Origin of the sequence: Aquibium sp. ELW1220 (assembly GCF_030398385.1) — a bacterium.
In the GTDB taxonomy this organism is placed as follows: Bacteria; Pseudomonadota; Alphaproteobacteria; order Rhizobiales; family Rhizobiaceae; genus Aquibium.
The window spans coordinates 1-54,663 of record NZ_JAOAOQ010000030.1 but is presented as its reverse complement, the minus strand read 5'-3'; the positions used below and the strand labels follow the sequence as shown (position 1 = coordinate 54,663).

Sequence of the window (54,663 nt, the reverse complement as noted above, 5' to 3'; positions counted from 1 at the left end):
CGGCCCGGTTGGAGGACGGCGAAAGGTCGTCGACGAGACGGATGGCGGACATCGGGTACACCTGGAACGCTGGACACTGTTTACCTGCCGTTATGGTTACCCGTCAGCGTAAATATTTAATGAAGCGCGCGCCGTTTGCCTCGCGGGCATGGCTGCGCTATCGGGGCGGCTCGACGTTCTTCCGCTCCCCTCCCGTCCCCTCCCCTCCACGGAGCCTGCCATGCGACCCGACCTCATCATCTTCGACTGCGACGGCGTGCTCGTCGATTCCGAGATCATCGCGGCGCGGGTGGAGGCCGAGATGATCAGCGAGGCGGGTTTTCCGATCTCGCCCGAGGAGATGATGGAGCGTTTCGCCGGCCTGACGACGCGCGACATCCTGCTCAGGCTCGAAACCGTGTCGCAGGTGCCGTTCCAGGCGAGCCTGATCGACCGGATCAAGGCGGAACTGGACAAGCGGCTGTCGCGCGACGTCAAGCCGGTCGACGGCGCGGCGGCGGCGATCCGGGCGACGACGATCCCCTATTGCATCTGCTCGAACTCGCCGCTGGACCGGATCGAGGCGATGCTGACGCGAGCGGGCATGATCGGCCTGTTCGACACGAACCGGATCTATTCGGCGCGGGCGATCCCGTCGGGGCGCACCAAGCCGGCGCCGGACGTCTTCCTGCACGGGGCGGCACAGCTGTCGGTCGATCCGGCGAAGTGCTTCGTCGTGGAGGATTCGGTGCACGGCATCACCGGGGCACGGGCCGCCGGGATGCGGGTGATCGGGTTCACCGGGGCAAGCCACACATGGCCCGGCCACGCCGACGCGCTGACCGAGGCGGGCGCCGAGACGGTGATCAGCCGCTGGTCGGACTTCGCCGCCGTGGTGGCGGCGCTGTCGGAATGGTCGGACGCCTGACGGGCGAGGCTGACCCGCGCCGCCTGCCGCGCCAAGCGTTTCGTCAGCGCTTCTTCTGCGGCGTCTCGTCGAAGCCGACATAGATCTCGATGTTGCGGGCGGTCGGAATCGGGATCGAGACGGCCGGGTCCTTGAAGACGAACTGGGTGGCCGGCGACAGCGCGGCGATCGACGTCTGGTACTGGTGCAGCTTCGAATAGAGCACTTCCTCGCCGCGCACGACGGCGATGCGGATCGGCATGGTGATCGTGCCGTCCCTGGCGACCGGGCCCGGAACCACGCGGCCGGCGGCCGCCACCGCCATGTTCAGCATGCCGCCGTCATACTGGCAGCTGCGCGTGACGTCGGTAATGGAGGCCTGGTAGACGATCCGGCTCTTGTCGCCATCGCCGCCCCGCTCGTAGGTGCTGTAGAAGGCGGTGCCGGAGCGCAGCGTGACGCGCGGGCAATAGGCGCGCAGCTCGTCGGCGGTGACGGTTTCAGCCGGCGGCGCGGCGGGCTCTGCCTTCTGGCCGCCCCAGCCGCCGAGGCCGAGGTCGAGCGCGCCGCCCGACTGGCATCCGGCGAGCGCCATGAGAGCGCCGATCGCGGCAAACCGCATTTTCCCTGCAACAAACGCCATGAACCGGACTTCCCCTTCATAAAGCGGTCGTTCTATACCAACGCCGCAACCGGAATGCGACCGATCGAATGCGGTTTTTCGACGGCGGCTTCGCCGGAAGCGGGCTACAGGGACATCATGCGCTACATCAGCACCAGGGGCACGGCCCCGATCCTCGGCTTCGGCGACGTCCTCCTGGCGGGGCTCGCCCGCGACGGCGGGCTCTATCTGCCGGAGGAATGGCCGCAGTTTTCGGCATCCGACATCAGCGCCATGCGCGGCCTGTCCTATCCGGATCTCGCCGTCCGCATCCTGACGCCGTTCATCGGCGGCGAGATCGACGAGGCGATTTTCGCGCGCATCGTGCGCGAGGCCTACGCGACGTTCCGCCATCCGGCGACCTGCCCGATCGTGCAGAGCGGTCCGAACGAGTTCATCCTGGAACTCTTCCACGGCCCGACGCTCGCCTTCAAGGACGTGGCGATGCAGTTGCTGGCGCGGCTGATGGACCACATGCTGGCCGAGCGCGGCGAGCGGGCGACCATCGTCGGCGCGACGTCGGGCGACACCGGGGGAGCGGCGATCGACGCCTTTGCCGGGCGCGACCGCACCGACATGTTCATCCTGTTCCCGGAAGGCAAGGTGTCGCCGGTGCAGCAGCGCCAGATGACCACCTCGACGGCGGCCAACGTGCACGCGCTGGCGCTCAAGGGCAATTTCGACGACTGCCAGTCGATCGTGAAGGCGCTGTTCAACGACCATCGCTTCCGCGACACGGTGCGGCTGTCGGGCGTCAATTCGATCAACTGGGCCCGCATCATGGCCCAGATCGTCTATTATTTCTCGTCGGCGATCAGCCTGGGCTCGCCGGACCGCCCGGTCTCCTTCACCGTGCCGACCGGGAATTTCGGCGACATCTTCGCCGGCTACGCCGCCAAGCGGATGGGACTGCCGATCGAACGGCTGGTGATCGCCACCAACGACAACGACATCCTGGCGCGCACGCTGGCCGGCGGGCGCTACGAGACGCGCGGCGTGATGGCGACGACGTCGCCGTCGATGGACATCCAGGTGTCATCCAATTTCGAGCGGCTGCTGTTCGAGGCCTCCGGCCGCGACGCGGCGGCCACCCTGGCCTCGATGGAGAGCCTGAGGCAGTCGGGCGCGTTCACGGTCGCGGGCGGCACGCTGGAAGCGATCCGCGCCGAGTTCGCCGCCGGCCGCTCGACGATGGACGAGACGGCGTCGGCGATCGCGGCCACGCTCGCGGCGAGCGGCTATCTCGCCGACCCGCACACCGCGACCGGCCTGCACGTCGCCCGGGCGCAGCCGGCGGGGACGACGCCGATGATCGTGCTGGCGACGGCGCATCCGGCCAAGTTCCCGGACTCGGTCGAGGCGGCGGTCGGAATCCGGCCGAACTTGCCTTCATGGCTGGCGGGGCTTATGGAACGTCGCGAAACGTACAGCGTGCTTCCATCAGACGTGAAAATGGTGGAAGATCACATCAGCCGGCATGCCAGGGTGACCGGTTAGCGAGTTCGAGGAGTTCGCCGTACATGGGTGTTGAGGTAAGCCGTCTGTCGAACGGCCTGACGGTTGCGACCGAAACCCTTCCCCACATCGAGACCGTCGCCCTGGGAGTCTGGGTCAAGTCCGGGTCGCGCAACGAGCGCGAGGACGAACACGGCATCGCCCACCTGCTCGAGCACATGGCGTTCAAGGGCACCGGCAGCCGCTCGGCCTGGGACATCGCCTCGCAGATCGAGGACGTGGGCGGCGAGATCAACGCGGCGACGAGCGTCGAGACGACGTCGTTCTACGCACGCGTGCTGCGCGACGACATGCCTCTGGCGATCGATCTCCTGGCCGACATCCTGACGGACTCGAAGTTCGACGACGAGGAACTGGAACGCGAGCAGCATGTGATCATGCAGGAGATCGGCGCGGCGCACGACACGCCCGACGACATCGTGTTCGACCGGTTCACGGAAACCGCCTTCCGCCACCAGACGATCGGCCGTTCGATCCTCGGCACGCCCGAAACGGTGAAATCCTTCTCGGCGAAGCAAATCCACGACTTCATGGCGCGGCAGTACGGCGCCGACCGCATGGTGGTGGTGGCCGCGGGCGCCGTGGCGCATGACGAGTTCGTGCGCGAGGTCGAGAAGCGGCTCGGCACGTTCCGCCCAAACGCGCCCGGCCAGCCGCCGGCGAGCGCCAATTATGTCGGCGGCGACTTCCGCGAGGACCGCGACCTGATGGACGCGCAGATCGTGCTCGGCTTCGAGGGCCGCGCCTATCACGTCCGCGACTTCTACGCCTCGCAGCTGCTGTCGATGATCCTCGGCGGCGGCATGTCGTCCCGCCTGTTCCAGGAAGTGCGCGAGAAGCGGGGGCTGTGCTACTCGGTCTATGCCTTCCACTGGGGATTCTCGGACACCGGCGTGTTCGGGGTACATGCGGCGACCGGCCGCGAGGACATCGCCGAACTGGTGCCGGTGATCCTGTCGGAACTGCAGAAGACGGGCGAGCACATCAAGATCGAGGAACTCAACCGGGCGCGGGCGCAGTATCGGGCCGGCCTGATGATGTCGAGCGAGAGCGCCGCCAGCCGCGCCTCGCAGGTCGCGCGCCAGATGATGCTGTTCGGGCGGCCGATCTCCAAGGAAGAGCTGATGGACCGGCTCTCCGGCATCACCATCGAACGGCTGACCGACCTCTCGACGCGCCTGTTCTCCACCCGCCCAACGATCGCCGCCGTCGGCCCGGTCGGAACCCTCGCCCCCTTCGAGGACATCCACGGCCTGCTGGCGACGCCGCAGCCGCACGTCCGCAAGATGGCGGGCTGACTTCAGACCCGGAGCCATGCTGGGCCTGCCCTATTTCGGCCGGGACCGCCTTCGACTGGCGGGACCGCAGGTGACGCTGCGCAGCCCGGCGATCTCCGACTACGAGGAATGGGCGAGCCTGCGCAGGCGCAGCCGCGACTTCCTGGAGAAGTGGGAGCCGCGCTGGGCCAGCGACGAGCTGGAGCGCGCGGCGTGGCGCCTGCGCGTTCGCCGCTACAAGGACGAGTACGCGCGCGGCACCGGCGTGCCGTTCCTGATCGTGCTCAACGAGACCGGCTCGATCGTGGGCGGGATTTCCGTGGGCAACATCCGCCGGGGTGTCGCCCAGTGCGGACAGATCGGCTATTGGATGGGAGAGCCCTACGCGGGACGGGGGCTGATGGGGGAAGCCGTCGGCGTGCTGGCGCGATACTGTTTCGGCCCGCTGCGGCTGCATCGGCTGGAAGCGGCCTGCATACCGGGCAACCTGCGCTCCATCCGCGTGCTTGAAAAAGCCGGATTTACCCGCGAAGGACTGCTCCGGTCGTACCTCAGGATCAATGGGGACTGGCAGGACCACTACCTTTACGCTCTCCTGGCCGGGGAGTATCACGATCAGGGTTCGCGGGGCGCAGCGGTTGAGAGCTGAATCGATCTTCAGACGCAGGATTCAAGGCTTCGCGGGGCTGTTCGTGGCGCTTTTCGTCGCGCTGTCGGCCCTGGCGACCGCCGCGCAGGCCATCGAACCGATCAAGATCTCCCGCGACGACGTGGCGCTCGACCTGTCGGGCGCCGTCGAGATCTACCGCAACCGCGGATCCAACTTCCAGGTCTCCACCGCGCCCGGCATCGACGGCATCGTGCGCCGCATCGAAGTGGAGGCGAAGGACCAGCAGTCGACCGGCGACTGGGCGGTGTTCGCGCTGGCCAACACGACCGACCAGCAGATCGACCGGCTGATCGTGGCGCCGCATTTCCGGCTGGTCGGCTCGGGCCTGATCTGGCCCGACCTCGGCTCGCGCCGCATCGCCGCGATCACGCCGAGCGAGGGCTTCGCGCTCGACCGGCAGGAGGCGCCGGACGCCGACGTCTTCCTCTTGACGCTGAACCCCGGCGTGGTGGTGACCTTCGTGGCCGACCTCGCCTCGCCGCGCGTTCCGCAGGTCTATCTGTGGGAGCCGGAAGCCTACAAGGACACGGTCAATTCCTACACGCTCTACCGCGGCATCGTCATCGGCATCGCCGGCCTGCTGGCGCTGTTCCTGACGATCCTGTTCGTGGTCAAGGGGACGTCGATGTTCCCGGCGACCGCCGCGCTCGCCTGGGCGGTGCTGGCCTATATCTGCGTCGATTTCGGGTTCCTGACGAAGGTGATCGAAATCGCGCCCGGCAACGAGCAGTTCTGGCGCGCGAGCACGGAGATCGCGCTGGCGGGCACCTTCGTCGTCTTCCTGTTCGCCTATCTCAACCTCAACCGGTGGCACGGCCATTTCAGCTATGGCGCCATCGCCTGGATCCTGGGGCTCGGGCTGATCGCGGGCGTGGCGCTGATCGACCCGCCGGTGGCGGCGGGCATCGCCCGCATGTCGTTTGCGGCGACGGCGCTGATCGGCGTCGGGCTCGTGATCTATCTCGGCCTGCAGGGCTACGACCGGGCGATCATGCTGGTGCCGAGCTGGATCATGGTGCTCGTCTGGCTGTTTGCGGCGTGGATGACGATCACCGGCACGCTCGACAACGACATCGTGCAGCCGGCGCTGGGCGGCGGCCTGATCCTGATCATCCTGCTGATCGGCTTCACGGTGATGCAGCACGCGTTCTCGGGCGGAGCGCTGCACCAGGGGCTATTCAGCGACATGGAACGCCAGGCGCTGGCGATCACGGGTTCCGGAGACATCGTCGTCGACTGGGACGTGATGCGCGACCGCGTCGTCACGCGTCCGGACGTGGCCGAGATGATCGGGCTGCCGGCCAACAGCCTGCAGGGACCGGCGCGCAGCTGGCTGCCGGTGCTGCATGCGGATGACCGCGACAATTTCCGCACGACGCTCGACATCGTGCTCGAGCACCGGCGCGGCCGCATCTCGATCGACTTCCGCATGCGCGGCGCGGACGGGCACTATCGCTGGTTCATGATGCGGGCGCGGCCGGTCATCGGCTCGGACGGCGAGATCATCCGCTGCGTCGGCACGATGATCGACGTGACCGAGCAGAAGAAGGCCGAGGAGAGGCTGCTGCACGACGCCGTGCACGACAACCTGACCGGCCTGCCGAACCGCGGGCTTTTCCTCAACCGCCTGGACACGGTAATCTCGATCGCGCAGACCCAGGAGACGGTCCGCCCGACGGTGTTCGTGATCGACATCGACCGGTTCAAGCAGGTGAACGAGGCGCTGGGCATGTCGGCGGGCGACACGATCCTGCTGACGGTGGCGCGCCGACTGGCCCGGCTGATGAAGACAGGCGATTCACTGTCGCGCCTCTCGGGCGACCAGTTCGGGCTGATCCTGCTGTCGGAGCCGAACCCGGCCCGCATCGCCGCCTTTGCCGACGCCATACGCCAGGCGATCCGCTCGCCGATCAACTATGCCAAGCGCGACATCGTGCTGACGGCCTCGGTCGGGCTGATCTCCTGGACCGCGCCGCAGACGTCCGCCGAGGAACTGGTCAAGGACGCCGAGCTTGCCATGCAGCAGGCGAAGCGGTTCGGCGGCGACCGCATCGAACCCTTCCGGCCGGCCTTCCGGTCGTTCGGCAGCGACCGGCTGCAGCTGGAATCCGACCTGCGGCGCGCCCTGGAGCGCAACGAATTCCGCCTCGCCTACCAGCCGATCATCCGCCTGGAGGACAATTCGGTGGCGGGCTTCGAGGCGCTGCTGCGCTGGGAGCATCCGCGCCGCGGCGTGATCCCGCCCGCGGAGTTCATCCCGATCGCCGAGAGCTGCGACCTGATCGTGCAGCTCGGCCTCTACGCCATGCAGACGGCGGCGGAGGACCTGTCGTCCTGGCACAAGCAGATCGGCGAGACGCCGCTTTCGGTGTCCGTCAACCTGTCGAGCCGGCAGCTGCTCCGGCAGGATCTGGTGGCCGACGTGCGCTCGGCGCTGGCGCGCGCCAATCTCAATCCGCTGTATTTCCGGCTCGAGATGACGGAATCGCTGATCATGGAGAACCCGGAACGGTCGGTCTACGTGCTCGACAAGCTGCGCGAGACGGGCATCGGCCTGTCGCTCGACGATTTCGGCACCGGCTACTCGTCGCTGTCCTACCTGACACGCTTCCCGTTCGACACGATCAAGATCGACAAGAGCTTCATCGACGACCAGAGCCCCAAGAAGCCGATGCTGCTGAAGTCGATCGTCGGCATGGCCCACGATCTCGGGCTGTCGGTGGTGGCCGAGGGCGTGTCGACCGAGGAAGACGCGCTCCAGCTCAGGCAGATGGGCTGCGAATTCGTGCAGAGCTTCATGTTCGGCCAGCCGATGACGTCGGAGGCCGTGACCAAGATGCTGAAGGAACAGTTCCCGCTGACTCAGGCGTGACCGGCCGACTGGCTGAGATGCGCCATGTGGATGCCAAGGGAGGCGAGCAGCCGCTCGTATTTGCGGTCGATGTCGCCATCGAACAGCATGTCCTGCGAGGCCTTGCAGGTGAGCCAGCCATTGTCGACGATCTCGCGCTCCAGCTGCCCCGCGCCCCAGCCGGCATAGCCGAGCGCCATGAGGGCATGGCGCGGGCCGCTTCCCTTGGAGATGGCCCGCAGGATGTCGATCGTCGCCGTCAGGCAGATGTCCTCGGAGACCGGCAGCGAGGAATCGACGATGAAATCGTCCGAGTGAAGCACGAAGCCGCGGCTGCGATCGACCGGGCCGCCGTTCCTCACGAGCAGGTCGCGGGCGGGTTGCGGCAGGCGGATCGCCTGCTTCTCGTCGACCACGCCGAGCTGCACGAGAAGATCGGGGAAGCGCAGCGGCTGCACGCGGTTGATGACGATGCCCATGGCGCCTTCTTCCGAATGGGCGCAGACATAGATGACGGCACGCGCGAAATTCTCGTCCTGCATGCCCGGCATGGCGATGAGGAACTGGTCGTCCAGAAAGCCGCTCTGCGACACGTCTTTTTTCTGGCGAAGGATGTCCATGGCGCCAAGGCTAGCGCGTTTTCGGCGGCGTTGAAAGACGGTTTGGCGTGCGGCGAGCGCCTCGTGGCCCGCTCGTCACGCAGAAATGAAGCCGTCGCGAGCGCGCCAGGCTTGCATGGCAAGCGCCGCCGCGCCTAATGCCGATGATGCAGACCGCCCGCCCCCTCCTCAATGCCGCAGCCCTCGTCCTGGCGACGATCGCCGCGGCGCATGCTTCGTCGAGCGAACCATTCGTGACGGAGGGCGCGACCCTGCGCCTCGTGACGTCGGGCCTCGCCGACGAGACGGGGCAATTGCGCGGGGTCGTGGAAATCCGCCTCGAGCGCGGCTGGAAGACCTACTGGAAGGAGCCCGGCGCCTCCGGCGTGCCGCCGCAGATCGACGTCGCCCTCAGCCTCAACGTCTCGGCCGCGCAGATCCATTTTCCCGCACCCGAATGGCACGAGGACGCCTATGGCGCGTGGGCGGGCTACGGAGAGCCGGTGCTGCTGCCGGTCACCTTCACGGTGGACGATCCGGAGCGCTTCTCCTTCATCAAGGCCGATCTCTTCCTCGGCATCTGCGAGACGATCTGCGTGCCGGTGCAGGCGCAGCTTTCGGTCGAGCCGGGACGCGCGCCGGAGGATCCCGCCGACACGGCGCTGGTCGATGCGGGTTTCGAAGCGCTGCCGCGCGTGCCCGACGAGACGTTCGGCGTGACGGAGGCGACGCGCAGCGGCGACGTGCTGACGGTGACGGCGTCGACGCCGGCGGGCGGGAGCGGCCCGGCCGCGCTCTTCCTCGCGCCCGGCGGCGGCTACGTCCTCGGCGTGCCGAAGCCGCGCGAGGCTTCAGGCGGCGCGACGCGCTTCGAGGTGCCGGTGCTGTCGGCACCGTCCGGCGCGGCGGAGGCGGCCGAGGTGACCTATACGCTGACCTCCGGCGACGCCGCCGTGACCGGAACCTTCACGCTGCGCTGAACCGGCGCTGGACAAAATCCGCGCGCCCGTTAATGAAGATCATCTCGCTTCATGCGCGCAAGTCCAAACTCTGGAGATATTTCGATGACGATTTCCGTGGGCGAAAAGCTGCCCGCCGCGAGCTTCAAGACACTGACCGAAGAGGGCGCGAAGGACATCAGCGTCGCCGATCTCTTCACCGGCAAGAAGGTGGTTCTGTTCGGCGTGCCGGGCGCGTTCACGCCGACCTGCAGCAACAACCACCTGCCGGGCTACCTCGAGAACCACGGCGCGATCCTGGCGAAGGGCGTCGACACCATCGCCGTCGTCGCCGTGAACGACCATCACGTGATGGGTGCCTGGGCGCGCTTCACCGGCGGCGAGGGCCGCCTGGTCTACCTGGCCGACGGCAACGGCGCCTTCACCAAGGCCGCAGGGCTGGAGATGGACCTGTCGATGGGTGGTCTCGGGATGCGCAGCAAGCGCTATTCGATGATCGTCGAGGACGGGGTGGTGACGACGCTCAACATCGAGGACTCGCCCGGCAAGGCGATCGATTCCGGCGCGGCGAAGATCCTCGAGCAGCTCTGAGAGCGGCCGCGGCTGTCGCCGCCGGCCCGGCATTGCGTCAGCCGCCTCCGGGCGGCTGATTTCGTTTCCGGCGCAGGATCAGGGGCGACGCTTGAAGGGTGCCATGCCCATGCGGGCGAGTTCGTCGGCGCGCTCGTTCTCGGGATGGCCGGCATGGCCCTTCACCCAGTGCCACTCGACCTTGTGGCGCAGCCGCGCCTGGTCGAGCGCCTGCCAGAGCTCGACATTCTTGACCGGCTGCTTCGACGCCGTCTTCCAGCCGTTCTTCTTCCAGCCGTCGATCCAGCTCGAGATGCCGTCGCGGACATAGTTGGAATCGGTGGTCAGGACGACGTGGCAGGATTCCTTCAGCGCATTCAGCGCCTCGATCGCCGCCATCAGTTCCATGCGGTTGTTGGTGGTGTCGGCCTCGCCGCCGGACAGTTCCTTGATCTTGCCCTTGAAGCGCATGAAGGCGCCCCAGCCGCCGGGACCGGGATTGCCCGAGCAGGCCCCGTCGGTGAACACTTCGACCATCTTCATGCGTCTGCCAGACCGTATTCGGCCGCCGATCCGATATGGCGATGGAACCGCAGGCGGCGGATGAATTCCATCGGGTCGCGCTTCTGCACCAGGGCGCCATCGGGAATGGTCAGCCAGTCGTAGAGGCGCGTGAGCATGAAGCGCAGGGCCGAGCCGCGCGCCAGCAGCGGCAGGGCGAGGCGCTCGGCTTCCTGCAGCGGCCTGACGGACTGGTAGCCCGACAGGAGGGCGCGTGCCTTGGTCTGGTTGAAGGAATGATCCTTCTCGAAGCACCAGGCATTGAGGCAGGTCGCCAGATCATAGGCCAGGAGGTCGTTGCAGGCGAAGTAGAAGTCGATCAGGCCCGACAGGCGGTTGCCGAGGAAGAAGACGTTGTCCGGGAAGAGATCGGCATGGATGACGCCCGTCGGCAGATCGGCCGGCCAGTTCCGATCGAAGGCTTCGAATTCGGCATCGATCTCGGCGACGAGGCCGCGCTCGTAGGACTCGGCCATCGGCCGGGCCTTGTGCCAGAGGTCCCGCCAGCCGTCGACCGACAGCCGGTTCTGCCGATGCATCGGGAAATCCGCGCCGGCGACGTGCATCTCGGCGAGCGCGCGGCCGACTTCGCGGCAATGGGTGGCCGTCGGACGACGCATCCAGACGCCTTCGAGGAAGGTGATGATGGCGGCCGGGCGGCCGGCCAGTTCGCCGATCAGTTCGCCGTCGCGGCGCATGACGGGCAAGGGACAGGTGATGCCCTTCTGCGCCAGATGCTGCATCAGCCCGAGGAAGAACGGCAGCTCGGCCCGATCGACGCGCTTTTCGTAGAGCGTCAGGATGAAGACGTCCCCGGTGGTGTGCAGCAGGAAGTTGGAGTTTTCGGAACCTTCCGCGATGCCCTTGTAGGACAGCGCCTCGCCGATGGCGTAGCCCTTCAGGAAGACCGAGAGCTCCTCCTCCGAGATGTCCGTGTAGACCGCCATCGCCCCCTGCCCGTCAGTCCCGTCGATCAGCCATTGACGAAGGCCATGTCGGCCCGGGTGAGTTCGACGTCGCGCAGGTCGCGCATGACGGGGAACTCCTCGGTCTCCGTCGCCGTCACGGCAAGCTCCACCTGCACGTCGAAGCGCGTCCTGAAGGCCTCGATGATCTCGTCGACGATGATCTCGGGCGCCGAGGCGCCGGCCGACAGGCCGAGCGTGTGAATACCGCCGACCGTCTCCCACGGGATTTCGGATGCCCGCTGGACGAGAAGCGCACGGGCGGCACCCGCCCGCTCCGCAACCTCGACGAGACGGCGCGAATTGGAGGAGTTCGGCGCGCCGACGATCAGATAGAGGTCGGCGCCGTCGGCCGTTTCCTTCACCGCGTCCTGGCGGTTGGTGGTGGCGTAGCAGATCGAATCGGCGGCCGGCGCCGTGAGGTTCGGAAAGCGCTGGCGCAGCCTGGCGATCACGCCCGCTGTATCCTCGACGGAGAGCGTCGTCTGGGTGACGAAGCCGAGATTGTCTGGATCGGCGGGCACGTAGCGATCGGCGTCCTCGACCGTCTCGATCAGCGACACCGCGCCCTCGGGCAGCTGGCCCATGGTGCCGATGACCTCGGGATGGCCGGCATGGCCGATCAGCACGACGTGGCGGCCGAGGCGCTGGTGGCGCATCGCCTGCTTGTGGACCTTGGAGACCAGCGGGCAGGTGGCGTCGAGATAGAAGAGCTCGCGCGCCTTCGCGTCGGCCGGCACGGATTTCGGCACGCCATGGGCGGAGAAGACGACCGGCTGGCCGCGATGCTCCGGCGGGATCTCGTCGAGTTCCTCGACGAAGACCGCCCCCTTGGCCTCGAGCCCCTCGACCACGTAGCGGTTGTGGACGATCTCGTGGCGGACATAGACCGGTGCGCCGTACTTCTTGAGCGCGAGCACGACGATCTGGATCGCACGGTCCACCCCCGCGCAGAAGCCGCGCGGCTGGCAGAGGCGGATCGTCAAATGCGGCTTGGCTGTCTCGTTCATGTCGGGGCTATCCTTGGCGGGGGACATGATGTCGACCACCCTGCCCTGTCAAGGCCGGGCGGATTGCCGAGGCGGGCTTATCGCTTGAAATTGCGCCAGAGCCAGGCGCCGAGCACGGCGGCGAGCGCGGCCGCCAGCCCGTACCAGGTGACGACATACTGGAGATGGTTGTTGGGCAGATCGACGATCGTGACGCCGCCGACCGGCAGCCCGCCGGCATTGGGCGTGTCGTCCGCATCGACGAAGACGCCGAGGATGGAGGCATCGGCCGGCAGGCCGGCGGACGCGGCCATGGCGCGGATGTCCTTCCAGTAGAACAGGTTCTTGCCCGGATCGTTGTCGGGCAGGATCGCGGACGGCTTTTCGACCAGCGGGGCACGCAGGAGGCCCGTGACCTCGACCGGTCCGTCCGCGAGGCTCTGCGGCCTCCGGGCCGGATCCTTGAGGTCGTAGGGGACGAAGCCGCGATTGACGAAGACGTAATCGCCCTGCGGCCGCCGGAGCGGCGTGTAGACGAAGAAGCCGGAGGCGCCGTTCCAGGTGGCGAAGAAATGGCGCTCGGCGGAATGGACGAACGCGCCCTGCAGCACGACCGGCGTGTATTCGAGATCGGCGACCGCCGGCCCGGACGCCAGCACCGCGTCGAGCGGCTTCGGCTCGGCGTGGACGCGGGCCTCGATGGTGGCGATGAGCCCTTCCTTCCAGTGCATCCGCTGCACCTGCCAGGTGCCGAGCATCAGGAGGATGGCGAAGACGACGAGTCCGGCGCCGACGACAAGCGCGAGCGACAGCCGGCTGCGGCGCGGCTCTGGCTGGCCGATGCTCATTGCGGGCCGTCCAGCCGGCCCTCGCGGGCCTTGTTGGCATATTGCAGCGTGAGCAGCACGCCCTTGATGAGGCGGAGCGCCGTCAGCGACAGGACCAGCGTCAGCGGCGTCCACAGCACGAACTGGAGCCACAGCGGCGGCCCGTAGGTGACCTCCATCCAGAGCGCCAGCCCGACCACGATGAAACCGATGATGAGGATGACGAAGGCGGCCGGTCCATCACCCGCGTCGGCGAAGCCGTAGTCGAGCCCGCAGTTGGAACAGCTGTCGCCCACCGCCAGGAAGCCCTTGAAGAGGCGCCCCTCGCCGCAGCGCGGGCAACGGCCCTTGAGGCCGGCCTGGACCGGGTCGACGGGCGGGTAGAAGGCCCTGTCTTCGCTCATGTCGCCGGTCCTTTCCTGTGCATGCCCAGGGGGCGGTATAGAGCAACGGTCCCGGCGGGTCGACACCGCCCGATGCCGCACGCGGATGCGCAATGCAGAACGGCCGCCTCGCGGCGGCCGTTCCGATGGCGATCGTCATGACGACGATGGCGTCAGTGGATTTCGGCGATGGTGGCGCCGGCCGACGCCCAGACGTAGATGGCGGCGAAGAGGAACAGCCACACCACGTCGACGAAGTGCCAGTACCAGGCAGCCGCCTCGAAGCCGAAATGCTGCTTCGGCGTGAAGCCGCCGGCCATGGCGCGGAACAGGCAGACCAGCAGGAAGATGGTGCCGACGAAGACGTGGAAACCGTGGAAGCCGGTGGCCATGAAGAAGGTGGCGCCATAGATCGAGTCGCTGAACGCGAAGGGCGCGTGCATGTACTCGTAGACCTGCACGAAGGAGAACAGGATGCCGAGGCCGACCGTGAGCGCCAGGCCCCAGATCAGGCCCTTGCGGTCGTCGTGCAGCAGGGCGTGGTGCGCCCAGGTGACCGCCGTGCCCGACAGGAGCAGGATGATGGTGTTGTAGAGCGGCAGGTGGAAGGGATCGAGAACCTCGATGCCTGCGGGCGGCCACTGGCCACCGGTGTAGTCGCTGCGCAGGACCTGCGACGCCTCGCCGGGGAAGAGCGCGGCGTCGAAGAAGGCCCAGAACCAGGCCACGAAGAACATCACCTCGGAGGCGATGAACATGATCATGCCATAGCGCAGGTGCAGCGAGACTACGCGGGTGTGATGGCCCTCGTTGCCTTCCTTGATGGTGTCGGCCCACCAGGCGTACATCGTGTAGAGCACGATCGCGAGGCCGATGACGAAGATCCAGTAGTTGGCGGCCGAGAAGTCGAGACCGAACAGGTGGAGCGAACCGCTCTTCATCGCCTGCATCCAGGCGACGCCGCCCAGCGCCATGACGAGCGCCCCCATCGAGGCGAGGAACGGCCAGGGGCTCGGGTCGATGATGTGGTAGTCGTGTTGCGGTTTGGCGTGCGCGTCAGCCATTTCAGCCCCCAAAGTTGCTGGTCGAGGTCCCGGTATCGACGGGGAGGCTTCCCTTGACGGAGACGGACTCGGCCGGCTCCTCGTCGATGCCGAAGAAGGTATAGGACAAAGTGATGGTCGTCATGTGCCGCAGTTCGGGCACCTCGTCGATCGCCGGATCGACGAAGAACACGACCGGCATCTCGATGGTCTCGCCGGGCTTCAGCTCCGTGTCGGTGAAGCAGAAGCACTCGACCTTGTTGAAATAGGCGCCGGCCATCGCCGGCGAGACGTTGAAGCTGGCGCGGCCGCGCGTCGCCCGGTCGAACGGGTTGGTGGCGCGGTAGCTGACCTGGACGGTCTCGCCCATCTTCATCGTGACCGAGCGCTGGTCGGGCCGGAAATCCCAAGGCAGGCCGGAGGCGACGTTGGCGTCGAAGCGCACCGTCACCGGGCGGTCGATCACCGTGTCGGAATATTGTTCGACGCGCTGCGTTGTGCCGCCGTAGCCGGTGACCTGGCAGAAGAGCTGGTAGAGCGGAACGGCCGCATAGGCCATGCCGATCATGCCGAGGAAGGTGGCCGCACAGGCGCCCGCGACCAGGGTGTTGGACGGCGCCTTGCGCACGGGGCTGGAATGGTCGACGTCGTTGCTCATCGCGCGCCTCACAAAGGCCTGCTCAGGATTGCGGGACCGAACTTGGCGATCGTGGCGACGTAGAAGATCACCACGAGCAATGCGAGGCCAATGCCGATCGCGACGTTGCGCGAACGGCGGGCCTTCTTCTGGGCAGGCGTGAGCCTGATGCCTTCGTCGTCCTTCTCCATCGCCGTCATCCCGCCATGGCCCGGACGACGATCGTGTCGACCAGATAGGCAGCGAAGATCGCGAAGAGATAGAGGATCGAATAGGCGAAGAGCGCCTTGGCCGGCTTCATCTCGCGGTCCTCGTCGCTCATGCGCAGGACCTTGAACGCGTACCAGACGAAGCCCGCACCGAGCAGCGCCGCGCAGATGCCGTAGCCGAGGCTGGCATAGCCGAGGAATGCCGGAAGCACGCCGACCGGCGCGATGATCGCGGAATAGGCGAAGATCTGGCGGCGCGTGGATGCAGGGCCCGCGACATTGGGCATCATCGGCACGCCCGCGCGGCCGTAGTCGGTCGCCTTGAACAGCGCGAGGGCCCAGAAGTGCGGCGGGGTCCACAGGAAGATGATGGCGAAGAGGATGACGCTCTCGAGACTGACGGTGCCGGTGGCCGCGGCCCAGCCGATCATGGGCGGGAAGGCGCCGGCGGCGCCGCCGATGACGATGTTCTGCGGTGTCCAGCGCTTCAGCCACATGGTGTAGACCACGGCATAGAAGAAGATGGTGAAGGCGAGCAGCGACGCGGCCAGCCAGTTGACCAGCACGCCGAGCGTCATGACGGAGAGGGCAGACAGGACGAGCCCGAAAGCGAGCGCCTCGCCGGGCAGCACGCGGCCGCTTGGGACGGGCCGCGTGGCGGTGCGCGACATCACCGCATCGATGTCGGCGTCGTACCACATGTTGAGCGCACCGGATGCGCCCGCGCCGACGGCGATCGACAGGATGGCGATGAGAGCGATGAACGGGTTCAGCGCCACCGGTGCGGCGACGAGACCCACCACGGCGGTGAAGACGACGAGCGCCATCACACGCGGCTTGAGCAGCGTGAAGTAATCGCCTGGCGTCGCCTCGGAGAGGTGAACCCCGGCGTCGATCTCGCGGTCGGTGGTGGCCAAAGCCATGCCTTACGTTTCCAGGTTCTTGTTGTTCTTGGTGCGAGGCCGCCGACGGATCGGCGGCCTCGAAGCATGCAGGTAGCGCCTACTTGATCTTCGGCAACTGCTCCCACTGGTGGAAGGGCGGCGGCGACGGCAGCTGCCACTCGAGCGTGGTGGCACCCTCGCCCCAGGGATTGGCGCCCGCCTCGCGCTTCTTCGAGAAGGCCTCGAAGACGCCGTAGAGGAAGATCAAGACGCCGATGGCCGAGAGGTAGGAGCCGTAGGACGACACCATGTTCCAGCCGGCATAGGCATCCGGATAGTCGATGTAGCGGCGCGGCATGCCGGCCAGCCCGAGGAAGTGCTGCGGGAAGAACACCAGGTTCACGCCCACGAACGTCACCCAGAAATGGGTGCGGGCGATCAGCGGCGAGTACATGTAGCCGGTCATCTTCGGGAACCAGTAGTACCAGGCGGCGAAGATGGCGAAGACGGCGCCGAGCGACAGCACGTAGTGGAAGTGCGCGACGACGTAGTAGGTGTCGTGCATGGCGCGGTCGAGGCCGGCATTGGCGAGCTGGACGCCCGTGACGCCGCCGACGGTGAACAGGAAGATGAAGCCGATCGCCCACAGCATCGGCGTGCGCATGGAGATCGAACCGCCCCACATGGTGGCGATCCAGGAGAAGATCTTCACGCCCGTCGGCACCGCGATGACCATCGTGGCGAAGACGAAGTAGCGCTGCGTCTCGAGCGACAGGCCGGTGGTGTACATGTGGTGCGCCCACACCACGAAGCCGACGACGCCGATCGCGACCATGGCGTAGGCCATGCCGAGATAGCCGAAGATGGGCTTGCGCGAGAAGGTGGACACGATGTGGCTGACGATGCCGAAGCCCGGCAGGATCAGGATGTAGACCTCGGGGTGACCGAAGAACCAGAACAGGTGCTGGAACAGGATCGGGTCGCCGCCGCCTTCGGGCGCAAAGAAGGCCGTGCCGAAGTTGCGGTCGGTGAGGAGCATGGTGATGCCGCCGGCGAGCACCGGGAGCGACAGCAAGAGCAGGAAGGCGGTGATCAGCACCGACCAGGCAAACAGCGGCATCTTGTGCAGCGTCATGCCCGGCGCGCGCATGTTGAAGATGGTGGTGATGAAGTTGATGGCGCCGAGGATCGACGAGGCGCCCGCGATGTGGAGCGACAGGATCGCCAGATCCATGGCCGGCCCGGGCTGGCCCGAGGTCGAGAGCGGCGGATAGATGGTCCAGCCGCCGCCGACGCCGTAGGCACCCGGCCCCGCCGGCACGAAGGCCGAGAGGATGAGCAGGATGAAGGCCGGCGGAAGCAGCCAGAAGGAGATGTTGTTCATGCGCGGGAACGCCATGTCAGGCGCGCCGATCATGATCGGGACCATCCAGTTGGCGAAGCCGCCGATCAGCGCCGGCATGACCATGAAGAAGATCATGACGAGGCCGTGCGCCGTGGTGAAGGCGTTGTACATGTGCTTGCCGGCGTCGATGGCGGCATCGCCCTCGACCCCGTAGACCATGGAGGCCAGCCCGTGGAAGATCTGGATGCCCGGCTCGGCGAGCTCCCAGCGCATCATGACGGACAGGAAGCCGCCCACGATGCCCGCCGTGATGGCGAAGATCAGGTACAGCGTGCCGATGTCCTTGTGGTTCGTCGAATAGACCCAGCGCGTCCAGCCATAGGGCTTGTGGTCGTGATGGTCGTGAGCTGCAGCGCCTGCCATATTCACCGCTCCATTGTCATTCTTGTTCGGTTCGCCAGCCTTACTCGGCGGCGGACGCCATCTTCGACTTCGCTTCGACCGAGGCCATCAGCGCGCGGTTCGCACCCGACAGATCCGAGCCGGCCGCGGCAACCCATTCCTGGTACATCTCGGGGCTGACGACGCGGATCGCGATCGGCATGAAGGCGTGGTCCTTGCCGCAGAGTTCCGAGCACTGGCCATAGTAGAGGCCCTCGCGGGTCGCCTTGAACCAGGTCTCGTTGATGCGGCCCGGCACGGCGTCGACCTTGATACCGAAGGCCGGCATGGCGAAGGCGTGGATGACGTCGCTGGCGGTGACGAGGACGCGCACCGTGGCGTCGACCGGCACGACGATCTCGTTGTCGACGGCCAGGAGACGCGGATAGGCCGCGACGTCTTCCTTGCCGAAATCGGCGCGCTGGCCTTCCTGCAGCATCGCCGCATTGAAGGAGAAGGGCTCGTCGAGCTGGTACTCATAGTCCCAGTTCCACTGGTTGCCGGTCGCCTTGATGGTCAGCGAGGGCTCCTCGGTGGGCGTGTACTGCGCCGTGAGGAGCTGGAAGGACGGGATGGCCAGGAACAGGAGGATGACGACCGGCCCGACCGTCCAGACGACCTCGATCAGCGTGTTGTGGCTGGTGCGCGACGGGACGGGATTGGCGCTGGCGCGATAGCGGACGATGACCCAGGCCAGCAGGAACAGGACGAGCAGCGTGATGGGGACGATGAACCACAGCGTATACTGCTCGAACCAGCGGATCGCCTCCATGATGGGCGTGGCGGCCGCCTGCATGCCGACCTGCCATTCGACAGGCTGGTCGGCCCAGGCCGGCGCAGCGGCCATAAGCGCAATCGTACCGGACAGCATCGTCAGGAACTTCTTGGTCACGCTCGGATTCTCCTCGATCGACGCGCGAAGGGCCGCCTGGCCCTCACGCCTTCTCCGCCGGGGGAGACTCCCCGGTCGGCATTTGGGCCGTTAAAACCATATCCCGGCCCCGACCGCAACAAACGCCCCGGATGAATTCATGCGGCATTTTTGCGCGAGATCAAAAGCAGGCGCTGCCGTGGCCCTATCCTGGACCGTCCGGTGGCCCGCCACTCTTGCCGGCCCGAGCCGCAATTCGGGCCAAATCGCGCGGCAGTGGTCCTGCGGACCGCGGTCGGTGGTCGAACTGGCTGCATGCCTTTGAAAGGGCATGCCGCCACGCTAGATTGAAGTGATTCGCAACGGAGTCCACATGATCGCGATCCCCGCACGCTTCCTCGCCGGTGCGCTCGCCGGAGCGCTCTTCACGATCGCCGGGCTTCCCGCCGCAGCCCAGCCCAGCGGAACCGTCCGCGGCACCCACGGCGCATGGTCCGTGATCTGCGACGTGCCGGCGGGCGCGTCGGGAGAACAGTGCGCCCTGATGCAGAACGTCGTGGCCGAGGACCGGCCGGAGGTCGGGCTCTCGGTCGTGGTGCTGCGCACGGCAGACAACAAGGCCGAGATCCTGCGCGTGCTGGCGCCGCTCGGCGTGCTCCTGCCGAACGGGCTCGGCCTGAACGTCGACGGCAAGGACATCGGCCGCGCCTATTTCGTGCGCTGCTTCCAGGATGGCTGCTATGCCGAGGTGATCCTCGAGCCGTCGCTGCTGGATACGCTGCGGGCGGGAACCTCGGCGACCTTCATCGTCTTCCAGACGCCCGAGGAAGGCATCGGCATTCCGGTCGACCTCACCGGATTCTCCGACGGGTTCGCGGCGCTGCCGTAACAGCGCCGGGCACAATCGCCAGCGCGGACTCGTGGCGGCGCGGCATGTGGAAAGCCGCCCCGCGCGCGCGGGGGCGGCGTCGTCCGGCCGGATGGTCTCAGAATGCCCGGAAGGGCGACATCGGCTCCATCAGCTGCACTTCTGGCGTCGCTTCCACGGACAGTCCGTGCTCGCGCGCGAAGGCGCGCAGCGTCGCGCCGGATCGCGGCTGCGTGACCTCGACGTCGATGAAGGACGACGAGACGGACGTGACCGAAATGCCCGGCATGCTGTCGATCTCGCGGATGATGGGCGCTTCTTCCGACAGAGGCTTGTCGGAGATGATAACCAGCCGTTCCATGTCAGTGATCCTGTTTCGTTGAGGGTTGGAGAATAGGGCGAAGGGCGCGCCGGTTCAAGACTGACGCGCATTGACGCCCGATTGCACGCTTTACGCGAATTTCGCGCGAAAACCGGTTTCGCGATTGAAACGCAGGGGTCAGGGGGTCACGAGACCATGCCCTGCCCTTCGAACGCGACCGGGAAGCCGGCCGGGACGGGTGCGGCCAGCGCCGCAGCCCGCATCGCCTGCATGCGCGCCCTGTCGGGCGGCATGGCGAGGATGGCGGGGTGCTGCGAGAGAATACGGGCGATGGCGCCCGTGGCGGCCGGACAGGCCATCGAGGTGCCGCTCATCGGCGCATACGCGTTGCCTGGAACGGTCGAGACCACGCCCGCGCCCGGCCCCGTCAGATCGACCATGGTGCCGTCGATGCCCTGGTTGGAGAAGTTGGCGAAGTAGGCATCGCCGTCCGTCGCGGCGCGGTCGCGCGAGACCGTCCACCGGTCGTAGGCCTTGCCGGGAAGCGTGGCCTCGTGGCCGAAGGCCGAGACGGACAGCACGTCCGGGTGGCGCGCGGGGAAGGAGACGAACCGCCGGAAGTCGTTGCCGGCCGCCGCGATCGCGAGCACGCCCTGGTTCGCGGCATCGACGATCGCGCGCGAGATGACCTTGTCGTCGTGGCGCGGATCCAGCGGGAGCTCGCTCTTCAGGCTGAGGTTGATCAGATGGCAGCCGTCGGCAGCCGCCTTGATGATCGCCTTGTGGATCTCGTAGTTCGGGGCGAGCCCCGTGGCCCGGTCGGGGAAAACGCGGTAGCTCCTGATCTCGGCGCCCGGCGCGACGCCCGCATAGGGACCGGATCCGCGACCGGCGATGATGCCGGCGACATGGGTGCCGTGGCCGTCGCTGGTGTCGTGATCGCCGACGGCCTGGGGCAGATCGCGGTGCGGGCCGACACCCGTGTCGATGACGCCGACCCGCACGCCTGCGCCGTCGCCGGCCTGGCCCGACCGCAAGGCCCTTCGCAGGACGTCGGGGGCCAGGGCGAGATCGATGGGGTCGATGTCGATGGAATCGCCGCTGGCGAGCTCGACATTCGTGCCGAGATACCCCCAGTGCTGCTGGAAACCCGGCTCGACCAGGAGCATCGCGCCGTGCACGCCCGGCGCGCGCAGCCCGAAGACGGCATTGCCCTGCGCGTCGGATGAAGCCGACAGCGGCGTCCTGCTGCCCTTCAGCCGAAGCTGGACGACGGCGCCGGAGACCGGAGAGCCATCCCGCGACGAGCGCAGCCGCAAGGCGAACAGCGACGTTCCCGTCGGACCGAGGCTGCGCGGCAGCCGCGTCTGCCCGGCGCGGGGGGTGGCGATCGCCGTCTGGTAGTTCACCACCGGATAGAGCGCGCCGCCAGGCACGCTGGCGCTTGCGCCGCCGCGCGCGGGTGTCTCGACGAGAGCGATGCCGGTCGGCTCGTAGACGTCGATGATCCTGACCGGCGGCTTGCGGCGGCGGCCGGAACCGCCGCCGGAGGCAACCGAGGCGACGGCGAAGCTTTGCAGTTCCGGTTCCGGCCAAGCGCTCGCGAGACTGGCGACGGCCTGCCGGTCGGTACCGTCGTCCGGCATGAAGACGTATCGTGTCATGGATGTTCCCCTCTACATGCTGCCCCCGCGATCTATACTCTTTTTGATTGCATCCATCAATATGATGCAACTTAAGATACCTTGGCCCGGGCGGCGGCCGGCGAACCCCGTTGCGGGGCCTGCCGGGACGCCCTACATCGGGGCGACAGCAAGGAGCCTCCGATGGATCTGATTTCCCGCTTCGACATCGACGACAGCACCGTCCGGCGGCTCGTTGCGGATGCCATCGGCGGCGCCGACGACGGCGAACTGTTCCTCGAATACAGCGAGGGCGAGGCGCTGGTGTTCGACAACGGCCGGCTGAAGACTGCGAGCTTCAACACCGACCAGGGCTTCGGCCTGCGGGCGGTGGCCGGCGAGGCGACCGGCTTTGCCCATGCCAGCGAGATGTCGGGCGCGGCGCTGCGGCGCGCCGCGGACGCGGTGTCGACGGTGAAGGCGGGCTATTCGGGCACGCTGGCGGCCGCCCCCTCCGGCACGAACGTGAAGCTCTATGACGACGTCAATCCGATCGCCTCGCCCGGCTTTGCCGAGAAGGCGTCGCTGCTGCAGGAGATCGACGGCTGGCTGCGCGCGCGCGATCCGCGGGTGCGGCAGGTGACGGCGGCGCTGACGGCCTCGTGGCAGCAGGTCGAGATCCTGCGCGCGGACGGCCATCTGGTGCGCGACATCCGTCCGCTGGTGCGGATGAACGTCTCTGTCGTCGTCGGCGAAGGCGACCGGCAGGAGAGCGGCTCCTACGGCATGGGCGGGCGCAAGGGGTTCGGCGAATTCGTGGCCGAGCAGAGCTGGAAGCACGCGGCCGAGGAGGCGCTGCGCCAGGCGCTGGTCAATCTCGAGGCGGTGCCGGCACCGGCAGGCACCTTCGACATCGTGCTCTCCTCCGGCTGGCCGGGCGTGATGCTGCACGAGGCGGTGGGCCACGGGCTGGAGGGCGACTTCAACCGCAAGAAGACGTCGGCCTTCTCGGGCCTGCTGGGCAGCCAGGTGGCGGCCAAGGGCGTCACAGTCGTCGACGATGGCACCATCGCCGAGCGGCGCGGCTCGCTGACGATCGACGACGAGGGCACGCCCAGCGCCCGCAACGTTCTGATCGAGGACGGGAAGCTGGTCGGCTACATGCAGGACCGCCAGAACGCCCGCCTGATGGGCATGCGCGCCACCGGCAACGGCCGGCGCGAGGGCTATGCGCACCAGCCGATGCCGCGCATGACCAACACCTTCATGACCGGCGGCGACATGGAACCGGCCGAGATCATCGCCTCGGTGAAGAAGGGCATCTACGCCGTCTCCTTCGGCGGCGGCCAGGTCGACATCACCTCCGGCAAGTTCGTGTTCGGCTGCACCGAGGCCTACATGATCGAGGACGGCAAGGTGACGCGGCCGATCAAGGGCGCGATGCTGATCGGCAACGGCCCGGACGCGATGCACCGGGTCTCGATGATCGGCAACGACATGAAGCTCGACACCGGCATCGGCATGTGCGGCAAGGCCGGCCAGGGCGTGCCCGTCGGCGTCGGCCAGCCGCATCTGCGGATGGACCAGATGACGGTAGGCGGCACGCAGGCGTGACGGGCGGGTCGATCCTGATCCAGGATTATAGTTTTTGCTCGTGACCTATAACGATGGGCCGACTTCTTATAGCGAACTTGCATCCGCCTCAGAGAGATTATAGTTTTTCGACGGAAACTTTAACTCAGATCGCGACGGATGGCCGAGCATGGACCTCGAAGCGTTCAGACGGTCGCCGACTGGCCGGCTCGTTCCCACGGTAGCGGGACAATTCGCATTCGTGCCGGCGACCTTGCCGCCGCCGCTCGACTTCGCGAAGCTGGTCATGCCCCTTGCCGAGGCGATGCAGGCGATCGGCGAACTGAACGCCGCAGGCAGGAGCCTTGCCAACCCATCCCTGGTCATCCGGCCGCTTCAGCGCAGGGAAGCCCTCCTCTCCTCGTCGATGGAAGGCACCTATACGACCGCCGACGCTCTTGCGCTGGCCGTAGCGGACGACGGCGCCGAGGTCGATGCTTCCACGATCGAGGTCAGGAACTACATCACCGCATTTCAGGTGGCGGAGCGGCTTCTGAAAGAACTCCCTCTCTCGAACCGGCTGATCAAGACCGTGCACCGGACTCTCCTGTCGGCCGTGGGCCGGGAGCGCGGCGCAAACAAGCGGCCGGGTGAATACAAGGACCAGCAGAACTTCATCGGAGGCCGCAACAGGCAGATCGAAAACGCACGCTTCGTCCCTCCCCCGCCCATCGAGACCGAATCGGCGATGGCCGAACTCGAACGCTACCTCAACCGTCTGGACCGAGCCGGAATTCCCGCCATCGTCGACGCCGCGCTGTTTCACTATCAGTTCGAGACCATCCACCCCTTCGCCGACGGCAACGGCCGGGTCGGACGCATCCTGATACCCATCTATCTCATGCAGGAGGGGGTGCTCGAAAACCCGCTCCTCTATCTCAGTCCCGCGGTCGAAGGCCGCAAGGACGACTATGTCGACCTGATGCTCGCGGTCTCGCGCGAAGGCGCCTGGACGGACTGGATCGCGTTCTTTCTCGAGATGGTCACTGCTTCATGCCGATCTGCCAGTTCGACGATCCGGGAACTGGAAGCGATGCGCAGCGATTTTCGCCAGCGGATTTCGGAGCGCAGGAGTTCGGCACGGGTGCTCACGATCGTCGATGACCTGTTTGCGCGTCCCGTCACGTCCATTCCACAGATCGCGAACCTGCTGGGGGTCACCTATCCTGCTGCCAAGAGCGCGGTAGACCGGCTGGTCGAGCTTGGAATACTGGATGAGTTGCAGACGACCTCGAACCCGAGACGCTTCATCTGCTGGCCGATCGTCGACCTAAGCGAAGGTCGCGCACGGCGACTTCCCGATGTGGACGTGACCGTCTGATGCCCTCCTCAATCGCCATCCTCGCGCCGCAGGGCGTCGCGTAGCCAAAGCCCGCGTCATGTCCAGGAAGCGGGCGTCCGTGGAAGTCGTCCGTCGGGATCGATGATGGAGAGCTTCGGCTGTCCGGTCTCGTTCCATCGCCAGAGAGCGACACAGGTTCCCCCCGGCGACATGTGCGACGGGAAGATTACGCCGTCGGCGCCGGCCTCGAGCAACGACCGGCGAAGGGCATGGGTGGGCGGCTCGAGTCCTGCGTCGAGACTGTGCCGCCACTCGCACCGATGAAGGGCGCCGTCGAGCCCGAGGCCGGAGAGGACGGCGGCGTCCGTGAGGTCGACCAGGCGGGCATCCGTCAGCCGCAGGCACGCGATCAAAGCGGGATGCTGAACGAAACCCTGATTGTACTCGGCCCAGGCCGTGGACAGTTCGCGAGCCGCGTACAGGGCAGGCGCGCCGACCGGATTCCAGCGGCCGCCGAAGCGCGCCGCACCGTCTCCCGACAGCGGCACGTACGACCAGCGAGGGACATAGGCGCGCCAGAGGAGAAGATCGGACGCGACGGGATCAGGCATAGACGCCGGATCGCACCGCTTCCAGATAGGCCAGAACCTTCTCGGACTTTCCCTCCCGCACGAGATCGAAGGCCGTCTTGCCGGCCCAGCCGGGGATCGGCTGGTGCTTGAACCAGATGACGGCGCGATCGTCGCCACCCGCCATCTCGGCTGCCATCGAGAGGATGCGGACCACCGGGCTCAATGCCGCATCCACCTTGCGACCGGCGACGGCCGCCCTCAGCGTGTTCCGCGCCACGCCGACGAGGGTGGCAAGCTCGCTCATCGGGATGCCGAGATGATCCGCGACACGCTTCGCCGACAGGAACGGTGCGCCTTCCTCGCGGAAGCCCGCAGCCGGGACCGGCATCATCACCACAGGTCCTCCATTCACGAATTGACACTCCTCCGCTCAATATGAGCGCAATCTGCGCATGCTTCAAGCAGCACCCTTCCGCCGTCCCCCATCCGCGTTTAATACGTCAGCATGAAACGCCCCTCCTCCATCGTCATCCTCACCGGCGCCGGAATCTCGGCCGAATCGGGCGTCGACACCTTTCGCGATGCGGGCGGGATCTGGTCGAAGGTCGACTATCGCGACGTCGCGACGCCGCAGGGCTTCGCCCGCAATCCGCAGCTGGTGCACGACTTCTACAACCAGCGGCGGCGCGGCATGGCGGGGGTGGCGCCGAACGCGGCGCATTTCGCGCTGGCGCGGCTGGAGCAGGCGTTTGCCGGCGAGTTGCTGCTGGTGACGCAGAACATCGACGACCTGCACGAGCGGGCGGGCTCGTCGCGGCTGATCCACATGCATGGCGAACTCGGCCAGGCGCTGTGCACCAATTGCGGCAACCGGCTGCACTGGCCGTACGACATGGAGGTCGACACGCTGTGCCCCGCCTGCCATTCGACCGGGACCATCCGGCCCGACGTCGTCTGGTTCGGCGAGATGCCCTACCACATGGGGCGGATCGAGCGGGCGCTCGCCGCCTGCGACCTGTTCGTGTCGATCGGCACCAGCGGCAACGTCTACCCCGCCGCCGGCTTCGTCGAGGAGGCGCGGCGGCACGGGGCGCATACGGTGGAGCTCAACCTCGAGCCGTCGGAAGGCTTCTCGCTGTTTGCCGAGGCCGAGCACGGCAAGGCGACGGAGATCGTGCCGGCCTTCGTCGAGCGGCTGATCTCCGGGCGGTAGGCCCGCCCGCTGCCGATCAGCGGCGCTTCTTCGGCTTGTCCAGCAGGGCAACGGCCTCGACATGCGGCGACCAGAGGAACTGGTCGATGGGGACGACGCGCCGCAGCACATAGCCCCCTTCGATCAGGATCGCGACGTCGCGGGCGAAGGTGACGGGATTGCACGAGACCGCGACGACCTTCGGCACGTCGCTGCGGGCGATCTGCCTGGCCTGGTCCTCGGCGCCGGCGCGGGGCGGGTCGAAGAGCACGCCGCCGAAGGCGGCGATTTCCTTGAAGGTCAGCGGACGGCGGAAGAGGTCGCGCCGCTCGAGCGTCACGCGCCTCAGCCCGGGGGCGAAACGGAAGGCGCGGTCAAGCGCGCCGAGCGCGGCCGCTTCGGCCTCCACCGCATGGACCTCGGCGTGGCGGGCGAGCCGAAGCGCGAAAGCGCCGGCGCCGGAGAACAGGTCGGCGACCTTCTTCGACTTGCCGAGATGCGCAACCGCGAGCGCGGTCATGGCATCCTCGGCCGTCGCGACCGCCTGGAGGAAGCCGCCCGGCTGCGGCTCGAGCGCGATGTCGCCGGCCTTCACCATGGGCTTTCTGGGCTCGATGACGATCTCGCCGTCGACCGAGAGCCGCGCGAAGCCGGCCTTCAGGACGTAGCGGCCGGCGGCATGGCGGGCATGCTCGGACAGCGGCCCCGAATCGAAGGCGGCGATGTCGAGGCCCGTACCGGTGGCGGTGACCAGCAGGCGGAAGGGCTGGCCGGTCGCGGCGACGATGCCGGCGAGTTCGCGCAGCAGAGGCAGCGCGGCGACGATCTCGGGCACCAGGATCGGGCATTCCTCGATGTCGACGAGCCGGTTCGACTGCGCCTCGTTGTAGCCGAGTTCGATGCCGCGGTCGGTGCGCCTTGCGGTGAAGCCGGCGCGGCGGCGGCTCTCTGGCGCGCAGGTCACCAGCGGATCGACGGCAATGTCGATGCCGCGCCCGGCCAGAGCCTGCGCCAGCTTGTCGCGTTTCCAGGCGTGATAGGCGGAGGCTTCCAGATGCTGCAGCGCGCAGCCGCCGCAGGTGCCGAAATGGCGGCAGGGCGGCTCGACGCGCTCGGGCGCGCGCTCGATCAGCGCCATCAGGGTGCCGCGCTCGCCGACGACGGCGGCGGTGACGGTCTCGCCGGGCAGCGCGAAGGGCACGTAGGCATGGCCGCGCGCCGTGCGGGCGATGCCGTCGCCCTGCGCGCCGAGGCGCTCGATGACGAGGCGGGTCGATTCGGCGTTCATGCGTGCTTTTCTCCGGCCAGCAGGAACTCGTGGTTGCCGTCGCCGCCGGCAATGGGCGACGGGATGAGGCCGAGCGTCCGCCAGCCGGGCTGGCGGCCGAGCCAGGCGGCGAGATCGTCGGCGACGCGGGGACCGTCTGCGGGATCGCGCAGCAGGCCGCCCTTGCCGATCGCCTCGCGGCCGGCCTCGAACTGCGGCTTGACCAGGAAGACGCCGCATGCGCCGGGGGCGGCGAGCGCCAGCGCCGGCGGCAGGGCGAGCTTCAGCGAGATGAAGGAGACGTCGGAGACGAGCATGTCCGGGTGGCGGCCCGCGAGATCGGGGACAGTCATGTCGCGGGCGTTCAGGCCCTCGAGCACGGTGACGCGCGGATCGGCGCGCAGGCTTTCGTGCAGTTGGCCATGACCGACGTCGAGGGCGACGACGTGCCCTGCCCCGCGCTCGAGCAGCACCTGGGTGAAGCCGCCGGTGGAGGCGCCGATGTCGAGCGCCGTGCGGCCGGCGGGGTCGAGGCCGAAGCCGTCGAGAGCGGCGATGAGCTTGAGGGCGGCGCGGGAGACGTAGTGCTGCGCCGGATCGGCCACCGCGATCTCGGCCGTCGCCGCGACCGGCTGCGCGGGCTTCGTCTCGCCTCGCCCGTCGACGGTCACCGTGCCGCGCAGCACCGCGTCGCGGGCCCGCGACCGCGAGGCAAACAGGCCGCGCGCCACAAGCGCCTCGTCGAGGCGCATCTTTCCGGAACTGGGATGGTCGGGCCGCATCCGCCCCTCATTGGCGAATGCGGGGCGCGAGCGCAAGCCGCGATGGCTCAGAGACCGATCGCGGCGCGGCCGGCGAGCGGGTCGCGCGCCCGGGCGAGGCCGTCGATCCAGCCGCGGCGGACCGGTGCGGCGCGGGCGGTGCTGGCGGTGGTCTCGGCGCTGACGAAGCGCACGAAGGACGGCTCGACGCCCGGCGCAAAACCGCCGCGGAGGTCGCCGATCCGGCCGGCCAGGATCCGCGCCGCCGCCTTGTCGATCGAAAGGTCGACCTGGTCGATCTGATCGATGGAGGATGCGGCCCGGTCGATCCGGTGATCGACCTGGTCTATCGGGTGATCGACCTTGCCGTTTGCCCAAGCGGTGCCGTTCAGCCCGGCGACGAGCGCCGCGGCCGTGAGAATCGTCTTCATGATGCGTGCTCCCAGTCCCGCGACCGGTGTAGCGCGTCCGTCCTAAGATCGGACCAAGAGAGACGGTAAGCGGGAGGCAAAGCAGCAGCGTAAACCAGAGGTTACGGGGGGTGGCGGGCAGGCGGCGCGCCGGGCGCGCGGTCGCGGCCGGGCGTTAAAGGCGCGGTGAGGCTGCGGACGCCGTGCCCTGTCGCGCCCCCCTCTGCCTGCCGGCATCTCCCCCACGAGGGGGGAGATCGGCAGTTCGGGCGGCGGTGCTCATTCTAGGCCGATGACAACTGGCGGAACCGGCGACGCGCCTGATCTCCCCCCTCGTGGGGGAGATGCCGGCAGGCAGAGGGGGGCGCGAAGGAGCGCGACGTTGGGGAACTCGATGCCGGAGTGCAACGTCGCCGGAGCCATCAGCGGCTTGTCCTCCGCCGCACGGGATCCCCCCTCCGCCTCGCTTCGTGGGGTTGGAGGATGCGCGGCGGCGTTGCCGACGGCTTGTCCTCCACCCCACGCAGTGGGGGCGGAGGTGGCGTCGCGCAGCGACGACGGAGGGGGGGGACGACGGCGCGGGATACGGCAGGGGCGGCGGCGGCACGTGCCTCGTTCTGCACCGGATCGCGGGGATAGGCGGCGAGGCATGGATCCCGGATACGGCGTCCTTCGCTGCGCTCGGACGTCGTTCCGGGATGACGAAGGCGGGGGGAGCGAGGCGGGGCGAGGCAGGCCTGCGACGGGTGCGGCTCGGGGAAGCGGACTCCCCCCTCCGCCTCGCTTCGCTCGGCACTTCCCCCCCACTTCGTGGGGTTGGAGGATGGGCGCTGCGGTTGGCGGTGGTCTGTCCTCAACCCCACGCTACGGCGCCTTGCGAAACCAACTGGCCTTCCGCGCGTTCGGCAACGACAGCAACATGCAGCGGGAAGTGACATGCTCAAGTTCATCGGCGGTACGATCGGGTTCGTGTTTCTCATCGGCCTTCTGGTCATCATCGGCATTCTGATGCTGATCTTCTGATCGCGGCGAGAGCGGCGCCCGGCGGGACGGCACTGCTTTCGCGGACGGGTTCAGGCGGCCTGCGGGTCAAGCAGGCGGGCGGGGCGGTCAAGGCAGCGGAGTGCAGCGAGCGTTTCGGTGACCGCGACGTCGAGGGGCGTGCGCGGCTCGTTGCCGAGCAGGGCTTTCAGGCGGGTGTTGTCGAGGCGGACGGGATGGCGCCAGTACGGGGCGATCTCGGCGGCCTCGCGCGGAAAGCCGCCGAAGAGGCCCGCGATCCGCATCAGCCACCAGGGGAAGCGGAAGACGCGCAAGCGGCGACCGCTCGCCCGGCGGATGGCTTCCACCATCTGCCGGCCGTCATGGTCGCAGAGGCCCTCGAACTGGAGCACCTCGAAGGGACGCAGGGATCCTGGCGCGTCGAGCAGGCGCGCGAATGTTTCGGCGAGGTCGGGCAGGTAGGCCCAGCTGTGACCGGGGCCGGTTGCGGGATCGACGATGCGGCGCAGCGGTTTTCCGGGGGACACCATGGCCTGCGCGAACCAGCTGGCGCGTGCACCCGGGCCGAAGAAGTCGCCGGCGCGAAGGATCAGCGATGGTACCTCCGGCGCTGCCTGGCGAAGGCGCTCCTCCAGCGCCACGCGGATCATGCCCTTGCGGCTCTTCGGCTGCTGCACGGTGTCGGCGTCGATGACCGGTGTCGCGGCCGGGTCGAAATTGTAGATGGTGCCCGGCAGCACGACGCAGGCATTTCCAGCCGAGCGCGCCGCCGCGATGGTGTTGTCGATCATCGGCAGGACGAGCGTTTCCCAGTTGCCGTAGTTCGGCGGATTGACCGCGTGGACGATGATCGAGACGCCCTGCGCCGCCCGCACGACATCGTCGCGCCGCATGGCGTCGCCCGTGATCCATTCGATACCCACCGGGCTCTCGTCGGGGATTCTCGCAGCCTTCCTGATCATGCCACGCACCCGCCAGCCATGGAGAAGCAAGGCGGCAGCGATGCCGCTTCCGATGCCGCCGGTCGCGCCGAGCACGAGGGCCGTCCTGTTCCGTTCCATCCAACTCTCCTGTTGCGTTCGTTCCGCTGGGGAGAAAGTGGAGCCTGCAGAGCTGAAAGGGAATTGCAAACCGGCCTACAGCTGCTAGCTAGATTCTTATGAGCTCCATCCTTGCATGGGACGATCAGCGCATCTTCCTGGCCGTTCTCGAAGAGGGCAGCCTTTCGGCCGCCGCGCGCCGGCTCGGCCTGTCGCATCCGACGGTGCGCAGCCGGATCGAGGCGCTGGAAGCCCACCTCGGCACCGTGCTGTTCACGCGCTCGGTGAACGGTCTCGCGCCGACCGAGACAGCCGAAGCGCTGCGCGGCCCGGCGCGGGCGATGGCGATGGCATCGGAACTGTTCGTCCGCCAGGCCTCGTCAGCGGGCAACGAGATCGCGGGGACGGTGCGGATGAGCGTGCCGGAATTCATGGGTATCGAGGTGATTCCCGTCATGCTGGCGCGGCTGCGGGAGGCGCATCCGCGGATCCGCATCGAATTGTCGCTGAGCAACGCGCCCGCCGACCTGCTGGCGCAGGAAGTGGATGTGGCGGTCCGCACCGTGGCGCCGAAGCAGGAGGCGCTGGTGGCGCGCAAGGTCGCGGCCATTCCGCTCGGGTTCTTCGCGGCGCCCGGCTACGTGGCGCGGCACGGCGCGCCGGAGAGCCTCGCGGACCTGGCGGAGCACGACGTGATCGGGTCGGACCGGAACCGCAGCGACCTGGCTTTCGCGGAGCGGTTCGGCGTCGCCCTGCGGCGCGACAGGCTGGTGCTGCGCACCGACAGCCACCCAGCCCAGCTGGCGGCCGCCCGGGCGGGCGTCGGCATCGCCGTGGCGCAGGTTCCGGTGGGCGAAAGCGACGGACGCCTCGTGCGCGTGCTGCCCGACGTCGAGATCGCGGTGCTGGAGACATGGATCGTCACGCACGAGAACCTGTCGCGGGTGCCGCGCGTGCGGGCGGTGTTCGATTCGCTGGTGGAATCGTTCGGGGCGATGCGGCGCGCGCGATGACCGGCGCGCCGCGCGGGCCTAGGCTCTCGCCGCCCGTGCGCCCGTGCCGAGTGCCGAGAAGACGGTGCGGACGATGCCGGGGGCATCGAGGCCGGCGATCTCGACCATGCGCTCGGGCTTGGCCTGGTCGGTGAAGACGTCGGGGAGGACGAGCGGGCGGATTCGGGCGCCGGATTCGAGCAGGCCGGCACCAGCCAGAAAATGCAGGACCTGCGTGCCGAAGCCGCCGATCGAGCCCTCCTCGACGGTGACGAGCACCTCGTGCTCGCGGGCCAGACGGGTGACGAGATCGGTGTCGAGCGGCTTGGCGAAGCGGGCGTCGGCGACGGTGGTGGAGAGGCCGGCGGCGTCGAGTTCTTCGGCTGCGGCGAGGCAGTCGGCCAGCCGCGTGCCGAAGGAGAGCAGCGCGACCTTGGTGCCCTCGCGCAGCACGCGGCCCTTGCCGATGGGCAGGGCCGCGCCGCGCTCGGGCATGTCGACGCCGACGCCGTTGCCGCGCGGATAGCGGAAGGCGATGGGGCCGGCATCGTGCTCGACGGCGGTTCGGATCATGTGGCGCAGCTCGGCCTCGTCGGCGGCGGCCATGACGGTGAAGCCCGGCAGCATGGCGAGATAGCCGACGTCGAAGGCACCGCAATGGGTGGCGCCGTCGGCCCCGACATAGCCGGCGCGGTCGATGGCGAAGCGGACGGGGAGGTTCTGCAGCGCCACGTCGTGGACGACCTGGTCGTAGGCGCGCTGCAGGAAGGTGGAGTAGATGGCGCAGAAGGGCTTGAAGCCCTCGGTGGCGAGGCCGGCGGCGAAGGTGACGGCGTGCTGCTCGGCGATGCCGACGTCGAAGGTGCGGGCCGGGAAGGCCTCGCCGAACAGGTCGAGCCCGGTGCCGGTGGGCATGGCGGCGGTGATGGCGACGATGCGGTCGTCGTCATGCGCTTCCTGGACGAGGGTCTCGGCGAAGACCCGCGTGTAGGCCGGCGCATTGGCCGGGGCCTTGGCCTGGGCGCCGGTGATGACGTCGAACTTGTTGACGCCGTGATACTTGTCGGAGGCGGCTTCGGCCGGCGCGTAGCCCTTGCCCTTCTGGGTGACGACATGGATGAGGATCGGGCCGGCGCCGTTGTCGCGCACGTTCTTCAGCACCGGGATCAGGTGCTCGAGATTGTGGCCGTCGATCGGGCCGATGTGGAAGAAGCCCAACTCCTCGAACAGGGTGCCGCCGGTGACGTAGCCGCGGGCGTGCTCGACGGCGCGGGTGATGGCGCGGTCGACGCTCTTGCCGAGATAGGAGGTGAGCTTCTTGCCGAAATCGCGGAAGCCCTGATAGGTCCGGCCGGAGGCGAGCCTGGCCAGATAGGCGCTCATGGCGCCGGACGGCGGGGCGATCGACATGTCGTTGTCGTTGAGGATGACGATCAGCCGGGCGTCGAGCGCGCCGGCATTGTTGAGCGCCTCGTAGGCCATGCCGGCCGACATGGCGCCGTCGCCGATGACGGCGATGACGTTGTTCTTCGCACCCTTCAAGTCGCGGCCGACGGCCATGCCGAGCCCGGCCGAGATCGAGGTGGAGGAATGGGCGGCACCGAAGGGATCGTAGGGGCTCTCGTCGCGCTTGGTGAAGCCCGACAGGCCATGCTCCTGGCGCAGGGTGCGGATGCGGTCGCGCCGGCCGGTGAGGATCTTGTGCGGATAGGCCTGGTGGCCGACGTCCCAGATCAGCCGGTCGGACGGCGTGTCGAAGACATAGTGCAGCGCCACCGTCAACTCGACCACGCCGAGCCCGGCGCCGAGATGGCCGCCGGTCTGGGAAACGGCGTCGATCATCTCCGCGCGCAGCTCGGCCGCGAGCTGTGGAAGCTCGGATTCGGAAAGCCTCTTCAGGTCGGCGGGAACATTGACCCGGTCCAGGAGGGGGGTCGCGGGCGGCGATTTGACGGTCATTCAACTGCTTCGCATTGGCCGATCATCGGGAAATAGGCGCTGGGCCGACGAAAGTAAACGCGCGAGATGGCGATGGGTGGCACGGCGGGCCGGCGAAAGGCACAATGCCGCGCAGAAGCGTCGCCCGCACGAGCGGCTCATTCCGGCAGCGGGATGAACTCCTCGGCGTCGCCGGGGACGATGTCGAAGCGGCCGGTGCGCCACTCCTCCTTGGCCTGCTCGATGCGCTCCTTCGACGAGGAGACGAAGTTCCACCAGATGTAGCGCGGCGAGCCGATGGAGGCGCCGCCGAAGAGCATCAGATGGGCACCCTCTTCCGACGACACGACGATCTCGTCGCCGGGGCGGAAGACGAGCAGGCGGTCGGGGGCAAAGCCGTCGCCGGCGATGCTGACGCGGCCGTCGAGCAGGTAGATGGCGCGCTCCTCGGCAGCGGCGGGGATGCGGACGCGGCCGCCGGGCGCGATGGTGATGTCGACGTAGAGCGTGTCGGCATGGGTGCGGACCGGCGAACGGACGCCTTCGAAATCGCCGATGACGACGCGGCCCGAGGCGCCGTCGCCGGCAAAGAGCGGCAGGGCTGCCGCGGCGGTGTTCTCGAACAGCGGGTCGATCTCCTCCCTGTCGTCGGGCAGCGCGATCCAGGTCTGCAGGCCAGAGATCGACATCGGCGCGCCGCGCAGCTCTTCCGGCGTGCGCTCGGAATGGACGATGCCGCGGCCGGCCGTCATCAGGTTCACGTCGCCCGGCGCGATCACCATCTCGGTGCCGAGCGAATCGCGGTGGCGGATCCTGCCGTCGAAGAGATAGGTGACGGTGGACAGCCCGATATGCGGATGCGGGCGCACGTCCATGGCCGTGCCGGCGCGCAGGATGGCCGGCCCCATGCGGTCGAAGAAGATGAAGGGCCCGACGAGGCGGCGCCTGGCCGTCGGCAGCGCGCGGCGCACCTCGAAGCCGCCGATATCCTTCGCGTTGGGTATGACCATCAGCTCGACGGCATCGCAGGCGAAGGCATCGCCTGGTTCGGGGTCGTGGCCGGGGAAGAAGCTCATGGGAAATTCCTCAGGACCATGTCAGGATGGGCGCGCCATAGCGCGAGAGATGGCGATCGTATGTGACGAACTGCATGTCCTCGACGATCGCCTGGGCGAGCATCAGGCGGTCAAAGGGGTCGCCGTGCAGGGCGGGAAGGTGCTCGACGAAGGCGGCGTGGGCGGCGGTGACGTTCAGGATGCCGAAGCCGGCGGCACCGAACTCTGCGATGGCCTGCGGCGCCGACATCGGCGGCGCGTCGCGGCGACCCCGACCGTGCTTGATCGCGATCTCCCATACGGCGACCGCCGAAACCATCACCGTGCCACCCCCGGCGCCGAAAAGCCCATGAATGCGGGCCGGGATGCGATCGGGGGTGTTGGTCGCCCAGATCGCGACATGCGTGTCGAGGAGAAGCCTCACTCCTCCTCGCCTAGGAACATCTTCTCGATCTCGGCATCCATGGCCTGGAAGGCTTCGAAGTCCATCGGCGGATACTTGCCGGCGGCAAGGCCCAGTCGGATTTTCCGCGGCCCTTCGGCCTGCGGCTCGACCGGGACCAGCCGCGCGGCGGGCTTGCCGTCGCGCTCGATGACGATCTCGGTCTCGGAGCCGTTTTCGACGGCCTCGACCAGAGTCGCCAGATCGATCCCGGCATCGGAGAGATTCACGACACCCATGGGCGGCCTCCCGTTGTGCTGCCGTGGCGAGGATAGCCCCGGACCAGACGGCGCGCAACGCGTGGCTCAGGCTGTCTGCGGGGCGTTGTTCGCCTGCCTTGCCTGGCGCAACTGGGCGAACACGATGCCGTGGACGATCAGGTAGAAGGGGACCAGCACGGTCGGAATCAGTGACCAGGGCAGTTGCGCCATCGCAGCCGAACCGGCGCCGGCCGAAATCGCCTGCAGCACGAAGCCGTTGGTCGAGAGAATCCCGAGCGTGAGCGCCAGGACGAGGTCGAGCGCGCCGAGCACGTTCCAGGCTTCGATGCTCGCGGGGGACGCGGTACCGCGCGCGATGGCGGCCGCGAGCGGCAGCGCGAGGACGCCTACGGCGATGTCGCCCCAGCCGGCAGCCTGTGGGAACGGTCCGCCGAGCCGGTCGCTGGCGGCCAGCAGCAGGAAGAAGACGCCGAGGATCCGACCGGCGTGGAGCCCGACGAGGAGCGGCATGGGCAAGGCGAGAAGCGCCGCGCGCACTGCCGCGGAGCGCCATGCGGCAAGACCGACAGCCACCACCGGCGCGATGACCGCAAGGCCGAGGAACGGCACGGTGAGCGAGAGCTGGGACGCGAAGACGCCGGCCGTCGCAAGCGATATCTGGAGACCGACCCAGAGCCCGACGACGGCGGCGAGCAGCAGCCGCGTTCTTCGAGCCACGGCGAGCGCGCTGAGCAGCGCATTGAGATTGACCACCGCCACGGCGGTGAGGACCATTCCACCCAGGAAATCGAGAAGCATCGTCGTTCCTTTCTGTGTATATACACCTTTTTAGGCAGATCCAAGCGTGGTTTCTCCCGGACCGCCACGTTGCCGAGCGGTCCAGAACCTTCAGGTCCGTTTCAGCGGCCATGGGCAGCCGCCCGGCCACCGACGCGCCAGGACTAGGCGCCCGCTTCGCGCAAGGCGCCGGCCTGTGCCAACTTCCAGTCCGGCAGCGCCGCTTCGGCCAGCGCCCTGCCCCTTTCGGTAACGGAGACGAAGCGCTGGCGCGCATCGCGACCGCTGGCTTCCGTGACGTGGCCGGCGGTCCTGCTGAGGGCGACGTTGCGGGTCAGCGTCGTGCGATCGATGCCGAGTCGGTCGGCGAGATCGCGTATCGGCAGCGGCCCCGCGAGGATGAGCGTGGCGAGCAGTGTGAACTGGTTGACCGTCAGACCGTGCGGCCGAAGATGATCGTCGTAGCTGCGCGTGAGGCGCGCCGCCTCGCGACGCGCCGCCATGCAGCGGCAATCCCGGCAGTCGTCGAAGTCCTTTCGATCCGTCATGGATTTACGTGTATATGCACTCTTTGAGACTTGCAAGCGATTTTGCTTGGCTGCGGCCCGACATTGCGCGATCTTCAACGTTGCAGAACCGCCAGGCTATCGTGTCGCCGCAAAGACCGGCGCGACGACGTTCTCCCCCATGACGTCGCCAAGCGCACTCACGACGTCCGCATGTTCTTCATGTGCTCGATGGTCTTCGCTACGTCGGCATTCGCCCGATCGACGGCGTCCGACGCCCGCCGGGCGCTGTCCCGAAACGCCCGAGCCAGTTCCGCCAGCTGCTCGATCTGCTGAATCTCGTCGGGGTCGTAGGCGTCGACGGAGCGCCGCACGAACTCAGCAACGGACAGCCTCGCACGCCGCGCCTTGGTTTCCAGCCGCGCCTTCTCGGCGGGTGTCATCATGGTAACCACCCGGGCGCTGGCTTTCTCCAAGGCCGTGTCCATCACAGTTCACCATGCCATCTGCACGGCATGACCATGGCGAGGCACGCGTTCAGGTGCAATCAGGCCTTGCCCAGACCACGCGATGCCCGCACATGGCGCAACGTTCCCGCGCCACCGTCGGCGCGGCGGGCGCGTTGAGCCGCCCCGTCAGTCCGGATCGAGCGGCTCGACGCCGGACGGCTGGCCGTCGCGGGAGAGGCGGATCTTTTCGACCTTGGCTTCGGCGGATTTGAGCAGCGTGTCGCAGTGGCGCTTCAGGGCTTCGCCGCGCTCGTAGATGGCGATCGACTTCTCGAGCGGGACGTCGCCCTTCTCGAGGTCGTCGACGATGCGCTCCAGCGCCTCCAGCGCCTGCTCGAAGCTCATGGCGCGGACGTCGTCATTGGGCTTGTCGGTCATGGCTCGCTACCCCTTCATCAGCCGGCGGACGTGGACCGCCACCGACATGGCCAGGCCCTGGAGATCGTAGCCGCCCTCCAGCAGGCTGACGAGCCGGTTGGAGCAGGAGCGGCCGGCGCGGTCCATGAGTTCGGCGGTCGCCCAGTCGAAGTCGGCCTCGTCGAGGTTGATCTCGGCCAGCGGGTCGCGGTGGTGGGCGTCGAAGCCGGCGGAGATGATGATCAGGTCGGGCCGGAAATCGTCGAGCGCCGGAAGGACGCGGGAGCGGAAGGCGTCGCGGAAGACGTCCGAGCCGGAGTGCGGCGACAGGGGCGCGTTGACGATGTTGCCGGCGCCGGTCTCGTCCTTGGCCCCGGTGCCCGGATAGAGTGGCATCTGGTGGGTGGAACAGTAGAGGACGGAGCGGTCGTCCCAGAAGATGTCCTGCGTGCCGTTGCCGTGGTGGACGTCCCAGTCGACGATGGCGACGCGTTCGGCGCCGTGGACCTTCTGGGCATGGCGGGCGGCGATGGCGGCGTTGTTGAAGAGGCAGAAGCCCATGGCCGTCGCCCGCTCGGCATGGTGGCCGGGCGGACGGGCGGCGACGAAGACGTTGTCGGCCCGGCCGGCGAAGACGTCGTCGACGGCGGCATTGGCTGCGCCGATGGCGGTGAGGGCCGCCTCCCAGGTCTTCGGGCTGGCCGAGGTGTCGGCGTCGACGCGCACGAGCCCCTGCCCTTCCTCGGGCATGGCGAGGCGCACGCGCTCCAGATACTCCTCCGGATGGGCGAGCAGCACGGCGGAGGGATCGGCCTGCGGCGATTCCACCCGGTCGAGATCGTCGAAGCTCTCGTGCTCGAGGGCGCGGCCGATGGCGCGCAGCCGGTCCGGCCGCTCGGGATGGCCGGACGGGGTCAGGTGCTCGAGATAGATCGGGTGGGTGTAGAGGCGCGTTGTCATGGCTGGAGCTTAGGACGAGCGCGACCGCTTTGCCACAGCCGCAAGCGCGGGACGGCTGCCCGTCAACAGGCGATTGCGGCGGTGCTGCCTCAAGGAGCGATCGCGAGCAGGCTACCGTCCGCCGTCGCGGTGACGATCGTGCCGTCGACGACGACGAGCGCATGGGCGACGAGGCCCGGCAGGGCGATGACGGTGCGTCCGGTTCGCCCGACGATAACGAGCCCGCGCCGGTCGGCCGTCGGAAGCACGAGATCGGCCAGGCCGTCACCGTCGATGTCGGCTACGGCCGACAGGCCGAGTTCGCGCGATCCGATGGCGTGGTTGGAGACGCCCGCGACGGTTTCGGCGCGCATCGCCAGGCGACCGTCGGCGAAGGTCGCCATCTTCAGCGTGCCGCCGATGTGCGGCGTCTCGACCCAGGCGAGCACCGGACGCCCGATGCCGAAGAGATCGGCGATGGCCGCGACGTTGAGCCAGCGGTTTGCCCGGCCGATTTCCGCAGTCGCGTCGCGCAGCCGCAAACGACCATCGCGCAGGCCGTAGACGGCGATGGCGGCGCCCTTGGTGAGCGAAGAGCGGATGGCCACGACCTCGTTTGCGCCGTCGCCATCGAGATCGGCGATGCGCGGCGTGATGTCCTCGAACACGTGGGCCTCGTCGAGCACGATCTCGAGCCGCCTGCCCGCAGCCGTCTCCACCGCGAGCCCGCCGGCCTCGACCGCATCGCCGAGGACGGCATGGGCGTAGCGCCGGGTGGGCCGGACATACCAGGCACGGCGGATGTCGCCCGTCGCCGCGCGTGCCACCGAGCCGTCCGGCAGGCCTTCCGTAGGCGCGGCTTCGCGGTCGGGGCGGGCGTCCGTCGCGCGCAGGCAGACGCGGTCGTCCGGGCAGGCAGCGATCTGGTGCCAGCGGCCGTCTACGGTCTCGACCAGGGCGCCATCGGCGATCCCGTGGATCGCGGCCACCGGCGAGGGCAGCGCGATGGCGCGAACCTCCGCCGCGTCTGCCGCGGCAAGACAGGCCAGGAGCCCTCCCAGGCCGGCGCAGAGGCGGGAGAGGCCGATCAATCCTTGTCCATGATGACGGTGCGGGCGATGCGGATGCCGAAGCCTTCCAACCCGACATAGTGGCGCTCGCGCGAGGTGACGAGCTCGATGGAGGAGATGCCGAGGTCGCGCAGGATCTGTGCGCCGAGGCCGATCTCGCGCCACTCGTTCTCGCGGCGCAGCGCCTCGTCGTGGCTCTCGTCGGTGCCCTGGGCCGGCCGCGCGCGACGCTGGTGAGCGACGCCGACGGAGCCCTCGCGCAGGTAGACGATGACGCCGCGCTGCTTTTCGCCCATGTCGCGCATGATGCGGCGCAGGCGGTCCGACGTGCCGAACATGTCGGTGACCACGTCCTCCGGATGCAGGCGCACCGGAACCTCCTCGCCGTCGCGGATGTCGCCGAAGACGATGGCGAGATGGTGCATCGGGTCCCAGGGCAGCGTGTAGGTGTGGGCGCGCGCCTTGCCGCCGGGGGTGTCGATTTCGAAGCTGTCGATGCGCTCGACCAGCGTTTCCTGGCGCTGGCGGTAGGCGATCAGGTCGGCGACCGAGACCTGCTTCAGGCCGTGCGTCTCGGCGAAGGAGGAGACCTGCGGCCCGCGCATGACGGTGCCGTCGTCGTTGACGAGTTCGCAGATGACGCCAACGGGCGGCAGGCCGGAGAGCTTGCACAGGTCGACGGCGGCTTCGGTGTGGCCGGAGCGCATGAGCACGCCGCCCTCGCGCGCGACCAGCGGGAAGATGTGGCCGGGGCGGACGAAATCGGATGCGCCGACATTGCCGTTGGCGAGGTTGCGGACGGTCAGCGTGCGGTCGTCGGCGGAAATGCCGGTGGTGGTGCCGTGCCTGAAATCGACGCTGACGGTGAAGGCCGTGGAGTGCGGGGCGTCGTTGTCGGCCACCATGGGCTGAAGGTTCAGCCGGCGTGCCTCCTCGCGCGGCATCGGCGCGCAGACGATGCCGGAGGTGTGGCGCACGATGAAGGCCATCTTCTCGGGCGTGCAGTGGACCGCCGCGACGATCAGATCGCCCTCGTTCTCGCGGCCGTCATCGTCCATGACGACGACGATCTCGCCGCGCTCGAAGGCGCGCAGGGCTTCGACGATCTTCTTCTGGTCGTAGGGCATGGCACTCGCTTCGCTCGCAGGGCAGTCGGCAGTCGGCAGTCGGCAGTCGGCAGTCGGCAGTCGGCAGTCGGCAGTCGGCAGTCGGCAGTCGGCAGTCGGGGAATAAACCCGTTGCGGCAGAACGCAAGAGGATTTGGTGAAGCGAGGCCAGGCGCGGAGGTCCAGGCGGAAGACCCGGTCGACGCGGCGGGATCGCGACGCACCGGATTGCCGTGGCACGGATGCTTACGGCCGGATGAAGACCGGATCGTCGGTTTCGCCTTCGTCGGCCTTCGAAGCGGTCGCGATCCGGATGGCCACCCAGGCGGTATCGGCGCCCGGCGCGCCGAAATCCTCGTCCATCCAGCGGATGAAGGTTCGTGTCCCCATCATCGTCAGGTCGGCGCGGACGGCCCGCACGGCGTCGCGCGCGTTCCTGTCATCCACGATGACGACGATTTCCTCGCCTTGCGAAAGCGCCTGGCGGAGGTCCTGGACGGCGGACAGGAGGCTCCGTTCGCCGCGATCGCTCCAGGACGGCTTCAACCTTTCCGGCCTTCCGGCGAGGTCCCAGAGTTCCATGTCGCGTCGGTAGCGGCTGCCTTCCTCGGTGGTCAGGATGGTGAGCCTGCTGTCGTTCCGGTCGAGCCAGTCACGAATCGAGGCGCGGGCGGCGCGGCGCTGATCCTTCTCGTCGCCGGGGTCGCGGAGCACCTCGGCGACCACCATGTCGGTGATCATCACCGGGCAGCCAGGCAGGAAGAGCCAGTCCAGAGCACCGATGCACCCGAGAAGGGAGAGCGGCGTACTGTCCATGATCAGAAAGCGGAGGACACGTCGATCCGTGCCTTCGGGCCGCTCGATCATGGACGCCGACGACCGAATTTCCGGCGGACTGCCGCGAGTTCGGCCTCGACCGCGTCTTCGCCGATGCCCGACAAGGCCTCCTGCGCCATCCTTCGGGCGACGGCTTCGAAGTGCCGTCCATCATAACTGAGCGGATCGGCGGCCGGACGAAGCGTCAGCGCCTGACGCGGCTGCAATGCGGGCTCCACGGCTTCTCCCGCAATGCCCTTCAACCGGCAGAACTCCTCGACGGAAAGCATGACGGTCCGGGGCTTGCCGTGCGACGTGATGACCGCGCCCTCGCGGTCCGCCGCCCGCTGCACGTCCCCGGTCTGCTTCTGCAAGTCGACGGAACTGAAAGCGCGCATCGGCGATCTCCCCGCTTCGATCGACGTAAAATACGTATTTTCGGCATGGCTGGCAAGGATGATCCGGAAGACCGGTGACAGCGCCCCGCCCGGCCCGATTCAGCCTCGCCCGGTCTGCCCACGGTGGCGCAGATAGTGGTCGGCGATGGCGCAGGCGACCATGGCTTCGCCGATGGGGACGGCGCGGATGCCGACGCAGGGGTCGTGGCGGCCTTTCGTGCGGACCTGGACGTCGTTGCCGTCGCGGTCGATCGACTGGCGTTTGGTCAGGATCGAGGACGTCGGCTTGACGGCGAAGCGCGCCACCACGGGCTGGCCGGTGGAGATGCCGCCCAGGATGCCGCCGGCCTTGTTGGACAAAAACAGCGGCGCGCCATCGTTGCCCATCCGCATCTCGTCGGCGTTCTCTTCGCCGGTGATGCGGGCGGCCTCGAAGCCGTTGCCGATCTCGACGCCCTTGACGGCGTTGATGGACATCAGGAGCGAGGCGATGTCCTGGTCGAGCTTGCCGTAGATCGGCGCGCCCAGACCCGCCGGCACGCCCTCGGCGACGATCTCGATGACCGCGCCGACGGAGGAGCCGGCCTTGCGGATGCCGTCGAGATAGTCGGCGAAGACGGGGACGGAGGCGCGGTCGGGCGTGAAGAAGGGGTTTTCGGCATCGTCGACGAAGTCCCAGTCCCAATTGGCGCGGTCGACGGCCTTCTCGCCCATCGCGACCAGCGCGCCGCGCACGACGAGGCCCGGCACGACCCGGCGGGCAAGCGCGCCGGCCGCCACGCGGGCCGCCGTCTCGCGCGCCGAGGAGCGGCCGCCACCGCGGTGGTCGCGGATGCCGTATTTCGTCTGATAGGTGTAGTCGGCATGGCCCGGACGGTACTGGCGGACGATCTCGCCATAATCCTTCGAGCGCTGGTCGACGTTCTCGATCATCATCGAGATCGGCGTGCCGGTGGTGACGAGCGTGTCGGGATCGGCCTCGTCGGGCAGGACGCCGGACAGGATCTTCACCGCGTCGGGCTCCTGGCGCTGCGTGACGAAGCGCGACTGGCCGGGCCGGCGGCGGTCGAGATCGGCCTGGATATCGGCGAGCCGGAAGCGGATGCCGGGGGGGCAGCCGTCGACGACGCAGCCGAGCGCCGGGCCGTGGCTCTCGCCCCAGGTCGTCACGCGGAAGAGGTGGCCGAAGGTGTTGTGCGACATGGACCGTGCGACAGGCTGGCCGGCGGGCGCTGCCCCGCGGGCGTGGTGGACACGCCGCCTTCTATTGGGGATTGGATGGCCGGTCAAACCGGCACGCGGCCGGCTGCGACCGGGCGATGCCCGCGCCGGCGGCAGCGGCCCCGAAGCAGCCTCGTCTCCGCCTTGCCGGCGGGAAACGCTTTGACACATTCCCTCCGTTTTGGTGTCCTAGAGCACTGCGTGACGACGGCGGGCATTCCGCCGGCGAAACACGCGTCGCGCGGTCGAGGCATTTGCGGACACCTGCCGGACGGTAATCGAGATCGACCAACCTACAAGGTCCGGCGGAGAGCGGACCGCAGCCCAAAGGACATTCCATGCGTATTGCCGTATCCGCGCTCAGCCTGATCCTGCTCGCTTCCATGCCCGCGCTTGCGGGCCAGACGGAGGGGCGCATCAAGAGCGTCGACGAAGAGAAGCTGACGATCACGCTCGACGACGGCAAATCCTACAAGCTGCCGGGCGAGGTGGACATGGCCGGCATCGAGCCGGGCGCCGAGATCGTCATCAATTTCGACAAGGTCGGCGACGTGAACCAGATCACCGACATGGCTGTGTACGAGTAGGGCAGTCTGCTCATGCCCGCGGCTCCGGCGGCCGACCGTCGCCGCACTCCGGCGCCGTCATCCTCGGGCTTCTGCCGGTGACCTCTTCGCGTCGCGACGTCGTGAAGGTCTCGCCGTCGCGCGGAAGGTGACGAAGCGCCCACCGCGAGGGGGTCGGCAGATCCTGGGGACAAGCCCCAGGATGACGAAGGCGGTGCTGCGCCATGCGGGAGCGGAGGCGGTCCCCGCGCCGGCCGCCATGCCCGCGTCATTCCGGAAGACGAAACGCGCGGAGCGCGGGGCGTCTGTCCGGAAGCCATTCCGTGACGCCGACGATCTCAAGTCCTTGCGGCCGACGCCACGGAATGGATTCTGGATCCGGACGCCTCCGCTGCGCTCGGCCTCCGGTCCGGAATGACGCGCCAGGGGTGGGGCGCCGGCCGCGGTGCAGCCGCTTCGGCGGACTTCATCCCCAAACGAGATTCCGAGCCTGACGAAGGAGAGCCTCGACGGACGTGACGACCCGCCGGTGCAGCAGAGTCGATGACGGCCGTCCGATGTCGCAGGTGCCCGCTGCCTGATGACCTGTCACCGGCAGAGGATGTGCGACCGGCCGGGCTTCGGAGCCTGCCGGTATCAGAGCCAGTCGAGCCGCCCGTCGCGCCAGCGCAGGATGCGGTCCTGCGGCACGTCCATGGCCGCAGCATCGGCGCGGGCGGCCGCGCCGGTGAGCATGAAGATCGAGCGGATGACGCCGCCATGCGTGACGCAGACGGTGTCGCGGTCGATCGAAGACAGCCAGGGAGCGATTCGCGCCGACAGGAGGTCGTAGCTTTCGGCGCCCGCGCCGGGGGGCAGGAAGGCCCATTTGTCGGCTTCGCGCTCGGCCGCGACGCCCGGGAAGGCGGTCTCGACCTCGTCGACCGTCAGGCCCTGCCAGTCGCCGAAATGCACCTCCACGAGGCGCGGCTCGAGCCGGTAGCCCTGCGGCGGCAGGCCGATCTCGCCGCGGATGATCTCCATGGTCTCGCGCGTGCGGCGCAGCGGGCTCGCCACGAAATCGAAGCATTGCGGATCGTCGAGGATCTCGGCCAGCCGCTTGCCGTTGCGGCGCGCCTGGCTGCGGCCGTTGTCGTTGACGTCGACGTCGTGCTGGCCCTGGAAGCGCAGCGCGGCGTTCCAGTCGGTCTGGCCATGCCGGACGAAGTAGACGAGCGGGGTCATGGCCTTCCCTGCGTTGGCGGGAGGTGGAGGATGGTGCCGCGTCAGTCCCTGACGGTGGAGATGTCGGGCGCGTCGACCGACTTCATGCCGACGACATGATAGCCCGAATCGACGTGATGGATCTCGCCGGTGACGCCGCGCGACAGGTCCGACAGGAAATAGAGGCCCGAATCGCCAACTTCGTCGATCGTCACCGTGCGCTTGAGCGGGGCGTTGTACTCGTTCCACTTGAGGATGTAGCGGAAGTCGCCGATGCCGGAGGCGGCGAGCGTCTTGATCGGGCCGGCCGAGATGGCGTTGACGCGGATGCCGCTGCCGCCGAGATCGACGGCGAGATAGCGCACGCTCGCCTCCAGCGCGGCCTTGGCGACGCCCATGACGTTGTAGTGCGGCATGACCTTCTCTGCGCCGTAATAGGTCAGCGTCAGGATCGAACCGCCATCGGTCATCAGCGGCTCGGCGCGCTTGGCGACGGCGGTGAGCGAATAGGCGGAGATGTCCATGGTGCGCAGGAAATTGTCGCGCGTGGTGTCGACGTAGCGACCGTCGAGCTCGTCCTTGTCGGAGAAGGCGATGGCGTGGACGACGAAGTCGAGCTTGCCCCAGCGCTCCTTCAACCCGTCGAAGACGGCGTCGAGCGTGGCCATGTCGGTGACGTCGCAATGGCCGGCGAGATGGGCGCCGAGTTCATCGGCGAGCGGGGACACGCGCTTCTTGAAGGCGTCGCCCTGATAGGTGAGCGCGAGTTCGGCGCCTTGCGCCACGCATGACCTGGCGATGCCCCAGGCGATGGACCTGTTGTTGGCGATGCCCATGATCAGCCCGCGCTTGCCGGCCATCAGGCCCGTTCCGTTCGCCATTTCGTCCTCTCCTGCACCGGCTTGCGACGGATTGCCCTATCGCACAGCCGCCCTCGCCCGACAAGCGCAGAACGGGCACGGCAGGGGGCACAGAACGGGGCGCCGAAAGGGACGGCGGCGGGACGCGTCAGTGTGCGGCGCGGCGCATCAGCGCTTCGAGTTCCTCGCGGCCCTCCTGCGGCAGCATGATGCGGACGTGGACGTAGAGATCGCCGGTCCCGCCTTCCTTGAGCGGCAGGCCGCGTTCCTTGAGCCGCAGCACCTTGTCGGAACCCGACCAGGCGGGCACCGCGACGGCGATGCGGCCCTTGACCGTCTCGACGGGCAGCTTGGCACCGAGCACGGCATCCTTCAGATCGACGAAGAGATCGGCATGCAGGTCGCGCCCCTCGATCCGGTAGCGCGGATGCGGGCGGATGCGCAGCTTGACGAGGGCGTCGCCGCCGTTTTCGCCCTGCCCCTTGAGCCGGATGGTCTGGCCGTCTTCGACATAGGTGGGGAGCTTGACCGCGAGCTTGCGGCCGTTGGGGAAGACGACGGAGACATGGGCGCCGGTCGCCGCGTCCTCGATGGTGATGTCGAGATGGGCCGCGGTGTCGGCCGGACGCCCGCCGCGGGCCGATGCCCCGGCCGCGCCGGCCGCGCCTGCCGCGCCGCCCCGCGCGAAGGCCTGGCCGAAGAGGTCGCTGAAGATATCCTCTGCGCCGAAGCCGGCACCGTCGGGGCCGCCGGCCCGGAACTCGAACCGCTGCCCGCGGCCACCGGCCGCACCCGCGCCGGGACCGCGGCGGAAGGCGCCGAAGGGATCGCCGGAGGCGGCACCCTCGAAGCCCTGGAAGCGCGGCTTGCCGTCTGCGTCGATCTCGCCGCGGTCGAAGGCGGCACGCTTCTTCTCGTCGCCGACGATCTCGTAGGCCTGGTTGGCCGCGTTGAAACGGTCCTTCGCCTGCGGGTCATCGGGGTTCTGGTCCGGATGATATTTCTTGGCGAGCTTGCGGAACGCGGACTTGATGTCCTTCGCGCTCGCGGTCCTGGCCACGCCCAATGTCTCGTAGGGATCACGCATTCGACTGTCCGTGGTGAGAGAGGAATCTCCTGATCACGCAAATATGAGCGTTCGTAGGAAGAAATTCCAGACTGGCCGGTCCGATCGTGGCGCAAAAGACGCCGCGGTCAAGCGGCTTCGAAGGTCCGGACCCACCATTCGCCGGCCATCGACATGCAGACCTCGCCGCGGAAGAGCGAGATGCCCTGGAAGCTTTCGCGCGACACCCTGAAGCGGCGGCACAGGCGCGTCTCGTCCATGTATTCCATGACGCCGAAGACCTCGCCACGGGAGCCGGTCTGCGAATTCGCCCAGGCGAGCCGGCCGCCGGAGACCTCGTCGAGATTGGCGGAAGACACGGCGTTGCGGATGGTGGTCTCGTCCGACATGCGCTCGGCGTCGGGCGCCACCGCCTTGCCGCCTGAAATCGAGCCCGTCTTGATCGAATCGAAGCCCAGGCTGTCGAGGCTGGGCGAGCGGGAGGTGCAGCCGGATGCGACGACGGCGAGCGCCAGCACCGCCGCGCGGGCAGCCTTGCCGCGCCATGGCACACGCACTCCCAGATTGTCCTTCCGATGCGACCGCGTCACCCGGCATACTCCCGTCGAGTGAATCCGAACCTTACGAAGTGTGGACCGGAACGGTTAACAGGTGGTGTGCGGAGCATGAAAAGACCGCGCGTTCGAAATGCGGCTTTTTCTCGTTTTTTTCCGGAACAAATGGGTCCCCTACCGGTTCGGCGTGTTCGGACCGCATCCGTGCGTGCCGATTTTCCCATAGGAGGTCAGTCTTGAAACTGCTTATTGCGACACTCGTCTCGTCCGTAGCGCTGGTCGGCGCCGCGCGCGCCGCCGATGCGATCGTCTACGACGCTCCGGCGCCCGCAGCGCCCGTGGTCGTCGAAAACTACAACTGGACGGGGTGGTACATCGGCGTCACCGGCGGCCTCGGCGCCGGCGATTCCGAATTCGTCATCGACGACGACGATGATTTCGACGGATCGATCGAGGGCTCGGCCCGCGGCGCCTTCGGCGGCGTGCAGATCGGCGCCGACTGGCAGACCGGCAACTGGGTGTTCGGCGCGGTGGCCGACATCGCGGCCACGAATTACGGCGCCGAGATCAGCAGCGGCGGCGGCTTCGGCGACAATTCGCTCGAGTCGAGCCTCGACTATCTCGGCACGGTCCGCGCCCGCGCCGGCTACGCGTTCGACCGCACGCTGTTCTATGCCCATGGTGGCTGGGCCTACGGCCAGATGAGCCAGACGGTGGTGCTCGACGGGACGACCGTGTTCGACGACGACGTCGGCAAGAGCGGCTACGCCGTCGGCCTGGGCGTGGAACATGCCTTCACCGACCGACTGTCGTTCCAGACGGAGTACTCCTATGTCGATCTCGGCGAGGACGAAATCTTCTCCGACGGCGCGACCAGCCTCAGCGAAGACACCAATTTCCACATGATCAAGGCGGGCATCAACTTCCGCTTCTGACCGGACGGCGTTGGCCGGCGCCCCTGCCCCCAGGCAGGGGCGCGCACACCGGGATTGGCCACCCTCCACCATGCCTAGCGTGGTGAAGTCGGCCGCTGGCCGCGTCGTTCGGCCTCGCTGCCCCTTTCCGCCCGCGGAACCGGCCTGTATCAGGTCTGCGGCGGACGGCACCCGTTCCGCCGCGCAGGCACGCCAGGACGGGACCAACGATCGTGAACACCGAGACGACGCAGCAGAGCGACTTCACCGAGAGCCCGGAGCCCTACCGGCTGTTTGCCGAATGGCTCGCGGATGCCGAGAAGAGCGAGATCAACGATCCCAACGCGGTGGCGGTGGCGACCGTCGATCCGGACGGCCTGCCCGACGTGCGCATGGTGCTGCTGAAGGGCTTCGACGAGCAGGGCTTCGTCTTCTACACCAATTTCGAGAGCGCCAAGGGACAGCAGATCCTGTCGTCGATGAAGGCGGCGATGTGCTTCCACTGGAAGTCGCTGCGCCGGCAAATCCGGGTGCGCGGGCCGGTGGAGGTGGTGAGCGACGCCGAGGCTGACGCCTATTACGCCTCGCGGCCGCGCGGCAGCCGCATCGGCGCCTGGGCGTCGAAGCAGTCGCGGCCGCTGGAGAGCCGGTTTGCGCTGGAGAAGGCGGTGGCGGAAGTCACCGCGCGGCACGCCATCGGCGAGATCCCGCGGCCGGCGCACTGGTCGGGCTTCCGCATCCGGCCGCAGCAGATGGAATTCTGGCACGACCGCCCGTTCCGCTTGCACGACCGCGTGCGGTTCGACCGGGCGGGGGATGCGTGGGAGAAGACGCGGCTTTATCCGTGAACGCAAATCGCCGAATCAGCCCCGCCGACGCCGTCCGGTGCCGAAGAGCAGCCGCCCGCCGATGACGATCGCGATGCCGAGCAGCGGCCATTTGGCCCAGAAGGTGCCGCTCCAGGTGAAGACGTTGATGATGGTGACGACGGCCGCCGCGCCGACGAGGCCGCGGATTTCCGGCGGCAGGGCAAGCAGGACGCGGCCCGGCAACCGATCGGGCGCGGCTGGCGCCGGCATGCGGGTCGGCGAGGCGGGCGGGGCGTCGCGGCCCCAGGCGGGAAAGTCGCTCGGCTCCGCCGGCTCCGGTCGCGACGCGGGCACGGGCGCCGGATGCGCGGCGTCGCCGATCCGCACCGCATAGCTCGGCACCGGCTCGTCGATGTTCTTGGCCACGAGATCGCCGCGGAAATCGAACGACACGGCGATCTTGTTGCGGACCTGGTCGAAGACGGTGCTGGAGATCAGGATGCCGCCGGGCTCGGCCTCCGACTGCAGCCGCGCGGCGATGTTGACGCCGTCGCCATAGATGTCGTCGCCCTCGACGATGACGTCGCCGAGATTGATGCCGATGCGAAAGACCATGCGCTGGTCGGGCTGGCGGCCGGCATTGCGCTCGGCGAGGTCGTTCTGCACCTCGATGGCGGCGCGCACGGCCTCGACCACGCTCGGGAATTCGGCGATGACCGCATCGCCCCAGGTGTTGACGATGCGCCCGCCATGCGCGCCGACCAGCCGGGCCATGGAGTCGCGATAGAGCTTGAGGGTGGCGAGCGTGCCCTCCTCGTCATGCTCCATCAGGCGCGAATAGCCCTGCACGTCGGCCGCGAGGACCGTTGTGAGCTTGCGGACGGGAGCGGCCATGGCGGGGTCCTGATGGTGACGGGGGGTATGTAGCCATTCGACGGGGTGGATGCCAGTGGGAGGTTCCGCCCGCGGCAGACATCCTGCCATTCGTGAACCAGAGCGGCCGACCGCCGGGGGCGGTGCCTACAAGGCCTCGCAGCCCTCATCGGGGGAGATCATCGCCTCCTTCAGGTAGAGCGGCGTTTCGGCGACACGACGTGCGTCGAGCCGGTGGCGGACCAGTCCGGAAATGAAAGACGGGTCGGGCAGGAACGACAGCGCGATGGCTTCCATCTGGCGGCAATGGCGCGTCCAGGCTTCGCGCAGCTGGGGAGGCGGAATGCGCGCCCAGGTCGCGTGGGTGCTCGTCGGCGGAAAGCCCTTCCAGTAGAGCGTTTCCGGGACCCGGCGCAGCTCGCCGAAGCCTGCCTGCTGGAGAATCCAGGTGCTGTCGACGCAGAAATCGGTCGGCGGATTGGGCCTGAGCTTCAGCCTGTCCCGGTCGCCCGGCCGGTTGCGCATGAGCGCCCGGTAGCAGTAGCCATTGTACAGGTTGCGCATCACATGGCCGATCCGCTCGGCAAGGCCGCCCCGGACTTCGCTCGCCGTCATCACGCCGCCGTCGTGGGCGATGTCGCTGACGGCCGAGAAGCAGTCGAGGTCCCTTTCCAGGATGCGCAGGCACGCCTCGAGGTAGGTGGGGCCGAGCCTGTCGTCGTGCGGCAGGATCATGGCGTAGCGGCCGCGCGCCTCGCTTAACACGAAATTGCTGTTTTGGACCCAGCCCAGCCGGTCGCGCTGCTCGATGATCCGGACCTCGCGGCGGCCGCGGAATTCGTCGAGCGCGGGGGTGGGGTGGGCGCCGTCATTGGAGATGACGATCTCGACGTCGCGGACCGTCTGGCCGAGCGCCGACAGGATGGTCTCGCGGATGAAGCTCTCGCTTCGGTAGATCGGCAGGCAGATCGACACCAGAGGCCTGCGGCGCGGGAACCAGGACATCGGTCAGGACGTCCCGAGGCTCGCGTCGACGCATTCGATCGCACAGCGCGGAGACGAGGTGTATTTTCCGGTCTCGATCGACCAGTAGCCGGAGGCAAGTTGCCGCACGCCATGATCACTGCGGCGGTGAAGCTCGCTGTCGGGATCGTCGATGTCGGACCAGCCCTTGGCAATGATGTAGTCGCCGACGATCCGTGCGGGCAGCGGCGACGGCAGCGCCGCGAGACGGCGAAAGACGGGGGCGAACGAGGCGCAGCCCTCGAATGTCCGGCGCATCAGAGCGTCCGGATCGTCCGGCAGAGCCGGGCGCCGGGCAAGCTCGTCATCCATCGTCGAGTAGCACATTCCGACGGGATACCAGCTGCAATAGAGGCTGTCGTTTGCCGGGTAGTGGACGCAGTCTCCAAACGGGCCGGAGGTGGCCGTCGTGTTCATCGGAACGTCGCCGCCAAGCAGGAGCGACGCCTGCTCCACGATGACCCCGAACTTGTAGCGCGTGAACCAGGAGCCCGCCGCCGGAAAGCCGGAGCGGCGATCGATGGCGCGCCGCTCCGCCCAGGCCGCATTGACGACCCTGTCGAACGGACCGTCCGCAACGGCCTCCGGCCCGGACAGGCCGACGCGCCATTTCGTCCCGGCAGGCTGCAACGCGCGAACCCTTTCGCCGAGGCGGAGTTCGATGCGGGGATGGGCGCGGACGCAGCCGTCGATCGCCTGCGCGATGCCGATCGGCCAGACCCCGCGCTCCTGCGTGAGGAAGAGCGGGGCGCCGGCGACATCGTCGGGCGGACAGGACTGGAAGGGCGACGCCTCGTCCTGGCCGAGATAGGCGAGGCCCAGGGTTCGGCGGCGTTCGCGCAGATGGTCTTCGACGCGGGCGAAATGCGCGGTGATCCGGTCGACCGACAGCGCGCTGTCGTTCGGGACGACGTAGTGGAAGGGGTCGCAGAGGCAGGCCTCGAAGGCGGCGGGTGTCATCCACCGCTCGAGGATCGGCCTGAACAGCAAGGCATCCTCGATCAGCCGCGCCGCGGTCCGAAAGCCTTCATCCGCCGCATAGCAGTAGCCGAGGTGGATCTTGCCTTCGTTGGCGGTCGACGCGCGCGAGAGGAGCGCGGGCTCCCGGTCGAAGAGGACCACGTCATGGCCCCGCTCGGCATGTTCGAGGGCGATGAGGCAACCGGTGAGGCCCCCGCCGATGACGGCGATCCGCATCACCACGTCCGGATCGACCCAGGCATCTCGCGGTTCATTCGCAGTTCGACGCCCTCCTGCCCGCCACGCCGTCCCCGGACGGCGCGAGATATCAGCTCTCGCGCATATTGCAGGGGGCTGCCTACAGGGTAACGCGCGGGAAACCGGCGTGACAAAACCACGCACGGCGGTGTCTTCCCGCCCTTCGGGCCTGGAGACCGGAATGCGTCTGGCCTTCATCCTCGATGCGGACGACGAGGGTGTCGCGGTCGCCGAGCAACCGGGCCAGCGACAGCGCCTCGGCTTCGGGGTCGGCTTCCGGCACGACGCGGTCGATCAGGCCGGCGGAAAGGGCCCGGCCGGTATTGGGTTCGGCGAGGTCGCCCTGCACCTCGATGGCGGCGCGCATGGCCTCGACCACGCTCGGAAGTTCGGCGATGAGGGCCGCTGCGATGCAATGGCCGGGAAGCAAGTGCGGGGGCCGGGAAGACCGTGTGGGGTATCGGGAAAGCGGGTGCCGCTCAGCCGCCGCCGATGGGCCGCAGATACTGCATCGGTTCGGACGAGATCATGAGCTGCACGTCCCGTTCGCGGGAGTGCCGGGCCAGCGCCTGGACGGCCTTCGGCGACAGGCCGAAGGTTTCCCTGAAGGCGCGGGTGAAGGCGGACGGATGGCTGAAGCCGAGTTCCGCCGCCAGCCGGGAAATCCGCACGCGCGGCTGGCGCGTGTCGGAGAGCAGCCGGAAGGCGTGATGGAGCCTGCGCTGCGCGATGTAGGCCGTCACCCCGCCCATGGGCTCGAACAGGCGGTAGAGCGTCGAGCGGGTGGTTCCGAAGGCGTCGATCAGCGCCTGCGGGCCAAGTGCGGGATCCAGCAGGTGCTGCTCGATGAACGCCTTGACCGCGACCAGCGAGACGCTGCTGCGCCCGGACGCGGCCGACCCGCGCGCCAGCGGCTCGAGGCAGGCGGCGACCAGCCGCAGGGTCGCGTCCGCGATGCCGCGGGCATCGACCACGGGCATGGTCGGGCCGAGGGCGACGATGTCTTCCATCATGCCGCGCAGCAGTTTCGACAGCGCATCGACCGGCCGCACGAAGCCATTCGCACGGTCGAGGAAAGGCACCATCGCCTCGAGCCTGCGGCGCGATATCGCGAGGCTGAGATTGTCCACCCGTGGCGCCTCGATGGCGATCTCCTGCGACAGGTCGACGAAGGCCAGCTCGCCGGCGGCGACGCGCCTCGTCTGCCCGCCGGCCGTCATGTCGAACCAGCCATCGCGGTAGCAGACGACCAGGATCTGGTCGGTGCCGCGGGCGGCGATGGTGCGTGTCGTCCGGCTGAAGCGGCTCGCCGTGCCCCTCGACCACGACACGGTGACATCGGGCAGAAAGAACAGTCCGGTGTCGGCGGCGAAGGCTTCGGGCACGGCGCAGGCGGGGATCTCGAAATCGAAGGCCGCCATGACGAAGCTGGCATAGGCGGCGGCGTCATCGCGGCCGCCGGCCTGAAACCGGGCCGAATAGCATTCGATGAAGCCAGCCTGGTCGTCATGGGGCCGGATCGCGTTCATCGGAATGCCGGACCCGCCGGGTCAACGACTATACCCATCGTCCCAATTCCTTGACCCAGGGTTTCAGGCGCCAGATTGCGCTTGAAACCGCCGCTGCCTGTACCGAGAACCGATCTTAGGTTGCGGCAGGGAACGAGTAAACGGCGGGTTCAGACGATGTCCGACGATTTGCAGGGCGAACCGGCAAGCCGTGGCAGCCGGCCAGGCGGGGCTGCGCTGGCAGCGATCGGCCTGATGCTCGCTCTCGGCTTCGCTGCCCCTGCCGGCGCCGCTCCCATCCAGGGGGCCGACGGCGCCAGCGGGACGGACGGCGGCAGCACGCAGGTCGGCGTCGGCGGTGACGGCGCCGGCAATCCGGGCAGCGGCGGCGCCGCGATGACGAATGCGGCGGCGGCCGGAGCGGGCGCCAGCGGGACGGCCGGCAATGGCGGCGGCGGAGGCGGCGGCGGCCGGGACCTGATCTTCATCTCGCCGACGCTCCTGCCGGCCAACGGCGCGGCGGGCGGCAACGGCGAATTCGGCAGCGGCGGCGCCGGCGGCACCATCACCTCGGCAGCAGGCGGCGGCGGCGAGGAGGCCGGCGGCGGC

The 54,663-nt window shown here is 68.2% G+C and carries 60 protein-coding genes and 1 pseudogene (1 of these 61 only partly in view); 16 read left to right on the top strand and 45 right to left on the bottom strand.

All coding sequences use genetic code 11. The features are described from left to right. Window positions 1-52 carry the 5' portion of a site-specific DNA-methyltransferase gene (locus N1F91_RS22420; RefSeq protein WP_289995542.1) on the bottom strand. It extends 1,082 nt beyond the left edge of the window, so the window shows 52 of its 1,134 coding nt (coding positions 1-52); it begins with the start codon at window positions 50-52; the stop codon falls past the left edge of the window. A gap of 168 nt (window positions 53-220) precedes the next feature. Here N1F91_RS22420 and N1F91_RS22415 point away from each other — a divergent pair, with 168 nt between their 5' ends. Beyond that, on the top strand, window positions 221-907 hold the full coding sequence (locus tag N1F91_RS22415; RefSeq protein ID WP_289995540.1) for an HAD family hydrolase: 687 nt from the start codon (window positions 221-223) through the stop codon (window positions 905-907). 43 nt (window positions 908-950) lie between these two features. Here the strand turns inward: N1F91_RS22415 and N1F91_RS22410 are convergent, their stop codons facing one another. After that, window positions 951-1,529, bottom strand: coding sequence for a hypothetical protein (locus N1F91_RS22410; protein WP_289995538.1), 579 nt, complete (start codon window positions 1,527-1,529; stop codon window positions 951-953). Between the two features lie 117 nt (window positions 1,530-1,646). Here N1F91_RS22410 and thrC point away from each other — a divergent pair, with 117 nt between their 5' ends. Genes thrC through N1F91_RS22390 form a run of 4 tightly spaced genes read left to right on the top strand, consistent with a single transcriptional unit; the run spans window position 1,647 to window position 7,881 of the window. Next, complete coding sequence (thrC, locus tag N1F91_RS22405) at window positions 1,647-3,044, top strand: threonine synthase (RefSeq protein ID WP_289995537.1); 1,398 nt, start codon at window positions 1,647-1,649, stop codon at window positions 3,042-3,044. 23 nt (window positions 3,045-3,067) lie between these two features. Then, complete coding sequence (locus N1F91_RS22400; protein WP_289995536.1) at window positions 3,068-4,360, top strand: pitrilysin family protein; 1,293 nt, start codon at window positions 3,068-3,070, stop codon at window positions 4,358-4,360. Between the two features lie 16 nt (window positions 4,361-4,376). Further along, window positions 4,377-4,988 carry a GNAT family protein gene (locus N1F91_RS22395; protein ID WP_289995535.1) on the top strand — a complete coding sequence of 204 codons (612 nt, stop codon included), beginning with the start codon at window positions 4,377-4,379 and terminating at the stop codon, window positions 4,986-4,988. Between the two features lie 37 nt (window positions 4,989-5,025). Continuing rightward, entirely contained in the window at window positions 5,026-7,881 is a 2,856-nt protein-coding gene (locus N1F91_RS22390; RefSeq protein ID WP_289995562.1) for an EAL domain-containing protein, read from the top strand. On the opposite strand, the gene N1F91_RS22385 is transcribed toward N1F91_RS22390, so the two are convergent. Continuing rightward, on the bottom strand, window positions 7,872-8,480 hold the full coding sequence (locus N1F91_RS22385) for a YqgE/AlgH family protein (RefSeq protein WP_289995534.1): 609 nt from the start codon (window positions 8,478-8,480) through the stop codon (window positions 7,872-7,874). The genes N1F91_RS22390 and N1F91_RS22385 overlap by 10 nt on opposite strands. A gap of 143 nt (window positions 8,481-8,623) precedes the next feature. On the opposite strand from N1F91_RS22385, the gene N1F91_RS22380 reads away from it, so the two are divergent. Both N1F91_RS22380 and N1F91_RS22375 read left to right on the top strand, forming a co-directional pair. Then, window positions 8,624-9,439 (top strand): protein-disulfide reductase DsbD domain-containing protein, encoded by an 816-nt coding sequence (locus tag N1F91_RS22380; RefSeq protein WP_289995533.1) that lies wholly within the window; start codon window positions 8,624-8,626, stop codon window positions 9,437-9,439. Between the two features lie 84 nt (window positions 9,440-9,523). Then, window positions 9,524-10,009: a peroxiredoxin gene (locus N1F91_RS22375; protein ID WP_289995532.1), complete on the top strand. Its 486-nt coding sequence runs from the start codon at window positions 9,524-9,526 to the stop codon at window positions 10,007-10,009. A gap of 78 nt (window positions 10,010-10,087) precedes the next feature. On the opposite strand, the gene rnhA is transcribed toward N1F91_RS22375, so the two are convergent. The 11 genes from rnhA to coxB form a co-directional block, all read right to left on the bottom strand. Then, on the bottom strand, window positions 10,088-10,531 hold the full coding sequence (gene rnhA, locus N1F91_RS22370) for a ribonuclease HI (RefSeq protein ID WP_289995531.1): 444 nt from the start codon (window positions 10,529-10,531) through the stop codon (window positions 10,088-10,090). Then, entirely contained in the window at window positions 10,528-11,496 is a 969-nt protein-coding gene (locus N1F91_RS22365; RefSeq protein WP_289995530.1) for a homoserine kinase, read from the bottom strand. Before N1F91_RS22365 ends, rnhA begins: the two co-directional genes overlap by 4 nt. Before the next feature lie 26 nt (window positions 11,497-11,522). Beyond that, window positions 11,523-12,524, bottom strand: a complete 1,002-nt coding sequence (gene ispH / locus N1F91_RS22360; protein WP_289995529.1) for a 4-hydroxy-3-methylbut-2-enyl diphosphate reductase — start codon at window positions 12,522-12,524, stop codon at window positions 11,523-11,525. Between the two features lie 77 nt (window positions 12,525-12,601). After that, window positions 12,602-13,351 carry an SURF1 family protein gene (locus N1F91_RS22355; RefSeq protein WP_289995528.1) on the bottom strand — a complete coding sequence of 250 codons (750 nt, stop codon included), beginning with the start codon at window positions 13,349-13,351 and terminating at the stop codon, window positions 12,602-12,604. Continuing rightward, window positions 13,348-13,734 carry a DUF983 domain-containing protein gene (locus N1F91_RS22350; RefSeq protein ID WP_289995527.1) on the bottom strand — a complete coding sequence of 129 codons (387 nt, stop codon included), beginning with the start codon at window positions 13,732-13,734 and terminating at the stop codon, window positions 13,348-13,350. Before N1F91_RS22350 ends, N1F91_RS22355 begins: the two co-directional genes overlap by 4 nt. 152 nt (window positions 13,735-13,886) lie before the next feature. Beyond that, window positions 13,887-14,777: a cytochrome c oxidase subunit 3 gene (locus N1F91_RS22345; RefSeq protein WP_289995526.1), complete on the bottom strand. Its 891-nt coding sequence runs from the start codon at window positions 14,775-14,777 to the stop codon at window positions 13,887-13,889. Window position 14,778: 1 nt separating this feature from the next. Then, window positions 14,779-15,414, bottom strand: coding sequence for a cytochrome c oxidase assembly protein (locus N1F91_RS22340; protein ID WP_289995525.1), 636 nt, complete (start codon window positions 15,412-15,414; stop codon window positions 14,779-14,781). A gap of 8 nt (window positions 15,415-15,422) precedes the next feature. Further along, window positions 15,423-15,584 (bottom strand): hypothetical protein, encoded by a 162-nt coding sequence (locus tag N1F91_RS22335; RefSeq protein WP_289995524.1) that lies wholly within the window; start codon window positions 15,582-15,584, stop codon window positions 15,423-15,425. Between the two features lie 5 nt (window positions 15,585-15,589). Then, the gene (locus tag N1F91_RS22330; protein WP_289995523.1) at window positions 15,590-16,525 is read right to left on the bottom strand and encodes a heme o synthase; all 936 of its coding nucleotides are present in this window, start codon (window positions 16,523-16,525) and stop codon (window positions 15,590-15,592) included. 79 nt (window positions 16,526-16,604) lie between these two features. Next, on the bottom strand, window positions 16,605-18,254 hold the full coding sequence (gene ctaD, locus N1F91_RS22325) for a cytochrome c oxidase subunit I (RefSeq protein WP_289995522.1): 1,650 nt from the start codon (window positions 18,252-18,254) through the stop codon (window positions 16,605-16,607). Between the two features lie 40 nt (window positions 18,255-18,294). Then, window positions 18,295-19,143, bottom strand: a complete 849-nt coding sequence (coxB, locus tag N1F91_RS22320; protein ID WP_289995561.1) for a cytochrome c oxidase subunit II — start codon at window positions 19,141-19,143, stop codon at window positions 18,295-18,297. A gap of 373 nt (window positions 19,144-19,516) precedes the next feature. Here coxB and N1F91_RS22315 point away from each other — a divergent pair, with 373 nt between their 5' ends. Next, complete coding sequence (locus N1F91_RS22315) at window positions 19,517-20,032, top strand: invasion associated locus B family protein (protein WP_289995521.1); 516 nt, start codon at window positions 19,517-19,519, stop codon at window positions 20,030-20,032. A 97-nt stretch (window positions 20,033-20,129) separates the two neighbouring features. On the opposite strand, the gene N1F91_RS22310 is transcribed toward N1F91_RS22315, so the two are convergent. Both N1F91_RS22310 and N1F91_RS22305 read right to left on the bottom strand, forming a co-directional pair. Continuing rightward, complete coding sequence (locus N1F91_RS22310) at window positions 20,130-20,372, bottom strand: hypothetical protein (protein WP_289995520.1); 243 nt, start codon at window positions 20,370-20,372, stop codon at window positions 20,130-20,132. Window positions 20,373-20,518: 146 nt separating this feature from the next. Then, entirely contained in the window at window positions 20,519-21,997 is a 1,479-nt protein-coding gene (locus N1F91_RS22305; RefSeq protein WP_289995519.1) for a S8 family serine peptidase, read from the bottom strand. 162 nt (window positions 21,998-22,159) lie between these two features. On the opposite strand from N1F91_RS22305, the gene tldD reads away from it, so the two are divergent. Then, window positions 22,160-23,569, top strand: coding sequence for a metalloprotease TldD (gene tldD, locus N1F91_RS22300; protein ID WP_289995518.1), 1,410 nt, complete (start codon window positions 22,160-22,162; stop codon window positions 23,567-23,569). A gap of 148 nt (window positions 23,570-23,717) precedes the next feature. Further along, a complete protein-coding gene (locus N1F91_RS22295; protein ID WP_289995517.1) occupies window positions 23,718-24,908 on the top strand; it encodes a Fic family protein in 1,191 nt (396 codons plus the stop codon). 56 nt (window positions 24,909-24,964) lie between these two features. On the opposite strand, the gene N1F91_RS22290 is transcribed toward N1F91_RS22295, so the two are convergent. Together N1F91_RS22290 and N1F91_RS22285 are read right to left on the bottom strand one after the other, a co-directional pair. Further along, complete coding sequence (locus N1F91_RS22290) at window positions 24,965-25,480, bottom strand: RES domain-containing protein (protein WP_289995516.1); 516 nt, start codon at window positions 25,478-25,480, stop codon at window positions 24,965-24,967. Next, window positions 25,473-25,832 (bottom strand): antitoxin Xre-like helix-turn-helix domain-containing protein, encoded by a 360-nt coding sequence (locus N1F91_RS22285; RefSeq protein WP_289995559.1) that lies wholly within the window; start codon window positions 25,830-25,832, stop codon window positions 25,473-25,475. The genes N1F91_RS22290 and N1F91_RS22285 overlap by 8 nt, the downstream gene beginning before the upstream one ends. Before the next feature lie 114 nt (window positions 25,833-25,946). On the opposite strand from N1F91_RS22285, the gene N1F91_RS22280 reads away from it, so the two are divergent. Further along, a complete protein-coding gene (locus N1F91_RS22280) occupies window positions 25,947-26,654 on the top strand; it encodes an NAD-dependent deacylase (RefSeq protein ID WP_289995515.1) in 708 nt (235 codons plus the stop codon). Between the two features lie 16 nt (window positions 26,655-26,670). Here the strand turns inward: N1F91_RS22280 and N1F91_RS22275 are convergent, their stop codons facing one another. From N1F91_RS22275 to N1F91_RS22260, 4 genes are all read right to left on the bottom strand, one after another. Then, on the bottom strand, window positions 26,671-27,921 hold the full coding sequence (locus N1F91_RS22275) for a class I SAM-dependent RNA methyltransferase (protein ID WP_289995514.1): 1,251 nt from the start codon (window positions 27,919-27,921) through the stop codon (window positions 26,671-26,673). Continuing rightward, complete coding sequence (locus N1F91_RS22270) at window positions 27,918-28,682, bottom strand: TlyA family RNA methyltransferase (protein WP_289995513.1); 765 nt, start codon at window positions 28,680-28,682, stop codon at window positions 27,918-27,920. Before N1F91_RS22270 ends, N1F91_RS22275 begins: the two co-directional genes overlap by 4 nt. Before the next feature lie 47 nt (window positions 28,683-28,729). Then, window positions 28,730-29,092 carry a hypothetical protein gene (locus tag N1F91_RS22265; protein WP_289995512.1) on the bottom strand — a complete coding sequence of 121 codons (363 nt, stop codon included), beginning with the start codon at window positions 29,090-29,092 and terminating at the stop codon, window positions 28,730-28,732. Window positions 29,093-30,144: 1,052 nt separating this feature from the next. Next, entirely contained in the window at window positions 30,145-31,134 is a 990-nt protein-coding gene (locus tag N1F91_RS22260) for an NAD(P)H-binding protein (protein ID WP_289995511.1), read from the bottom strand. A 98-nt stretch (window positions 31,135-31,232) separates the two neighbouring features. Here N1F91_RS22260 and N1F91_RS22255 point away from each other — a divergent pair, with 98 nt between their 5' ends. Then, window positions 31,233-32,126 (top strand): LysR family transcriptional regulator, encoded by an 894-nt coding sequence (locus N1F91_RS22255; RefSeq protein WP_289995510.1) that lies wholly within the window; start codon window positions 31,233-31,235, stop codon window positions 32,124-32,126. Between the two features lie 18 nt (window positions 32,127-32,144). Here the strand turns inward: N1F91_RS22255 and dxs are convergent, their stop codons facing one another. The 14 genes from dxs to aroC all read right to left on the bottom strand — a co-directional run bounded on the left by dxs (window position 32,145) and on the right by aroC (window position 43,442). Beyond that, entirely contained in the window at window positions 32,145-34,064 is a 1,920-nt protein-coding gene (gene dxs / locus N1F91_RS22250) for a 1-deoxy-D-xylulose-5-phosphate synthase (protein WP_289995509.1), read from the bottom strand. 137 nt (window positions 34,065-34,201) lie between these two features. Continuing rightward, the gene (locus N1F91_RS22245; RefSeq protein ID WP_289995508.1) at window positions 34,202-35,119 is read right to left on the bottom strand and encodes a pirin family protein; all 918 of its coding nucleotides are present in this window, start codon (window positions 35,117-35,119) and stop codon (window positions 34,202-34,204) included. Between the two features lie 10 nt (window positions 35,120-35,129). Next, window positions 35,130-35,522, bottom strand: coding sequence for a type II toxin-antitoxin system VapC family toxin (locus N1F91_RS22240; RefSeq protein ID WP_289995507.1), 393 nt, complete (start codon window positions 35,520-35,522; stop codon window positions 35,130-35,132). Then, complete coding sequence (locus N1F91_RS22235) at window positions 35,519-35,779, bottom strand: type II toxin-antitoxin system prevent-host-death family antitoxin (RefSeq protein ID WP_289995506.1); 261 nt, start codon at window positions 35,777-35,779, stop codon at window positions 35,519-35,521. The genes N1F91_RS22240 and N1F91_RS22235 overlap by 4 nt, the downstream gene beginning before the upstream one ends. 66 nt (window positions 35,780-35,845) lie before the next feature. Further along, window positions 35,846-36,559, bottom strand: coding sequence for a hypothetical protein (locus tag N1F91_RS22230; protein WP_289995505.1), 714 nt, complete (start codon window positions 36,557-36,559; stop codon window positions 35,846-35,848). A gap of 143 nt (window positions 36,560-36,702) precedes the next feature. Then, window positions 36,703-37,086 (bottom strand): MarR family transcriptional regulator, encoded by a 384-nt coding sequence (locus N1F91_RS22225; RefSeq protein WP_289995504.1) that lies wholly within the window; start codon window positions 37,084-37,086, stop codon window positions 36,703-36,705. 158 nt (window positions 37,087-37,244) lie between these two features. After that, the gene (locus tag N1F91_RS22220) at window positions 37,245-37,532 is read right to left on the bottom strand and encodes a hypothetical protein (RefSeq protein ID WP_289995503.1); all 288 of its coding nucleotides are present in this window, start codon (window positions 37,530-37,532) and stop codon (window positions 37,245-37,247) included. A gap of 147 nt (window positions 37,533-37,679) precedes the next feature. Next, window positions 37,680-37,931, bottom strand: coding sequence for an exodeoxyribonuclease VII small subunit (locus N1F91_RS22215; RefSeq protein ID WP_289995502.1), 252 nt, complete (start codon window positions 37,929-37,931; stop codon window positions 37,680-37,682). Window positions 37,932-37,937: 6 nt separating this feature from the next. Further along, complete coding sequence (locus N1F91_RS22210) at window positions 37,938-38,870, bottom strand: histone deacetylase family protein (protein ID WP_289995501.1); 933 nt, start codon at window positions 38,868-38,870, stop codon at window positions 37,938-37,940. A gap of 89 nt (window positions 38,871-38,959) precedes the next feature. Continuing rightward, complete coding sequence (locus N1F91_RS22205) at window positions 38,960-39,940, bottom strand: hypothetical protein (protein ID WP_289995500.1); 981 nt, start codon at window positions 39,938-39,940, stop codon at window positions 38,960-38,962. Then, window positions 39,937-41,046, bottom strand: a complete 1,110-nt coding sequence (gene ribB, locus N1F91_RS22200) for a 3,4-dihydroxy-2-butanone-4-phosphate synthase (RefSeq protein WP_289995499.1) — start codon at window positions 41,044-41,046, stop codon at window positions 39,937-39,939. The genes N1F91_RS22205 and ribB overlap by 4 nt, the downstream gene beginning before the upstream one ends. A 225-nt stretch (window positions 41,047-41,271) precedes the next feature. Further along, window positions 41,272-41,841: a hypothetical protein gene (locus N1F91_RS22195; protein ID WP_289995498.1), complete on the bottom strand. Its 570-nt coding sequence runs from the start codon at window positions 41,839-41,841 to the stop codon at window positions 41,272-41,274. A 47-nt stretch (window positions 41,842-41,888) separates the two neighbouring features. Continuing rightward, on the bottom strand, window positions 41,889-42,239 hold the full coding sequence (locus N1F91_RS22190) for a type II toxin-antitoxin system Phd/YefM family antitoxin (protein ID WP_289995497.1): 351 nt from the start codon (window positions 42,237-42,239) through the stop codon (window positions 41,889-41,891). A gap of 99 nt (window positions 42,240-42,338) precedes the next feature. Further along, window positions 42,339-43,442 (bottom strand): chorismate synthase, encoded by a 1,104-nt coding sequence (aroC, locus tag N1F91_RS22185; protein WP_289995496.1) that lies wholly within the window; start codon window positions 43,440-43,442, stop codon window positions 42,339-42,341. A 356-nt stretch (window positions 43,443-43,798) separates the two neighbouring features. On the opposite strand from aroC, the gene N1F91_RS22180 reads away from it, so the two are divergent. Then, window positions 43,799-44,047 (top strand): DUF1344 domain-containing protein, encoded by a 249-nt coding sequence (locus N1F91_RS22180; protein ID WP_289995495.1) that lies wholly within the window; start codon window positions 43,799-43,801, stop codon window positions 44,045-44,047. 615 nt (window positions 44,048-44,662) lie between these two features. Here N1F91_RS22180 and N1F91_RS22175 read toward each other — a convergent pair. The 4 genes from N1F91_RS22175 to N1F91_RS22160 all read right to left on the bottom strand — a co-directional run bounded on the left by N1F91_RS22175 (window position 44,663) and on the right by N1F91_RS22160 (window position 47,712). Next, window positions 44,663-45,250 (bottom strand): histidine phosphatase family protein, encoded by a 588-nt coding sequence (locus N1F91_RS22175; RefSeq protein ID WP_289995494.1) that lies wholly within the window; start codon window positions 45,248-45,250, stop codon window positions 44,663-44,665. A gap of 41 nt (window positions 45,251-45,291) precedes the next feature. Beyond that, a complete protein-coding gene (gene fabI / locus N1F91_RS22170; protein WP_289995493.1) occupies window positions 45,292-46,110 on the bottom strand; it encodes an enoyl-ACP reductase FabI in 819 nt (272 codons plus the stop codon). Window positions 46,111-46,237: 127 nt separating this feature from the next. Continuing rightward, complete coding sequence (locus N1F91_RS22165; RefSeq protein WP_289995492.1) at window positions 46,238-47,176, bottom strand: DnaJ C-terminal domain-containing protein; 939 nt, start codon at window positions 47,174-47,176, stop codon at window positions 46,238-46,240. A gap of 107 nt (window positions 47,177-47,283) precedes the next feature. Continuing rightward, window positions 47,284-47,712 (bottom strand): RT0821/Lpp0805 family surface protein, encoded by a 429-nt coding sequence (locus N1F91_RS22160; protein WP_289995491.1) that lies wholly within the window; start codon window positions 47,710-47,712, stop codon window positions 47,284-47,286. A gap of 233 nt (window positions 47,713-47,945) precedes the next feature. Between N1F91_RS22160 and N1F91_RS22155 the strand changes: the two genes are divergently transcribed. Together N1F91_RS22155 and pdxH are read left to right on the top strand one after the other, a co-directional pair. Continuing rightward, window positions 47,946-48,644, top strand: coding sequence for an outer membrane beta-barrel protein (locus tag N1F91_RS22155; RefSeq protein WP_289995490.1), 699 nt, complete (start codon window positions 47,946-47,948; stop codon window positions 48,642-48,644). Window positions 48,645-48,853: 209 nt separating this feature from the next. After that, window positions 48,854-49,471 carry a pyridoxamine 5'-phosphate oxidase gene (pdxH, locus tag N1F91_RS22150; protein WP_289995557.1) on the top strand — a complete coding sequence of 206 codons (618 nt, stop codon included), beginning with the start codon at window positions 48,854-48,856 and terminating at the stop codon, window positions 49,469-49,471. A gap of 15 nt (window positions 49,472-49,486) precedes the next feature. Here the strand turns inward: pdxH and N1F91_RS22145 are convergent, their stop codons facing one another. From N1F91_RS22145 to N1F91_RS22125, 5 genes are all read right to left on the bottom strand, one after another. Beyond that, window positions 49,487-50,326: an adenylate/guanylate cyclase domain-containing protein gene (locus N1F91_RS22145; protein WP_289995489.1), complete on the bottom strand. Its 840-nt coding sequence runs from the start codon at window positions 50,324-50,326 to the stop codon at window positions 49,487-49,489. 126 nt (window positions 50,327-50,452) lie between these two features. Next, window positions 50,453-51,310: a glycosyltransferase family 2 protein gene (locus N1F91_RS22140; RefSeq protein WP_289995488.1), complete on the bottom strand. Its 858-nt coding sequence runs from the start codon at window positions 51,308-51,310 to the stop codon at window positions 50,453-50,455. 3 nt (window positions 51,311-51,313) lie between these two features. Then, window positions 51,314-52,525, bottom strand: coding sequence for an FAD-dependent oxidoreductase (locus N1F91_RS22135; protein ID WP_289995487.1), 1,212 nt, complete (start codon window positions 52,523-52,525; stop codon window positions 51,314-51,316). Between the two features lie 121 nt (window positions 52,526-52,646). Beyond that, window positions 52,647-52,925 (bottom strand): hypothetical protein, encoded by a 279-nt coding sequence (locus N1F91_RS22130; RefSeq protein ID WP_289995486.1) that lies wholly within the window; start codon window positions 52,923-52,925, stop codon window positions 52,647-52,649. Window positions 52,926-53,025: 100 nt separating this feature from the next. Continuing rightward, complete coding sequence (locus N1F91_RS22125; RefSeq protein WP_289995485.1) at window positions 53,026-54,075, bottom strand: helix-turn-helix domain-containing protein; 1,050 nt, start codon at window positions 54,073-54,075, stop codon at window positions 53,026-53,028. 156 nt (window positions 54,076-54,231) lie between these two features. On the opposite strand from N1F91_RS22125, the pseudogene N1F91_RS22120 reads away from it, so the two are divergent. After that, window positions 54,232-54,663: pseudogene (locus N1F91_RS22120) on the top strand (hypothetical protein); the annotation flags it as partial.

Coding starts and splice junctions, on each gene's coding strand:
- N1F91_RS22265 (WP_289995512.1), bottom strand. CDS start 29,092: ATGAAGACGATTCTCACGGCCGCGGCGCTCGTCGCCGGGCTGAACGGC.
- N1F91_RS22355 (WP_289995528.1), bottom strand. CDS start 13,351: ATGAGCATCGGCCAGCCAGAGCCGCGCCGCAGCCGGCTGTCGCTCGCG.
- ctaD (WP_289995522.1), bottom strand. CDS start 18,254: ATGGCAGGCGCTGCAGCTCACGACCATCACGACCACAAGCCCTATGGC.
- thrC (WP_289995537.1), top strand. CDS start 1,647: ATGCGCTACATCAGCACCAGGGGCACGGCCCCGATCCTCGGCTTCGGC.
- N1F91_RS22165 (WP_289995492.1), bottom strand. CDS start 47,176: ATGCGTGATCCCTACGAGACATTGGGCGTGGCCAGGACCGCGAGCGCG.
- N1F91_RS22305 (WP_289995519.1), bottom strand. CDS start 21,997: ATGACACGATACGTCTTCATGCCGGACGACGGTACCGACCGGCAGGCC.
- N1F91_RS22210 (WP_289995501.1), bottom strand. CDS start 38,870: ATGACAACGCGCCTCTACACCCACCCGATCTATCTCGAGCACCTGACC.
- fabI (WP_289995493.1), bottom strand. CDS start 46,110: ATGGCGAACGGAACGGGCCTGATGGCCGGCAAGCGCGGGCTGATCATG.
- N1F91_RS22180 (WP_289995495.1), top strand. CDS start 43,799: ATGCGTATTGCCGTATCCGCGCTCAGCCTGATCCTGCTCGCTTCCATG.
- aroC (WP_289995496.1), bottom strand. CDS start 43,442: ATGTCGCACAACACCTTCGGCCACCTCTTCCGCGTGACGACCTGGGGC.
- N1F91_RS22335 (WP_289995524.1), bottom strand. CDS start 15,584: ATGGAGAAGGACGACGAAGGCATCAGGCTCACGCCTGCCCAGAAGAAG.
- tldD (WP_289995518.1), top strand. CDS start 22,160: ATGGATCTGATTTCCCGCTTCGACATCGACGACAGCACCGTCCGGCGG.
- N1F91_RS22215 (WP_289995502.1), bottom strand. CDS start 37,931: ATGACCGACAAGCCCAATGACGACGTCCGCGCCATGAGCTTCGAGCAG.
- N1F91_RS22395 (WP_289995535.1), top strand. CDS start 4,377: ATGCTGGGCCTGCCCTATTTCGGCCGGGACCGCCTTCGACTGGCGGGA.
- N1F91_RS22400 (WP_289995536.1), top strand. CDS start 3,068: ATGGGTGTTGAGGTAAGCCGTCTGTCGAACGGCCTGACGGTTGCGACC.
- N1F91_RS22140 (WP_289995488.1), bottom strand. CDS start 51,310: ATGTCCTGGTTCCCGCGCCGCAGGCCTCTGGTGTCGATCTGCCTGCCG.
- N1F91_RS22190 (WP_289995497.1), bottom strand. CDS start 42,239: ATGCGCGCTTTCAGTTCCGTCGACTTGCAGAAGCAGACCGGGGACGTG.
- N1F91_RS22280 (WP_289995515.1), top strand. CDS start 25,947: ATGAAACGCCCCTCCTCCATCGTCATCCTCACCGGCGCCGGAATCTCG.
- N1F91_RS22135 (WP_289995487.1), bottom strand. CDS start 52,525: ATGCGGATCGCCGTCATCGGCGGGGGCCTCACCGGTTGCCTCATCGCC.
- N1F91_RS22175 (WP_289995494.1), bottom strand. CDS start 45,250: ATGACCCCGCTCGTCTACTTCGTCCGGCATGGCCAGACCGACTGGAAC.
- N1F91_RS22415 (WP_289995540.1), top strand. CDS start 221: ATGCGACCCGACCTCATCATCTTCGACTGCGACGGCGTGCTCGTCGAT.
- N1F91_RS22255 (WP_289995510.1), top strand. CDS start 31,233: ATGAGCTCCATCCTTGCATGGGACGATCAGCGCATCTTCCTGGCCGTT.
- N1F91_RS22225 (WP_289995504.1), bottom strand. CDS start 37,086: ATGACGGATCGAAAGGACTTCGACGACTGCCGGGATTGCCGCTGCATG.
- N1F91_RS22275 (WP_289995514.1), bottom strand. CDS start 27,921: ATGAACGCCGAATCGACCCGCCTCGTCATCGAGCGCCTCGGCGCGCAG.
- dxs (WP_289995509.1), bottom strand. CDS start 34,064: ATGACCGTCAAATCGCCGCCCGCGACCCCCCTCCTGGACCGGGTCAAT.
- N1F91_RS22350 (WP_289995527.1), bottom strand. CDS start 13,734: ATGAGCGAAGACAGGGCCTTCTACCCGCCCGTCGACCCGGTCCAGGCC.
- N1F91_RS22410 (WP_289995538.1), bottom strand. CDS start 1,529: ATGGCGTTTGTTGCAGGGAAAATGCGGTTTGCCGCGATCGGCGCTCTC.
- N1F91_RS22340 (WP_289995525.1), bottom strand. CDS start 15,414: ATGAGCAACGACGTCGACCATTCCAGCCCCGTGCGCAAGGCGCCGTCC.
- coxB (WP_289995561.1), bottom strand. CDS start 19,143: ATGCTGTCCGGTACGATTGCGCTTATGGCCGCTGCGCCGGCCTGGGCC.
- N1F91_RS22315 (WP_289995521.1), top strand. CDS start 19,517: ATGATCGCGATCCCCGCACGCTTCCTCGCCGGTGCGCTCGCCGGAGCG.
- N1F91_RS22260 (WP_289995511.1), bottom strand. CDS start 31,134: ATGGAACGGAACAGGACGGCCCTCGTGCTCGGCGCGACCGGCGGCATC.
- N1F91_RS22375 (WP_289995532.1), top strand. CDS start 9,524: ATGACGATTTCCGTGGGCGAAAAGCTGCCCGCCGCGAGCTTCAAGACA.
- N1F91_RS22245 (WP_289995508.1), bottom strand. CDS start 35,119: ATGAGCTTCTTCCCCGGCCACGACCCCGAACCAGGCGATGCCTTCGCC.
- ispH (WP_289995529.1), bottom strand. CDS start 12,524: ATGAACGAGACAGCCAAGCCGCATTTGACGATCCGCCTCTGCCAGCCG.
- N1F91_RS22310 (WP_289995520.1), bottom strand. CDS start 20,372: ATGGAACGGCTGGTTATCATCTCCGACAAGCCTCTGTCGGAAGAAGCG.
- N1F91_RS22285 (WP_289995559.1), bottom strand. CDS start 25,832: ATGATGCCGGTCCCGGCTGCGGGCTTCCGCGAGGAAGGCGCACCGTTC.
- N1F91_RS22330 (WP_289995523.1), bottom strand. CDS start 16,525: ATGGCTTTGGCCACCACCGACCGCGAGATCGACGCCGGGGTTCACCTC.
- N1F91_RS22345 (WP_289995526.1), bottom strand. CDS start 14,777: ATGGCTGACGCGCACGCCAAACCGCAACACGACTACCACATCATCGAC.
- N1F91_RS22295 (WP_289995517.1), top strand. CDS start 23,718: ATGGACCTCGAAGCGTTCAGACGGTCGCCGACTGGCCGGCTCGTTCCC.
- N1F91_RS22380 (WP_289995533.1), top strand. CDS start 8,624: ATGATGCAGACCGCCCGCCCCCTCCTCAATGCCGCAGCCCTCGTCCTG.
- N1F91_RS22230 (WP_289995505.1), bottom strand. CDS start 36,559: ATGCTTCTCGATTTCCTGGGTGGAATGGTCCTCACCGCCGTGGCGGTG.
- N1F91_RS22220 (WP_289995503.1), bottom strand. CDS start 37,532: ATGGACACGGCCTTGGAGAAAGCCAGCGCCCGGGTGGTTACCATGATG.
- rnhA (WP_289995531.1), bottom strand. CDS start 10,531: ATGAAGATGGTCGAAGTGTTCACCGACGGGGCCTGCTCGGGCAATCCC.
- N1F91_RS22385 (WP_289995534.1), bottom strand. CDS start 8,480: ATGGACATCCTTCGCCAGAAAAAAGACGTGTCGCAGAGCGGCTTTCTG.
- N1F91_RS22270 (WP_289995513.1), bottom strand. CDS start 28,682: ATGCGGCCCGACCATCCCAGTTCCGGAAAGATGCGCCTCGACGAGGCG.
- N1F91_RS22365 (WP_289995530.1), bottom strand. CDS start 11,496: ATGGCGGTCTACACGGACATCTCGGAGGAGGAGCTCTCGGTCTTCCTG.
- N1F91_RS22235 (WP_289995506.1), bottom strand. CDS start 35,779: ATGGGTGTCGTGAATCTCTCCGATGCCGGGATCGATCTGGCGACTCTG.
- N1F91_RS22195 (WP_289995498.1), bottom strand. CDS start 41,841: ATGGACAGTACGCCGCTCTCCCTTCTCGGGTGCATCGGTGCTCTGGAC.
- N1F91_RS22145 (WP_289995489.1), bottom strand. CDS start 50,326: ATGGCCGCTCCCGTCCGCAAGCTCACAACGGTCCTCGCGGCCGACGTG.
- N1F91_RS22125 (WP_289995485.1), bottom strand. CDS start 54,075: ATGAACGCGATCCGGCCCCATGACGACCAGGCTGGCTTCATCGAATGC.
- N1F91_RS22290 (WP_289995516.1), bottom strand. CDS start 25,480: ATGCCTGATCCCGTCGCGTCCGATCTTCTCCTCTGGCGCGCCTATGTC.
- ribB (WP_289995499.1), bottom strand. CDS start 41,046: ATGCCCTACGACCAGAAGAAGATCGTCGAAGCCCTGCGCGCCTTCGAG.